Annotated in this window: 39 protein-coding genes and 1 pseudogene; 21 read left to right on the forward strand and 19 right to left on the reverse strand. The window is 65.0% G+C overall.

Going from position 1 to position 43430, the window contains the following annotated elements; translation table 11 throughout:
• Window positions 1-431: 431 nt before the first annotated feature.
• Window positions 432-845, forward strand: a complete 414-nt coding sequence (locus tag EJI00_RS23535) for a Zn-ribbon domain-containing OB-fold protein (RefSeq protein ID WP_126749896.1) — start codon at window positions 432-434, stop codon at window positions 843-845.
• Complete coding sequence (locus EJI00_RS23540) at window positions 842-2017, forward strand: thiolase (RefSeq protein ID WP_126749897.1); 1176 nt, start codon at window positions 842-844, stop codon at window positions 2015-2017. Before EJI00_RS23535 ends, EJI00_RS23540 begins: the two co-directional genes overlap by 4 nt.
• 13 nt (window positions 2018-2030) lie before the next feature.
• On the opposite strand, the gene EJI00_RS23545 is transcribed toward EJI00_RS23540, so the two are convergent.
• A complete protein-coding gene (locus tag EJI00_RS23545; RefSeq protein ID WP_126749898.1) occupies window positions 2031-2240 on the reverse strand; it encodes a hypothetical protein in 210 nt (69 codons plus the stop codon).
• Between the two features lie 188 nt (window positions 2241-2428).
• On the opposite strand from EJI00_RS23545, the pseudogene EJI00_RS23550 reads away from it, so the two are divergent.
• Together EJI00_RS23550 and EJI00_RS23555 are read left to right on the forward strand one after the other, a co-directional pair.
• Window positions 2429-2815 (forward strand): annotated as a pseudogene (locus EJI00_RS23550) (LysR substrate-binding domain-containing protein); the annotation flags it as partial.
• 176 nt (window positions 2816-2991) lie between these two features.
• Entirely contained in the window at window positions 2992-4446 is a 1455-nt protein-coding gene (locus EJI00_RS23555; RefSeq protein ID WP_126749899.1) for an amidohydrolase family protein, read from the forward strand.
• Window positions 4447-4652: 206 nt separating this feature from the next.
• Here EJI00_RS23555 and EJI00_RS23560 read toward each other — a convergent pair whose 3' ends face one another.
• Window positions 4653-6497 carry a pectate lyase gene (locus tag EJI00_RS23560; protein ID WP_126749900.1) on the reverse strand — a complete coding sequence of 615 codons (1845 nt, stop codon included), beginning with the start codon at window positions 6495-6497 and terminating at the stop codon, window positions 4653-4655.
• 345 nt (window positions 6498-6842) lie between these two features.
• Here EJI00_RS23560 and fusA point away from each other — a divergent pair, with 345 nt between their 5' ends.
• Window positions 6843-8903: an elongation factor G gene (gene fusA, locus EJI00_RS23565; protein ID WP_126749901.1), complete on the forward strand. Its 2061-nt coding sequence runs from the start codon at window positions 6843-6845 to the stop codon at window positions 8901-8903.
• Window positions 8904-8926: 23 nt separating this feature from the next.
• Here fusA and EJI00_RS23570 read toward each other — a convergent pair whose 3' ends face one another.
• Window positions 8927-9748, reverse strand: coding sequence for an IclR family transcriptional regulator (locus tag EJI00_RS23570; RefSeq protein WP_126749902.1), 822 nt, complete (start codon window positions 9746-9748; stop codon window positions 8927-8929).
• Window positions 9749-9883: 135 nt separating this feature from the next.
• Between EJI00_RS23570 and EJI00_RS23575 the strand changes: the two genes are divergently transcribed.
• The 3 genes from EJI00_RS23575 (at window position 9884) to EJI00_RS23585 (ending at window position 13708) form a co-directional block, all read left to right on the forward strand.
• The gene (locus EJI00_RS23575; RefSeq protein ID WP_126749903.1) at window positions 9884-10852 is read left to right on the forward strand and encodes a Bug family tripartite tricarboxylate transporter substrate binding protein; all 969 of its coding nucleotides are present in this window, start codon (window positions 9884-9886) and stop codon (window positions 10850-10852) included.
• A gap of 21 nt (window positions 10853-10873) precedes the next feature.
• Window positions 10874-13222, forward strand: a complete 2349-nt coding sequence (locus tag EJI00_RS23580; RefSeq protein WP_126749904.1) for a cytochrome P450/oxidoreductase — start codon at window positions 10874-10876, stop codon at window positions 13220-13222.
• A 108-nt stretch (window positions 13223-13330) separates the two neighbouring features.
• Window positions 13331-13708, forward strand: coding sequence for a YbaN family protein (locus tag EJI00_RS23585; RefSeq protein WP_126749905.1), 378 nt, complete (start codon window positions 13331-13333; stop codon window positions 13706-13708).
• 8 nt (window positions 13709-13716) lie between these two features.
• Here EJI00_RS23585 and acs read toward each other — a convergent pair whose 3' ends face one another.
• The 10 genes from acs to EJI00_RS23635 all read right to left on the reverse strand — a co-directional run bounded on the left by acs (window position 13717) and on the right by EJI00_RS23635 (window position 24333).
• Entirely contained in the window at window positions 13717-15615 is a 1899-nt protein-coding gene (gene acs / locus EJI00_RS23590; protein ID WP_260590829.1) for an acetate--CoA ligase, read from the reverse strand.
• Between the two features lie 114 nt (window positions 15616-15729).
• Entirely contained in the window at window positions 15730-16638 is a 909-nt protein-coding gene (locus EJI00_RS23595; protein ID WP_126749907.1) for an ACP S-malonyltransferase, read from the reverse strand.
• Window positions 16635-17498 (reverse strand): triphosphoribosyl-dephospho-CoA synthase MdcB, encoded by an 864-nt coding sequence (gene mdcB, locus EJI00_RS23600; protein WP_126749908.1) that lies wholly within the window; start codon window positions 17496-17498, stop codon window positions 16635-16637. Before mdcB ends, EJI00_RS23595 begins: the two co-directional genes overlap by 4 nt.
• Window positions 17495-18178, reverse strand: coding sequence for a malonate decarboxylase holo-[acyl-carrier-protein] synthase (gene mdcG / locus EJI00_RS23605; RefSeq protein ID WP_126749909.1), 684 nt, complete (start codon window positions 18176-18178; stop codon window positions 17495-17497). The genes mdcB and mdcG overlap by 4 nt, the downstream gene beginning before the upstream one ends.
• 26 nt (window positions 18179-18204) lie before the next feature.
• Complete coding sequence (gene mdcE, locus EJI00_RS23610) at window positions 18205-18906, reverse strand: biotin-independent malonate decarboxylase subunit gamma (protein WP_126749910.1); 702 nt, start codon at window positions 18904-18906, stop codon at window positions 18205-18207.
• A gap of 21 nt (window positions 18907-18927) precedes the next feature.
• The gene (locus tag EJI00_RS23615; protein WP_126749911.1) at window positions 18928-19818 is read right to left on the reverse strand and encodes a biotin-independent malonate decarboxylase subunit beta; all 891 of its coding nucleotides are present in this window, start codon (window positions 19816-19818) and stop codon (window positions 18928-18930) included.
• Window positions 19815-20147: a malonate decarboxylase acyl carrier protein gene (gene mdcC / locus EJI00_RS23620; protein WP_126749912.1), complete on the reverse strand. Its 333-nt coding sequence runs from the start codon at window positions 20145-20147 to the stop codon at window positions 19815-19817. Before mdcC ends, EJI00_RS23615 begins: the two co-directional genes overlap by 4 nt.
• Window positions 20148-20161: 14 nt before the next feature.
• Window positions 20162-21844: a malonate decarboxylase subunit alpha gene (gene mdcA, locus EJI00_RS23625; protein ID WP_126749913.1), complete on the reverse strand. Its 1683-nt coding sequence runs from the start codon at window positions 21842-21844 to the stop codon at window positions 20162-20164.
• Window positions 21845-21884: 40 nt separating this feature from the next.
• On the reverse strand, window positions 21885-23258 hold the full coding sequence (locus EJI00_RS23630) for an SLC13 family permease (protein WP_126749914.1): 1374 nt from the start codon (window positions 23256-23258) through the stop codon (window positions 21885-21887).
• A 160-nt stretch (window positions 23259-23418) separates the two neighbouring features.
• A complete protein-coding gene (locus EJI00_RS23635) occupies window positions 23419-24333 on the reverse strand; it encodes a LysR family transcriptional regulator (RefSeq protein WP_126749915.1) in 915 nt (304 codons plus the stop codon).
• Between the two features lie 113 nt (window positions 24334-24446).
• Here EJI00_RS23635 and EJI00_RS23640 point away from each other — a divergent pair, with 113 nt between their 5' ends.
• Window positions 24447-25070: a hypothetical protein gene (locus tag EJI00_RS23640; protein WP_260590824.1), complete on the forward strand. Its 624-nt coding sequence runs from the start codon at window positions 24447-24449 to the stop codon at window positions 25068-25070.
• A 9-nt stretch (window positions 25071-25079) separates the two neighbouring features.
• Here the strand turns inward: EJI00_RS23640 and EJI00_RS23645 are convergent, their stop codons facing one another.
• Window positions 25080-26513: a diguanylate cyclase gene (locus tag EJI00_RS23645; protein ID WP_260590825.1), complete on the reverse strand. Its 1434-nt coding sequence runs from the start codon at window positions 26511-26513 to the stop codon at window positions 25080-25082.
• Here EJI00_RS23645 and EJI00_RS25475 point away from each other — a divergent pair.
• Both EJI00_RS25475 and EJI00_RS25480 read left to right on the forward strand, forming a co-directional pair.
• Window positions 26512-26928, forward strand: coding sequence for a hypothetical protein (locus tag EJI00_RS25475; RefSeq protein WP_260590826.1), 417 nt, complete (start codon window positions 26512-26514; stop codon window positions 26926-26928). The genes EJI00_RS23645 and EJI00_RS25475 overlap by 2 nt on opposite strands.
• A gap of 255 nt (window positions 26929-27183) precedes the next feature.
• A complete protein-coding gene (locus EJI00_RS25480) occupies window positions 27184-27483 on the forward strand; it encodes a hypothetical protein (RefSeq protein WP_260590827.1) in 300 nt (99 codons plus the stop codon).
• 3 nt (window positions 27484-27486) lie between these two features.
• On the opposite strand, the gene EJI00_RS23655 is transcribed toward EJI00_RS25480, so the two are convergent.
• Entirely contained in the window at window positions 27487-28656 is a 1170-nt protein-coding gene (locus EJI00_RS23655) for an SMP-30/gluconolactonase/LRE family protein (protein ID WP_126749917.1), read from the reverse strand.
• A 302-nt stretch (window positions 28657-28958) separates the two neighbouring features.
• Between EJI00_RS23655 and EJI00_RS23660 the strand changes: the two genes are divergently transcribed.
• Window positions 28959-29345 carry a tripartite tricarboxylate transporter TctB family protein gene (locus EJI00_RS23660; protein WP_126749918.1) on the forward strand — a complete coding sequence of 129 codons (387 nt, stop codon included), beginning with the start codon at window positions 28959-28961 and terminating at the stop codon, window positions 29343-29345.
• Window positions 29346-29355: 10 nt separating this feature from the next.
• The gene (locus EJI00_RS23665) at window positions 29356-30879 is read left to right on the forward strand and encodes a tripartite tricarboxylate transporter permease (RefSeq protein WP_126749919.1); all 1524 of its coding nucleotides are present in this window, start codon (window positions 29356-29358) and stop codon (window positions 30877-30879) included.
• A 70-nt stretch (window positions 30880-30949) separates the two neighbouring features.
• On the opposite strand, the gene EJI00_RS23670 is transcribed toward EJI00_RS23665, so the two are convergent.
• A complete protein-coding gene (locus EJI00_RS23670) occupies window positions 30950-31849 on the reverse strand; it encodes a LysR family transcriptional regulator (protein WP_126749920.1) in 900 nt (299 codons plus the stop codon).
• 113 nt (window positions 31850-31962) lie between these two features.
• Here EJI00_RS23670 and EJI00_RS23675 point away from each other — a divergent pair, with 113 nt between their 5' ends.
• Entirely contained in the window at window positions 31963-32841 is an 879-nt protein-coding gene (locus tag EJI00_RS23675; RefSeq protein ID WP_126749921.1) for an aldo/keto reductase family oxidoreductase, read from the forward strand.
• Between the two features lie 21 nt (window positions 32842-32862).
• Here the strand turns inward: EJI00_RS23675 and EJI00_RS23680 are convergent, their stop codons facing one another.
• Together EJI00_RS23680 and EJI00_RS23685 are read right to left on the reverse strand one after the other, a co-directional pair.
• Window positions 32863-33474 carry a hypothetical protein gene (locus EJI00_RS23680; RefSeq protein ID WP_126749922.1) on the reverse strand — a complete coding sequence of 204 codons (612 nt, stop codon included), beginning with the start codon at window positions 33472-33474 and terminating at the stop codon, window positions 32863-32865.
• Between the two features lie 62 nt (window positions 33475-33536).
• Entirely contained in the window at window positions 33537-36764 is a 3228-nt protein-coding gene (locus EJI00_RS23685) for a PAS domain S-box protein (protein WP_126749923.1), read from the reverse strand.
• 236 nt (window positions 36765-37000) lie between these two features.
• Here EJI00_RS23685 and EJI00_RS25555 point away from each other — a divergent pair, with 236 nt between their 5' ends.
• Window positions 37001-38557 carry a methyl-accepting chemotaxis protein gene (locus EJI00_RS25555; RefSeq protein WP_312846487.1) on the forward strand — a complete coding sequence of 519 codons (1557 nt, stop codon included), beginning with the start codon at window positions 37001-37003 and terminating at the stop codon, window positions 38555-38557.
• A gap of 93 nt (window positions 38558-38650) precedes the next feature.
• On the opposite strand, the gene EJI00_RS23695 is transcribed toward EJI00_RS25555, so the two are convergent.
• Complete coding sequence (locus EJI00_RS23695) at window positions 38651-39022, reverse strand: hypothetical protein (RefSeq protein WP_126749925.1); 372 nt, start codon at window positions 39020-39022, stop codon at window positions 38651-38653.
• A 184-nt stretch (window positions 39023-39206) separates the two neighbouring features.
• Between EJI00_RS23695 and EJI00_RS23700 the strand changes: the two genes are divergently transcribed.
• The 6 genes from EJI00_RS23700 (at window position 39207) to EJI00_RS23725 (ending at window position 43378) form a co-directional block, all read left to right on the forward strand.
• Window positions 39207-39809 carry a VC1465 family Xer recombination activation factor gene (locus EJI00_RS23700; RefSeq protein ID WP_260590828.1) on the forward strand — a complete coding sequence of 201 codons (603 nt, stop codon included), beginning with the start codon at window positions 39207-39209 and terminating at the stop codon, window positions 39807-39809.
• Window positions 39806-40036, forward strand: coding sequence for a hypothetical protein (locus EJI00_RS23705; protein ID WP_126749927.1), 231 nt, complete (start codon window positions 39806-39808; stop codon window positions 40034-40036). The genes EJI00_RS23700 and EJI00_RS23705 overlap by 4 nt, the downstream gene beginning before the upstream one ends.
• A 664-nt stretch (window positions 40037-40700) precedes the next feature.
• The gene (locus EJI00_RS23710) at window positions 40701-41357 is read left to right on the forward strand and encodes a VC1465 family Xer recombination activation factor (RefSeq protein WP_126749928.1); all 657 of its coding nucleotides are present in this window, start codon (window positions 40701-40703) and stop codon (window positions 41355-41357) included.
• 406 nt (window positions 41358-41763) lie between these two features.
• Entirely contained in the window at window positions 41764-42072 is a 309-nt protein-coding gene (locus tag EJI00_RS23715; RefSeq protein WP_126749929.1) for a hypothetical protein, read from the forward strand.
• A gap of 461 nt (window positions 42073-42533) precedes the next feature.
• Window positions 42534-43022, forward strand: a complete 489-nt coding sequence (locus tag EJI00_RS23720) for a hypothetical protein (RefSeq protein WP_221885062.1) — start codon at window positions 42534-42536, stop codon at window positions 43020-43022.
• Window positions 43019-43378 (forward strand): hypothetical protein, encoded by a 360-nt coding sequence (locus tag EJI00_RS23725; protein ID WP_126749930.1) that lies wholly within the window; start codon window positions 43019-43021, stop codon window positions 43376-43378. Before EJI00_RS23720 ends, EJI00_RS23725 begins: the two co-directional genes overlap by 4 nt.
• Window positions 43379-43430: the final 52 nt, after the last annotated feature.

A 43430-nucleotide genomic window follows, 5' to 3' on the forward strand; every position in this document is an offset into this window, starting at 1 on the left:
GAAAATGCAAATGCCGCAACGCAGCCTTGCGGGCTGCATTGACGAGCGGGGTTGGGGGGAGGGGCGCCCGCGGAGTGCGGGCTGAAGGTGCTGGCGCTATTTGCGCCGGGTGTTCGCAAGACCGCGAAAACCACACCAAAGCGGTGCTTCGTTACACCGTGATTTCCTGATCACGCAAAGACCGTGCCTGCGCGCGAAGATCGATGCTTCTCCGTGGAAGGCGCCGAAGCGACGGACTGGGAGAGCGATGGAGCGAGCCCGTGCTCGGAACTGGTGCGGTCGTGCACGTAGCACGTGCAATGGAGAATCAATTTGCACCCACGGCCCCCCGGTTCGGCTTGGCCGAGCGGGGGCTTCGGCAATCGCGAATGGCGCGGATGGGGCGCAGCCGGCATGCTCGACGCAACACATGCCGAACTCCGGCCATTTCAATGACGAATCCATCGACGACATCAAAACCGACCGGCGCCGGCGTGCTGGCGCGTCACCAGGCCGAGCTGGACGCGGGCCGCTTTCTCATCCAGCGCTGCGGCGCCTGCCAGCGCGCTGTGTATTTTCCGCGGGTGCTATGCCCGCACTGCGGCGCCGAAGAGCCCGCCTTGGTGGCACCTGCCGGCACGGGCTCCGTATATGCCGTGACTACTGTGCGCCGCAAGCCGGAGGCCGGGGGTGACTACAACGTGTGCATCGTCGAGCTGGACGAAGGCGTGCGCCTGATGAGCCGCGTCGAAGGCATGCCGCCGGCCGACGTGCGCATCGGCCTGCGTGTGCGGGCGCGCGTGGTGGTGCCGGCCGGCGGGAGCGGCATGGTTGTTTTCGATGCAATCACGGGAGACGCTGCATGACCACGCTGAAGCAACTGCGCGGCAGCGCCGCCATCGCCGGCGTGGCCACCTACGGCTGCGGCGAGTCGCCGGGCCACACCGACATGGAACTGCTGGCCGAGGCCGCGCGCCGCGCCGTGGCCGACGCCGGGCTGGCCATGAAGGACATCGACGGACTCTGCACCGCCAGCGCGAGCGCAACGATGTGGGCCATGCCCGTCATCGAGTACCTGGGCCTTCGCCCGACCTACATCGACAGCACGATGCTCGGCGGTTCCAGCTTCATCGCGCACCTGCTGCCGGCCATGCAGGCGCTGGCCAGCGGCCAGTGCAACGCGGTGCTCGTCTGCTACGGAAGCGCGCAGCGCACCGCCACCTTCGGGCGCAGGGAAGTGGTGGCAAGCCGCCGCTACCTCGACCCGCAGCCTTACGAAACGCCTTATGAACCGATGCAGCCGCTCTCGGCCTATGCGCTGGCCGCATCGCGCTACATGCACGAGTTCGGCACCACGCGGCGCGACCTTGCGGAGGTGGCGGTGGCCGCGCGCGCCTGGGCTCGGTTGAACCCCGAGGCGTTCATGCGCGACCCGCTCTCCATCGACGACGTGCTGGGCGCGCGCATGGTCTGCGACCCACTGACCGTGCGCGACAGCTGCCTGGTGACCGACGGCGCAGGCGCCTTCGTGCTGGTGCGCGCCGACCGTGCGCGGGACTTGCCGCGCGAGCCGGTGCATGTGCTGGGCACCGGCACGGCCGTGTGGAACCGGCAGATTTCATCGATGCACGACCTGACGACGACGGCCGCGCGCGACAGCGGGCGCGCCGCGTTTGCCATGGCCGGCCTGGCACCGAGCGACATCGACGTGGTGCAGCTGTATGACGCCTTCACCATCAACGTGCTGCTTTTCCTTGAAGACCTTGGCTTCTGCGCCAAGGGCGAGGGCGGCGCCTTCGTGCGCGGCGGTGCCATTGCGCCCGGCGGTAGGCTGCCGGTCAATACCAACGGTGGCGGGTTGTCCTGCGTGCACCCTGGCATGTACGGGATCTTCGCGTTGATCGAGGCCGTGCGGCAGCTTCGCGGAGAAGGCGGCGACCGGCAGGTGCGCAGTGCCCGCACGGCGCTGGCGCATGGCAATGGCGGTACGCTATCCAGCCAGGCCACGGCCGTGCTCGGGCTGGCGCAAACGTTGTGATGAATGAAGCGCGTCAGCCGTATTCCGCGGCCAGCTCCGTTCGTCCCACCGGCGTGATTTCTCTCACCACCGCGCATTCGTAGTCCTCGAACGAACTGCAGAGATCGAGGGGCGGAGAAATCTCCGCCTCGACGCAGCCAATCGCCTTCAGAACGGCAATGGCCTGGATCGCCTCCCGGTCCCGGATGTGCACCGGGAAACTGGCGTGCTCGAGTTCGAGCAAGTACTCAATGGGTCTGGGTGTTGCTGGCACTGTATGGAAATACTAGCCCAACAACTTCGGCTTGTGCTCAGGGTGTCACCCCAGTAGTCGTGCGGAACACGCTACAAGAGGTGTCGGAAACTCGCACCACTTTCGACCCAATGCGCGTTGGCATGGGTGCGTTGGTATCAGCGGTGCAGCGATGCGCCGATGTTCACGGCGCGCCGCTGCATGCGCTCGGCACTGCCCAGGCGCCTTCGGTGCTGGCCTACAGCGAAGCCTCGGGCCTGGGGCGGATCATGCGTGCGATACAGGACAGCGAGTTCGGCAAAGACTTCGCATCGTCGCTCTCGGTGGTTTTTACGGCGCACCACGCGGCGCTGCTCAGAACCATGGCGCTCGAAGGACGCGGCCTTGCATGGCTGCCCATGAGCCTGGTTGCGGACGACTTGCACAGCGGTGCGCTGGCCGATGCAGGCAAGGGCGCCTGGCGGGTGCCGGTGGAAATCCGGCTGTACCGCCAGGCTGCAAGCATGGCCCCTGTGGCAGAGGCTCTTCGGCAACTGGTGAGCGACGGGACACTCGCCGGTGGTTGACTGGCCGGATCCGGCAGCCCTGAGCACGGGGGCAACAAAAAAGAATCTGCCCAGCCAGAATCACGGCTGTTAAAGAGTTTGTGCCGGCTTTTCTCGAGACATCGACTTAAATCACGGATGCCGAGGGAGCACGCAGCGTCTCTTGAGGTGCAATGGCGCCTCCAACGGAGTACGTCATGAAAATTTCCGCTTGCAGCCGTACAAACGGGCCGATCACGGCGACCGTTTCCAATTGGCGCCTTGGTTCATTCAGGCAGTGGTTGGCGACCACCATGACTGCGACGGCCATGTTGCTTGGGGGCTGCGCGGGCATTGCTTCGCTGCCAGCCAACCGGTTGCTGGTCGAGAACGCGTTGGTCTTTCCGATGGATCCGGCCCGGCCCGCCCCGTTCATCGGCTATCTGCTCGTTGCATCCGATGGCACCATCGCTCGCGTAGGCGAAGGCCGGCCGGCCGCCGATCTGCGCGCGGCCCGGCGCATCGATGCACAAGGCCAATGGCTGCTTCCAGGGTTTGTCTCGGCCCACAGTCATCTATGGCAGAGCGACTTTGCCGGGATCGCATCCGACCAGAACCTGGAGGGCTGGATGGCGCAGCTCTATGGCAAGGTCACGCCCGGGCTCGACGCGGCGCAGCTGTACCGTCTGACCCGGCTGGGGGCTGAGCACCATCTGTTGAATGGAATCACCACCGCCTTCAACTTCACGGTCACGGGCGGCGACAAGACAGGGCGCGTGGATCGCTGCCAGTTGCTCGCAGCTACCCACAGCGGAATGCGAGTACTCCACGGATTCAACGTGCGCAAGATCGATGCGCAATGGACGCCTGAAGACGCGAAGGAGCGGTTGCGCGCCTTCCTGCAATGGGCTGGCGAGCAGCGCGGCAGCGGCCGCTATCTGGGAACCGTCATTGCCGGCGCCGGCATGTACTACGACGACCCGGCCCAGACACGTACCGAAGCCGGGCTGATGCAAGCCTTTGGCCTGGACAACCAGCAGCATTACCTCGAAGCACCGGGGCTGGTGAGTGCCGAACGCGCACGCTACCGGTGGCTCAAGGAGTTCGGGGTTGTAGGCCCTAAGCTGGTCTACGGGCACTTCGTGCATCCCACGCCGGACATGGTGTTCGAAGCAGCACAGGCAGGCGCCGGCATGAGCTGGAATCCGTTGTCCAACGGTCGCCTGGGTTCGGGAACGCCCGACATTCCGGCCTACCGCGCACAAGGCCTGCGCATTGGCATGGGCGTTGACGGTGAAGCCAGCGCGGATCGCGCGGACCCCTTCGAGAACATGCGCGCCGGCCTGTATCAGATCCGCGCCAACCGCCAGAGCGCCTCGGTCTTGAGTGCGTTCGATGTGCTGCGCATGCACACGCTGGGCAGCGCGGAAGTGCTGGGTGTCGACGGCGTGGTTGGCAGTCTCGCAGAAGGCAAGAAAGCGGATTTCCTGCTGGTCGACGCAAAAGGTTTCCAGCCCTACAAGGACCCGTACGCGGCACTGGTGTTTGCGGCGGGGGTTGAAAACATCAACGGCGTCTTCGTCGATGGAGAGCAGGTGGCGGCGCAACGCCGTCTGGCCGGTGTGGCAGCCACTCCGGATGCCGCGCCATGCGATGCAGGAAAACAGCCCTGAATCGGCGGCCTCTACCGGGCGGCTATTCCAGCGTGAACCCGATCTTCAGCGGCACTTGCCAATGCGCGATGAGCCGGTCAGTTCGAGCGACTTGTCAACGTGATTCGACATGTCTCTGCTCCTTGTGAGTGGCGGCCGCACATCGCAATCAGTGCGCGCGGCGGCAGCTAGATTTTTCTGCCGCCGCGCGGATCGCCGGGCCCGGCTCAGGCCACCGGCGAGATGAACGAGATCAACCGTCCCATGCGGGCGATGAAGTTCGATGTGACGATGAACTGCGGCTTTTCGCGCTTCACATACGGCTCGATCTCCGGCGGTGCATCGGCCGGATACGGCGAGGTGTCGTAGATATCGCCCACGTGGCGGCTGCGGTACGCCGTGCCGGTGTACGGCGTCGTCGGGCCGTTGCCGCGGTACGGGTTCACGATCTCGGGCACGGGCGCGGTCCAGTAGTTGCCGTCCACCAGCGCGGCCAGGATCGTCTGCACTTCCGATTCGGGCACCGCCGGGGTCTTCAGCACCGCGCCCTCGAACAGGTCCGGAAAGTCCACTTCGCGCACGGCGGCAAAGTACTTTGGCAGGGCGCGGGGCGCGGTGGCCCGCAGCGGCGACTTGGCGACCATGGCATCGATCTGCGGCTGCGTCATCGCGTTGAGTTCGTCCAGGCGCTTTTGCAGCGCGGCGGCATTCACCGATCGGCCAGACGAATAGTGGCTGACCGTGTTGGTGATGTCCTTGTCGAAAAAGTACGCGCCGTTGTGGATGTTGGAGCCGTAGCGGTGAACGAAGAGCGGCTCGTTCGTGTCGAGCTCGATGAACGTGGCCACGTTGCGCCCCGCGAGCAGCGGGTTGATGGTCGCGACATCGGCCGGAAGCTGAATGGACGGCGACTTCAGCCAGTCGATCGCCTTCTGCAGTTGCGACAGGTACTTCTTGTCGCCGGTGAGCGTGAAGTAGCCGAGCAGCTGCTGGATGTTGGTCTGCGTGGTGTGCGTGGCCAGCGAGCGCGGCTCGTAGGAGCGCGCACCGGCCGGAGCGCCCGCCGGGCGGCCATTGGTTTCGCGCGACAGGTGCTGAAGGCTCCAGCCCGATTGCAGCGGCAGCACCCCCGAGGTCCACTGCATGCGCTGCATGCAGTCCATCGCCCGGATGATGTTGGCCACCAGGTCGGTGCGGCCCAGCGTCATCACGCACATGGTCAGGAACTTGATGTTCTCGCCCATGACGTCGTCGTTGAAGGTGACGTGCAGCGTGTAGTCGCTGTCTTCCATGCCCGCGCGAGCGCCCGCGGGCAACTGCTGCGGGTTGGGCAAGGGCATCGACGTGATCGCGTTCGGGTTGTGCGGAAAGCGCTGCGGCCAGCCGCCGTCCGCAATGCCGAATTGGGGGCCGAACTGCGCATCGGTGATGAACTTGATCGCCTTTTCGGTCGCGGCCTGGTAGACCGGGTCTTTCTTCTCCAGGTACATGCGCAGCATCAGCTGCGATGCGACGGCGGTGGTGGCGTCGTCGAAGGTGGCGTTGCCGTAATAGTGCTGGAACTCTTCCAGGCGCCAGCCGTTCATGCCCACCGTTTCGTACCAGTGCTGCAGCGATGCCTCGCCGGCGAAGTCGTAGATGTAGTTCCAGCCGCCCGAGCTGTGCTGGGCCGCGGCAACTGCCTTGGCCGTGCGGTCCGCCGCCTGGTAGAAGCGCTCGTCGCCGGTTGCGTGATAGGCGTCGAGGTAGATATGGCCGATGGAAGAAGTGCCCGGCGGCTGCAGCCACAGCATCGTGCGCTTGGCCTCCATTTCCCCGAATGTCTGCGTGAGGTCTGGCGAGTACGACCACACATAGCCCCCCTTGTAGGAGACCACTTCGTCCATGTAGCTTGCCGCGCGCTTGAGTCCTGCCGCGGCGGTGGCTTGCGGCGTTGGCGCGGGAGGGGGAGCAGGGGGCGGTGGTGCTGGCGGAAGAGGAATCGGGAAGGTCGGCCCATCGTTGCCGCCGCCGCCACAGGCGGCCAGCGCGACGGGAGACAGGACCGAAATTGCAAACTGTCGGCGTTTCATGGCATTTCCCTTTATTGATCGAATGTCCGGGGTCGGTCGGGCAGCGTCATCAGATGTCATACGACATCAGTTGTCTTATGACGCAGCGCGCGGATTATTCGAGCAGCTTCAATGCCGCGTCAATCGGGAGTTGCGAAGAAATTCGCTTCAAAGTATCACCAGTAGTTACACAGTTGTAGGACAACGTATGAGTTGATGGGTAGGGCTGCGAACGAATGCCGGCCGGGGTTGGCGCCGTTGCGTCGGCAGTGCCAATCCCGTAGGCTGACTCTCAGCGTTCACACGCGGTGCCCGAGCCTGTGCAGGCCGCCGGGCCGGCCTTCCGGACGCCAAGGAGTCCACGCCATGCCAAGCCGATCGAACGGCCTCGCGGCCGATATGGAAGCAGTGCGAACGCTGGCGCTCGTCGGGCCCGCCGCCGCGGGCAAGAGCTCCCTTGCCGAGGCCCTGCTGCACAAGGCGGGTGCCATTGGCGCGTGCGGCAGCATCGAGCGCGGCAGCACCGTCAGCGACCATGACCCGCTCGAGCGCCGCATGCTGCATTCGCTCAACGCATCGGTAATGCACCTCAAGCACGCCGGCACGCGCATCCACTTCATCGACACGCCCGGCGGCCCCGACTTTCTCGGCCAGAGCCTGCCGGCGCTGGAAGCGGTCGAAACTGCGGCGGTGGTCATCAACGCCGCCACCGGCATCGAGCCGATGGCGGTGCGCATGATGGAGTACGCGGCCTCGCGCCACCTTGCGCGCATGATCATCGTCAACAAGATCGACTCGCAGGGCGTTTCGCTGCAGGGCCTGCTGGCCGATATCCAGGCAGCCTTCGGCCGCGAATGCCTGCCGCTCAACCTGCCCGACGGCGTCAACAGGCAGGTGGTCGACTGTTTCTTCAACCGCTTCGGGCGCTCCGACTTCGGCCCCGTCGAAGCGGCGCACCGCGCGCTGGTGGAGCAGGTGGTCGAGGTCGATGCGGCCTTTGTCGACCGCTACCTCGAAGAGGGCGACGTGGACCCGGCGGAGCTGCACGCCCCGCTCGAACAGGCGCTGCGCGAGGGCCACCTGATACCGGTGTGCTTCGTCTCGTCGCGCAGCGGCGCCGGCGTGGCCGAGCTGTTGGACGTGATCGTCAAGCTGCTGCCCGACCCGACCGAAGGCAATCCGCCGGAGTTTCTGCTTGGCGAGGGCGCGGAGGCCAGGCCAATGGAAGTCCGGCCCGATCCTTCGCTGCACGTGCTGGCGCATGTGTTCAAGGTCACGGTCGACCCCTACGTTGGCAAGATGGGCATCTTTCGCGTGCACCAGGGCACGCTCACGCGCGACAGCCAGCTCTACATCGGCGACGGCCGCAAGCCCTTCAAGGTGGGGCACCTGTTCATGCTGCAGGGCAAAGACCATGTGGAGGTGTCGCACGCGGTGCCGGGCGACATCGTGGCGGTGGCCAAGGTCGACGAGATTCATTTCGATGCCGTGCTGCACGACGCCGCGGACGACAGCCACGTTCATCTCGCGCCGCTCGCGTTTCCGGTGCCGGTGCATGGCCTGGCGGTCGAGCCCAAGCGCCATGGCGACGAACAGCGCGCCTGGGAAATCCTCGGCAAGCTCGCGGCCGAGGACCCGTGCCTTCGCATCGAGCATGTGGCCGCCACCAACGAGACGGTGCTCTACGGACTGGGCGAGCTTCACCTGCGCATCGTGCTCGAGCGCTTGCGCGAGGTGTACCGCTTCGAGGTCCAGACCCGGCCGCCGCGCATTGCCTACCGCGAGACCGTGACCGCGCCGGCCGAGGGCCACCACCGCCACAAGAAGCAGACCGGCGGCGCGGGCCAGTTCGGCGAGGTCTTCCTGCGCATCGAGCCGCTGCCGCGCGGCGCCGGCTTTCAGTTTGCGGACGAAGTCAGGGGCGGCGCCATTCCGGGCCAGTTCATTCCCGCGGTGGAGAAAGGCGTGCGCGAGGTGCTGGCGAGCGGTGCGATTGCGGGCTACCCAGTCGTCGATGTGCGCGTGGTGGTGTGCGACGGCAAGCACCACAGCGTCGACAGCAAGGACATCGCCTTTGCGACCGCCGGCCGCAAGGCCTTCATGGCCGCGATCCGCGAGGCCCGGCCCGTGGTGGTCGAGCCGATCGTGCAGATAGGAATCGACGTGCCCGAGCATTCCGTCGGCGATGTCACGAGCGACTTGTCCGCGCGGCGCGGCGTGGTCACCGGTACGTCCGACGTCGGCGCCGGCACCGTGAGCGTCGGCGGCCATGTGCCCATGGCCGAACTGGCCAACTACCAGTCAAGGCTCAATGCAATGACCAGCGGCCAGGGCCGATACACCATCGCGTTGTCGCACTACGAAGCCGTGCCGCCGGGGGTTCAGCAGACGCTGATGGGGCAGTACCGGGGGCACGAGGAGGAGTAGCAGGACGCCGGACCCGGCCGTTGCTAGTCCTGTGTGCGGTAGCCCAGCAGCTCGCTGGCCGCGCGGGCTTCTTTCCGAACCGCGGTGGCAATGGGGCCGTCGACGGCGGGATCGAATCCACCTGTCGCTCCCAATGCCGTCAGCACCGCGCACACGCGGCCCGCATAGTCGTAGACCGGCGCCGCCACGGCGCTGATGCCGCGCAGGTAGGTGTCTTTCACGCTCGCGCAATGCGCCTTCTGCACGTCGCGGCGCAGCTGTCCGATGGGGTCGGCCGCGTCGAGCGTGGCACGCATGTCTTCAGGCGAATCGGCGAGTTCCTGCTCGGCGAGCGCGAGCACCCGCGACTCATCGAGCAAGCCCAGGAACGCGCGGCCCGTGGCCGACCAGAGGATCGACATCACCGAGCCGGCGCGCACGTTCACCGTAACGGGCAGGCCTGGCTCCTCGAAGCGCACGATGGTCGGCCCCTTGTTGCCCATGACGGCGACGAAGCAAGTGACCTCCAGCGATTCACGCAGCCTGACCAGGCAGGGCTCGGCCGCGCGAATGGGGTCGGCCTGGCGCATCGCGGCCAAGCCGATCTGGATGGCCTCGGTACCCAGGTAGTAGTGCTGCGAGACAGCATCCTGCAGCACCAGGCCTTCTTCCATCAGGCTGGCAAGGTAGCGGTGCACCTTGGCCGGGCTTTCGGCGACATGGGCCGAGAGGGCCGTGAGGCTGCTGCGGCCGCCCAGGTGGGCGAGGCCCTTGAGCACCGCCATGCCCGTTTCGGCCGATTGCACGCGCTGGCGGCGCTCGCGGGTAGTGGGAGGAAGAGAGGAGGGCTCCAGGGCTTTGGTCATGTGCGCTTGATGTTAGTTGCTGGGGCGCAGTGGTAAGGGGAGCGTTCGGATGCAGGGTTAGCCCTGAAAGTACATCATTACGCAATGCGTATGATATTTACGCAATACGAAACTACACTAACTGGAGCCTCCCCCATGAAAAACCGTCTTGTCCGGTGCCTTGCTGCTCTTTCCCTCCTTGCCGCGGCCGGCGCCAGTGCCCAGACCTTCCCGGCCAAGCCGATCCGCTGGCTCGTTCCTTACGCGGCAGGTGGCGGCTCCGATTTTTTGGCGCGCACGGTGGCGCAGACACTCTCCACCCAGGTGGGCCAGCCGGTGCTGGTGGACAACAAGCCCGGCGGCAACACCGCGCTGGCCGCGTCTGAAACGGCACGCGCACCGGCCGATGGCTACACCGTGCTGTCGGCCGACAACGGCACGCTGGTGTTCAATCCGGCGCTCTACAAGTCGCTCTCGTACAGCCCCACGAAGGACCTCGCACCCGTCACGCTGATGGGCAAGTTCCCGATGATCCTGGTGGTTGGCGCCAATTCCGGCATTGCCACGGCCAAGGACTTCATCGCCAAGGCCAAGGCCAAGCCGGGCGACGTGAGCTACGCCTCGGCAGGCGCGGGCAGCCCGCATCACCTGGCGATGGAACTGCTCAAGGTAGAGGCCGGCCTGTTCATGGTTCACGTGCCGTACCGCGGTGCCGCGCCGGCGCTGGCCGACGTGGTGGGCGGACAGCTGCCGGCCATGATGGTCGACCTGGCGGCCGGTGCCGGCTTCATCAAGGGCGGCAAGGTCCGTGCGCTGGCGGTGGCCAACCCCACGCGCCTGCCGCAACTGCCCGATGTGCCCACCTTCGCCGAGCTCGGCTACAAGAACGTCGAAGCCGCGGCGCTGGTCGGCGTGGTGGTGCCCTCGGCCACGCCGCCCGAGGTGGTGAACACGCTCAATCGCCAACTGGTGGCGGCGATCAACGAGCCCTCGGTGCGCACGCGCATGGTCGATTTCGGCGTCGAGCCGGTGGCCAACACGCCCGCGCAATATGCCGCGCTGCTCAAGAGCGAGACGGCGCGCTGGCACAAGCTGATTCGCGACCTGAAGATCACGCTCGACTGACAAGACCGGGGAGCACCGCCCATGTCAGATACCGCCAATCCTTCGCGCTCATCCGGCTGTCCTGTCGCGCACGGGCCGCTGTCGGCAGAGCGCACGCCCACCGGCTGCCCCGTGAGCGCGCGCGCCGCCGAGTTCGACCCCTTCGAGGACGGCTACCAGCAGGACCCTCCCGAGTACGTGCGCTGGGCGCGTGAGAAGGAGCCGATCTTTTACAGCCCCAAGCTCGGCTATTGGGTGATCACTCGCTACGACGACATCAAGGCGGTGTTTCGCGACAACATCACCTTCAGCCCCTCGAATGCGCTGGAGAAAATCACGCCGACGAGCGACGAGGCCAATGCCGTGCTCGCCTCCTATGGCTTTGCGCTGAACCGCACGCTCGTGAACGAGGACGAGCCCGCCCACATGCCGCGCCGCCGCGTGTTGATGGACCCGTTCACGCCCGAGGCGCTCAAGCACCACGAGCCGATGGTGCGCGAGTTGGCCTGCACCTATGTCGACCGCTTCATCGACGACGGCAAGGCCGACCTCGTGGACCAGATGCTGTGGGAAATTCCGCTGACGGTGGCGCTGCATTTCCTTGGCGTGCCCGAGGAAGACATGGACCAGCTCCGCAAATACTCGATTGCGCACACCGTCAACACCTGGGGCCGGCCCAAGCCGGAGGAGCAAGTGGCCGTGGCGCATGCAGTGGGCAATTTCTGGCAGTACGCCGGCAAGGTGCTCGAGAAGATGCGGCAAGACCCCGACGCGCCCGGCTGGATGCAGTACGGCATCCGCAAGCAGAAGCAGCACCCCGAGGTGGTGACCGATTCGTACCTGCACTCGATGATGATGGCGGGCATTGTGGCCGCGCACGAAACCACCGCCAATGCCACCGCCAACGCGGTGAAGCTGCTGCTGCAGCACCCCAAGGTGTGGCAGGAGCTGTGCGAAGACCCGGGGCTCATTCCCAACGCAGTGGAAGAGTGCCTGCGGCACAACGGATCGGTGGCCGCGTGGCGGCGCCTCGTCACCAGGGACACGCAGGTAGGCGGCGTGGACCTGCCGGCGGGATCGCGGCTGCTGATCGTCACCTCGTCAGCCAACCACGACGAGGCGCACTTTGCCGATGCCGACCTGTTCGACATCCGCCGCGAGAACGCGAGCGACCACCTGACCTTCGGCTACGGGTCGCACCAGTGCATGGGCAAGAACCTTGCGCGCATGGAGATGCAGGTCTTCCTCTCGGAGTTCACACGGCGGATGCCGCACATGCGGCTTGCGCAGCAGCGCTTCACCTATGTGCCGAACACCTCGTTCCGCGGACCCGAGCACCTGTGGGTCGAGTGGGATCCTGCCGCCAACCCCGAGCGCCGGAACCCGGCGCTCCGCGAGGCGCAGTTGCCGGTGCGCGTCGGCGAGACTTCGCGGCATGCCGTGTCGCGGCCTGTGGTGGTGGAGCGCGTCACGCGCGTGGCCGAGGGCGTGGTCAAGCTGCGCCTGGTGTCGCCCGACGGCAAGCCGCTACCGCGCTGGACCGCGGGTTCGCACATCGACGTGGAGTGCGGCTCGTCCGAGCTGTCGCGCCAGTACTCTCTTTGCGGCGACCCGGACGAACCCGGCGTACTGGAGATTGCGGTGCTGCACGAGCCCGAGGGCCGCGGTGGCTCGGCCTGGGTGCACACGCAGGTGAAGGCCGGCGACCGGCTGCGCATCCGTGGGCCTCGCAATCACTTCCGCCTCGACGAGTCGCTGAAGAAGGCGATCTTCATCGCGGGCGGCATCGGCATCACGCCCGTGAACGCAATGGCGCGCCGCGCGAAGGCGCTGGGCATCGATTACGAGCTGCACTACAGCGGCCGCAGCCGCAAGCACATGGCCTTTCTGGACGAGCTTGCGGCGTTGCACGGCGAACGGCTGCGCGTCTATGCGGGCGACGAAGGCCGGCGCTGCGATCTGCCGTCGCTGCTCGCCGAACCGGTGCCTGGTGCCCAGGTCTATGCCTGCGGTCCGCTGCGGATGCTCCAGGCGCTCGAGGGCTGCTGCGCCGCATGGCCCGAAGGCGCCTTGCGCGTCGAGCATTTCGAATCGACGCTGGCCACGCTCGACCCTTCGAAGGAGCATGCGTTCGAAGTCGAGCTGAAGGATTCAGGCCTGGTCGTCACCGTGCCGCCGGACCAGACACTGCTGTCCGCCTTGCGCGCGGCCAACGTCGATGTGCAGAGCGACTGCGAGGAGGGCCTTTGCGGTTCGTGCGAAGTGCGGGTGCTGTCCGGCAAGGTGGACCATCGCGACATGGTGCTGACCCGGCCTGAGCGAGAGGCCAACACGCGGATGATGGCCTGCTGTTCGCGTGCGTGCGAGGGGCGGTTGGTGCTGGAGCTGTAGGCAAGAGATCGGCCAGGCATTCAACCAGGTTGTTCCAGTTGGCATTGGCTACCATCGGCCGATGCTGCACCCCCCGTTTTCGTCAGAGCAACCCAGAGGACGCGCCCGTTGAAGCGGCTCGGCGCTTCGGTCGCGAAACTGCTCTGGCGTGTGCTGGCGCTGGTGCTGGTCGCGCTCGGCCTGCTCGGCGTCTTTCTCCCCGTTCTGCCGACGGTACCTTTTCTGCTTGCCGCCGCCTGGGCTGGCGGACACGGCTGGCCTGCCTTGGAGCAGTGGCTTGTCGGGCACCCGCGCTATGGCAAGTACATCCGGCAATGGCGGGAGGGAGGCTGCGTACCACGCCGCGCAAAGTGGGCGGCCAGCTGGATGATGGCCTTCAGTTCGGCCCTGCTGCTGGCCACCAGCGCCCACATCGCCGTGAAGATCGGCGCGCCGCTGCTCATGGCCGCGGTTGCCATCTGGCTATGGAGGCGGCCGGAGCCGTGAGGTTGCCCTCAGTTCCGTTCCGATAGCTGCTCCAGGATGGCCGGGTTCTCCAGCGTCGATGTGTCCTGGGTGATGGCCTCGCCCTTGGCCACCGACCGAAGCAGCCGGCGCATGATCTTGCCGCTGCGCGTCTTGGGCAGGTTGTCGCCAAAGCGGATGTCCTTGGGCTTGGCGATGGGGCCGATCTCCTTGGCAACCCAGTTGCGCAGTTCGTTGGCGATCTTCTTCGCTTCGTCTCCGGTGGGGCGCGAGCGTTTCAGCACGACGAAGGCGCAGATCGCCTCGCCCGTGGTGTCGTCGGGCCGGCCGACCACCGCGGCTTCGGCCACCAGCGCGGTGCAAGACACCAGCGCCGATTCGATTTCCATCGTGCCCATGCGGTGGCCCGAGACGTTGAGCACATCGTCGATGCGGCCCGTGATCGTGAAGTACCCGGTCTTCGCATCGCGGATGGCGCCATCGCCCGCGAGGTAGTAGCCCTTGAGTTCCGGAGGGTAGTAGCTCGCCTTGAAGCGTTCCGGGTCGCCCCAGATCGTGCGGATCATGCTCGGCCAGGGCTTTTTCACAACCAGGATGCCGCCCTGGCCGTTGGGCACATCGGCACCGGTCTCGTCGACGATGGCCGCAGCAATGCCGGGGAAGGGCAGGGTGCACGAGCCCGGCACCAGCGGCGTGGCGCCGGGCAGCGGCGTGATCATGTGGCCACCCGTCTCCGTTTGCCAGAAGGTGTCGACGACGGGGCAACGGTCGCCGCCGACATGCTGGTGAAACCACTCCCACGCGGCCGGGTTGATGGGCTCGCCGACCGAGCCCAGGATGCGCAGGCTCGACAGGTCGTAGCGCTTGGGGTGCACGGCCTCGTTGGCCTCGGCCGCCTTGATCAGCGAGCGGATGGCCGTCGGTGCGGTGTAGAACACGCTCACCTTGTGGTCCTGGATCATCTTCCAGAAGCGGCCGGCGTCCGGGTATGTGGGTACGCCCTCGAACAGGACTTCGGTGGCGCCCAGCGCCAGCGGGCCGTAGGCGATGTAGGTATGGCCCGTAACCCAGCCGATATCGGCGGTGCACCAGAACACGTCGTCCGGCTTCAGGTCGAAGGTCCACTGGGTCGTGAGCACAGCATGCAGCAGGTAGCCGCCACTGGAATGCTGCACGCCCTTGGGCTTGCCGGTCGATCCCGAGGTGTAGAGCACGAACAGCGGATGCTCGGCGCCCACCCATTCGGGCTCGCAGGTCTCCGGCTGCGCTTGCGTTTCTTCGTGCAGCCAGCGGTCGCGCGACGGAGCCCATCCGATCGGGCCGCCGGTGCGCCGATAGACGATGACGTTCTTCACGCTCTCGCAGCCGCCCAGTGCGATGGCCTCATCGACGATGGCCTTGAGCGGAAGCTGCTTGCCGCCGCGCACCTGTTCGTCGGCGGTGATGACCATCACCGCACCGGCGTCCTGGATGCGGTCGCGCAGGCTCTGCGCCGAGAAGCCGCCGAACACCACCGAATGCGTGGCGCCGATGCGCGCGCAGGCCTGCATGGCGACCACGCCCTCGATGCTCATCGACATGTAGATGACGACGCGGTCGCCTTTCTTCACGCCGCGCGCCTTCAGCGCATTGGCCATGCGGCAGGTGCGCGCGAGCAGATCGCGATAGCTGACGCGGGTGACCTGGCCGTCGTCGGCCTCGAAGACGATGGCGGTCTTGCCGCCCAGGCCGCGCTCCACCTGGCGGTCGAGGCAGTTGTAGGACACGTTGAGCGTGCCGTCCTCGAACCACTTGAAGAAAGGGGCCTGGCTGTCGTCGAGCCCTTGGGTGAACGGGGTTTTCCAGCTCAGGAACTCGCGCGCAAGGCGCGACCAGTAGCCGCTGTAGTCGGCCTCCGCGTCGGCCACCAGCTTGTCGTACGCGGCCATGCCGTACACGTGGGCATCCTTTATCTCCGGGGTGGGAATGAAAGGGGTTGTCGGTTCTTGGGTGCTCACGATGGATCTCCTGTTGTTCGATTCAAAGACGCCGAGCCGACTGGTTCATCGGTCCGCATGGCTGTTCAACCAGGCTGCAATGGCCGCGGCGCTGCGGAAGTCGTCGCAGGCGCGTGCCGGAACGGTGGAATAGCGCTGGTTCCACATGCGCGCCAGCGCCTGGCCCGGCCCCACTTCCAGCACGCAGCGCACCTGCCGCGCCATGATGTTTTCCATGCATTCGTCCCAGCGAACCGTCTGCGCGATCTGGGCGGCCAATGCCGTGCGCGCGGAGTTCGCATCGCGCATGCGGTCCCCCGTGTTGCTGAACAGCACGACGCGGGGCGCGCGAAAAGGCACCTGCGCGAGGGTCTGAAAAAAGCTCTTTGCCGCCTCGCGCATCCAGGGTGTGTGGGAGGCGACGTTGACCCGCAGGCGCGTGCACTGGGCACCGGCTGCCATGGCCGTGCGCTCGGCCTCCTCCAGCGCGGCAATCGGGCCGCCGAGAACCACGCTGGCATTGCCGTTGCGAATGGCGAGCTCGAGTCCCGCTTCGATACGCAACCGATCGAGGTGCTGCTCCGGCAGGCCGCTGACAGCCAGCAAGCCACCGGGCGCATGCGCGGCGCAACGGTCCATTGCCTCGGCCCGCTGCGGCGCAAGCACTGCCGCCGCGCCGGAATCGATGACGCCGGCCGCGCTGAAGGCGGCCAGCTCGCCGACGCTGTAGCCGGCCACCGCGGCCGGCGGCGGTACCAGGGGCGCGAGCTGCCCCCAGGCTGCCAACGCAAGGCTCGTCAGGAGCAATTGGGCATTGCTGTTCCGTTCGGCCCATTCCGGATCGGCGAGCGCACCGCGCCAGTCGTCGATGCCAAGCTGCGCGCACATGCCGCGCACGACGGCGTCGTCCGCCAGCCAGGGAAGCATGGCAGGGTGCTGGGTGCCCTGGCCGGAAAAGAGCAGCGCGTAGCTCATGGGGCCGGACACACGCGCTGGAGCCAGCAGGCGGCGGCGAGCGTGTCGGCCGCGCCGCCGGGCGACAGCCGCTGCCGCACGAAATCGTCTGCAATGGCCTGCGCGTCCCGGAGCCCTTGGGGCCGTGCGATGCCTCCCCGATCCAGAAAGCGTTGGGCCGCGCGTTGGGCGCCGCGCAGGCCCGCAAGACCGCCGCGGTGCGCCAGGTTGCTGTCGTCCAGCACCGCGATGATGTGGAACAAGGCATCGAGCCGGGCCTGGCGAGCCGTGAGGCCACGGGCCAGCGCGCGCTGCAATGCCGGCAGGGCTGTTTCGAACAGCACCGGGAAACCCAACGCCGCCTCTTCGGATGCGCTGCGCAGGCCGTGGCGCCGCGCAGCGATGCCACCGGGCAATGCGGACGGCCTCTGGCTGCGTCTGGCCAGCGCATCGCCCCAGTGGCGGCGCAGCGCATCACGCAAGCCGGCCGGGTGCAATGCGCCGCCTTGCTCCCGCAGCGCGGCACCTGCCGCCGCGCACAGCAGGCCGAGCATGAAAATGGCGCCGCGGTGCGTGTTGACGCCGCCGGTGGCGGCCAGCATGCGCGCCTCGGCCGCAATGCCATGCCGTTCAAGCACCGGAAAATCCGCGCCTTCCGCGCCGGCCTCGGCAATCTGCACGAAGTAGCGGCGCAGCGAGAACAGGCTGCGCATGAAGGTGTGCGCGTCCATGTCGTCGTGGCTGCCGCGGTCGATCAACGTGACCAGGCCGGGCTTGGGCGAAAGGGCGAGTTCGTCGTAGAGCGCGAGCGTGGCGGCGCGCCCGATCGTCTGTGGTGTGAGTGGCGCTTGCGGCTGCAGCGGAAGCGCTGAGTTTTTCATGCGGGCAGCTCCGTCATTTGGACATGCTCGCACCACGCGGTATCGCGTTGCAGGCTCACGCGATCGAGCCGCTTGACCAGCACGGCCCGTGCACGTCCGGCGCGCCACTCGTTCCATTCACGCCATGCCACCGCCGAGCCGTCGTTGAACAGGAGTTCGCCGTCCAGCCGCGGCCGTGGCGCCTCGAACGACGCAAGCGCCTGAACCACAGCATCCGCATGCGCCGCGCCCTCGACGGTGACCGACAGATCGAGATCGGAGGCCGCGTGCACGTGATCGAGGCCGCTGATCGCCTGCCAGCCGTAGCTGCCGAAAATGCGTGCCGCCGCGTGGCGTTCGTCGAGTCTGCCGAGCAGTTCGCGGATCGCGCCTTGTGCTGGCGGTGGCAGCAGCTCGTGCACGTCACCCAGCCGCGGGAACTCGTCGAGGCCAAGCACCGCGGCGTGTGGTACCTGCAGTGCAAGCCGGCGCTTGTCCCAGCGCGCGGGCGCCGGCAAGCCGAGCGCGATTCGCTCGCCGGCAGCGGAATCGGCTGGCTGCCGCGTCACGACCAGCGGCAGTTGATGCGAAGCCCAATGCGCGAGGCATTCGCGTGCCTGCTCGTCCCATGGCCGGCCCAGCACGGCGGCCCAGCCGCTGGTGGAAAGCCGGGCGAGTTGATGGCGGCGCAGCGGAGCCATGGCGGTCTTGCCTGTTCAGACGGCTGTCAGGCCGCGTCCAGCACGCGCCGCACGACAGCGGCGGCCATGCGGCGTCCGCCGCGTTCGGCGCCGTCCCGCGCACGTTGGTCTTCCGTCGGCGTGTGCGCCAGCGCCTCGCGCAGGCAGGCCTGCAAGTCGCCCTGCCAGAGCGCGCGCACGCCGCCCATCGCCACATAGTTCTGCACGCCGGGTGCGAACACCGGGTTGGACTGCGACAGGGCAGTGAGCTTTTCTTCCGGCAACTTGGTCACGCGCGCCATGGCGGGGATGCGCATCACGCGGATCTCGGCCTCGGGCAGCGCGTAGCAGGCGTCGGCAATCAACCCCGAGGTGATGAAGCCGCCGGACAGCGCCTGGTCGTACACCAGGCCGATCACGCGGTGGCCGCGGCGCCGCGCCAGGTCGATGCTCGCACCGAGGTGCGCCATCGCACGGTTGATACCGAGCAGTTCGTCGCGCCGGCGCAGTTGCTGGCCCTGGGTGTCGATCAGGAGCAGGATTGGCCGGCCCGGGTGCTGCGTGACGGTGTCCAGCACCACGCGGGCTTGCGCCAGCGCGAGCCGCACCCCGATCGGTGCATGGTTCGTGGTGCCGATCACCGCAACAGGCTCGCCGTCGAAGATGACTTCGCCTTGCAGAAAGTCGCCGCCTTCGCGCATGCCGTGGTACGGGCCGAAGAGCTGGGTGACGAGTGAATTCCACTGCATGGAGTGCTCCTCTCTGTCTTGTCAAACGGTGCGCAGCGCGCGGACGGCATCCACCGAGAGCTCGGGTACCTGCTGCGCATCGGGAATGCCGAGCGCGGTCCAGAGCAGGGTTGCTTCGTCGCTGTCAGTGGAGTTGGTGGTGCCGGTGGAGGGCAGGGCATGCAAGCGCTCCGTGAGCAGCACGTGCTCCTGTTCCAGCGCAGCCAAGGTCAATGGTTTCGAACCGGATAGCGCCGCAATGGCCGCCGCGCGAAAAGCAGCAACATCGTCTTCCACCAGCGCATCGCAGTCGCCAGTGAGCCAGCGGTGCTTGCCGCCGGTGGTGCGCCAGACCAGCGCGCGGTCGCGCGAGTCGAATTCGTCCACGCCGTGCGAAGCCTCGATCACCTCCGGGCCCGACATCGCGAGCCGGCCGACGTCGCTCATCACGATGTGGTCGGCGCAGCGCGCGACGATGCCCATGCCGCCGAAGCAGCCGTTGGCGCCGCCGATCAGCACGATCACCGGCATGCCGGCGGCGCGCACGTCGAGCAGGGCGCGCATCACTTCCGATACCGCGATGAGCCCGGCGTTGGCCTCGTGCAAGCGCACGCCGCCTGATTCGGCCAGCAGCAGCACCGCCGCCGGCCGGTCGCGCAGCGCGCGCTGCAGCAGGCCGACCAGCTTGGCGCCGTGCACCTCGCCCACGCCGCCGCCCATGAACGCGCCTTCCTGCGCGGCCACGAACACGCTGTGGCCATCGAGCATCGCGCGGCCGACCGCCACGCCGTCGTCGAATGCACACGGCACGCCAAGCTGCGCCAGGTGCGGGCTGGTGACCCGCTCGCTCGGAGGCAGCCATTCATGAAAACTGCCGGCGTCGAGCAGCAGCGCCAGCCGCTCGCGCGCCGAGCATTCGGCATAGCTGATCATGGCCGGCCTCCTGCGATCTCGGCCACCGCCTGGTCGAGCCGCAGGCTCACCACCGCGGGCGTGGCGCCCATGTCGTTGATCGACACGCGCACGCCGGCCAGCGGATGGCGGGCATGGAAGTCGTTCATCACGGCCTGCCAGATGGGGCCGAAGCCGCGCGCCGAGGTTTCGACACGTACGGCGCAGCCGTTGCCGGCGTCTGGCTCGAGCATGACTTCGAGGTTGCCGGAACCGACGACGCCGACCAGCACCGGCGCAAAGGCACCGGCCTGGCGGCCGCCGGAGAAAGAAAAGTCCAGGGTTTCGAGCCCTGCGGGAACGTCGCTCATCGTTGAATCTCCTGCTACCAGTTTCTGAAACGCTTGGGCGGCTGGTACAGCCCGCCGGAGGCGCGCACCAGGTCGCGCATGTTGCGTGCGGCCAGCAGGTTGCGGGTGGCTTGGCGGGGGTCGATGCCCAGGTCCTGCGGTCGGCGGATCACGCCGCGGTCGCGCAGGTTCTCGACTGCGCGCCTGTCGCGCGCCAGGCCCACCGCGGTATAGCCGGCCACGCCGCGAATCGCCTGCTCGCGCTCCTCATCGCTGCGGCACAGCAGCAGGTTGGCAATGCCTTCCTCGGTGAGGATGTGCGAGACGTCGTCGCCGTAGATCATGATCGGCGGCAGTTCCATGCCGGCCTGCTCCTGCAGGGTCCATGCATCGAGCCGGTCGACGAAGGCCGGCTGCATGTGCTCGCGGAAGGTCTCCACCATCTGCACCACCAGCTTTTGCCCGCGCGGCGTGCCGGCTGCGCCCGTGCGCCCGGCGCGCGCTTCCCGCCCCGCCTTGAGCCAGGCCGGGCTCGAATGCCGGCGTCCGCGTGCGTCGGCGCCCATGTTGGGCGCACCACCAAAGCCGGCAATGCGGCCCAGCGTGGCGGTCGAGCTGTTGCCGTCCAGATCGACCTGCAAGGTCGAGCCGATGAACATGTCGCAGGCGTAATGGCCGGCCGCCTGGCAGAACGCCCGGTTGCTGCGCAGGCTGCCGTCTGGGCCGGTGAAGAACACGTCGGAGCGCGCGCGAATGTAGTCTTCCATGCCCAGCTCGGAGCCGAAGGAATGCACCGATTCGACCCAGCCCGCCTCGATGGCAGGGATCAGCGCCGGATGCGGGTTCAGCGCCCAGTGCTTGCCGATCTTGCCCTTCAAGCCGAGCGACTCGGCATAGGTCGGCAGCAGCAGCTCGATGGCCGCGGTGTCGAAGCCGATGCCGTGGTTCAGGCGCTGCACGCCGTACTCGCCGTAGATGCCCTTGATGGCCATCATCGCCATCAGGATCTGGACTTCGCTGATCTGCGCCGGGTCGCGCGTGAACAGCGGCTCGATGAAATTGGGTCTCGGTGCCTTCACCACGAAGCTCACCCAGTCGGCGGGAATGTCGATGCGCGGCAGCGTGGTCGTCTTGCCATCGACCATTTCGTTGACCTGCGCAATCACGATGCCGCCCGAGAACGCCGTGGCCTCGACGATGGCCGGCGTGTCTTCGGTGTTGGGGCCGGTGTAGAGATTGCCTTCCGCATCGGCCGCCTGCGCGGCGACCAGCGCCACCTTGGGCGTCAGGTCGACGAAATAGCGCGCGAACAGTTCCAGGTAGGTGTGGATGGCGCCGATCTCGATGCGCCCGGCGGACACGAGCTTGGCCAACCGCGCACCCTGAGGCCCCGAAAAGCTGAAGTCCAGCCGCGCAGCCACGCCGTTCTCGAAAACGTCCAGATGCTCCGGCAGCGCCAGCACCGACTGCACCATGTGCAGCCCATGCACCTTGGCCGGATCGACCTGGACCAGGGCGCGCGCGAGGAAGTCGGCCTGCTTCTGGTTGTTGCCTTCCAGGCAGACGCGGTCGCCGGGCGAGAGCACCGCCTCGAGCAGGGTGGCGATGGCTTCGGTGTCGACGCGCTTGCCGGCGAGCCGGTTTCCGAGTGCATCGGCCGCGCGCGCCAACCGCATGCTGCGGTCGTCGGCCTTGGAGGTCCAGGATCTGGAGATCATAGGAAGAGGAGTTGAAGTTCGATCGAAAACGGCGGCGCCCTCACAGCACCACGAAGAGCAGCCACACCACCACCGGCGCCACCAGCGTCACGATGGCGCCGTACACCATCAGCTGCCGGAAGAACACGTCCCGGTCCACGCCCTTGGCGTTGGCAAGCACCAGCGCGCCGTTGGTGGAGAAAGGGCTCACGTCGACGATGGTCGAGGAGACGGCCATTGCCGCGATGAAGCCGATGGCACTCACACCCGTGTCGCCCTGCAGGAATGGCACCGCCAGCGGAATCAGCGAGCCGAGCACGGCGGTCGACGAGGCGAAGGCCGAGACCACGGCGCCGACGAAGCACAGCAGCAGCGCGGCGATCATGGGCGAGGTGAGTCCGGCCACGCTATGGCCGACGAAGTCGATGGTGCCCATCTTGTCCATCACGCCCACGTAGGTGCTGACGCCCACGATCAGCATGATCTCCGGCCACGACACCTGTCCCAGCGCGCGCTTTTGCAGGTTGGGCGCCATCAGCGTCAGCACGAGGCCGATGCTGATCGAGACGAAGCCGATGTCCTGCTTGAAGAACAGCGTCAGCACGGCGAGCGCAAGCAGTCCGGCCACGGTGGCGATGCGGTAGGCATGCGAGCCAGGTTGCGCGGCTTCGGCGCGCGATGATTCCATCAGGGAGTTTTCCGCCCGCGCCGCGATGCGCCGCTCTTCGGGAAACGATTCGCCCTCGGCATCGCCATACACCTGCGCGCCGCTTTGCCCATGCGACACGCGCTGCACGACTGGGGCGCTGCCGTCGGCATTCGCTCGCTGCCGCAGCAGCTTCATGCCGCCCATCAGGAAGAACAGCAGCAGCGACACCGACAGGTTGACCCCGAGGCTTGCCAGCATGGTGGCAACCTCGTTCAGCGGCAGGCCGGCCTTGGCGACGATCTTGTTGGTGATGCCGCCGTAGATGCTGATCGGCGAGAAGCCGCCCCCTTGAGCGCCGTGCACGACCATCAAACCCATGAGCAGCGGGTTGATGCCGTACTTGGCGGCAAAGCCGAGCGCGATAGGCGCAATGATGGCCACCGCCGCCGGGCTGACCGCGCCCACCGCCGTGAGCAGCGCGGCAATGAGAAACATGATCCAGGGAATGGCGGCAATGCGCCCGCGCACCGCGCGCACCGCCAGCCTGACCAGCCAATCGATGGTGCCGTTGTTCTGCGCCAGCGCGAACAGATAGGTGATGCCCACCAGCGTGAGAAACAGGTCGGCCGGAAAGCCGCCCATGATCGCCTTCGTGTTCATGCCGGCCACCAGCGTGCCGACCAGGAACGCGCCGACGAAGGCGATCACGCCCATGTTGATGGGCAGCACGGTGGCCAGCACGAACATGCCGACCAGCGTGTAAATCGAAATCCAATGTGAACTCATCGATGCGTCTCCGGTGTTTTAGGTACGACGCACATGGCACCACGCGTCTGGGTCCGTACGGTACGCACCCCCTCCGGGACGATCAATGAAGCGGCGTTGCCGACCTTTACGCCTTGTGAAACGATCGAGGGTTAACCCTGATCGGTCGGATGTTTAACCCTCAGCGGAGTTCAGCTCTTGCCAGGCGGCACACCGACAGCAACGCCAGCAGGTTCGGGTCGCGCTCGCGCGTGCGCAGGAAGTTGAGCGCGATGGTCTGGCGCATCAAGTACCGGGGTTGCAGCGGAATCAGCTGCACCTTCTGCGGCATCACGCCGCGCACTCGCCCCGGCAGCAGCGTGTAGCCGACCCCGCCGCTCACCAGGTTCATCAACGAGAAGATGTCGTCGGTCTTCATCACCACGTTGGGCGTGAAGCCGGCGATGCGGAAGGTTTCGACAAACCCACGGTAGGTGACGAAACCTTCGCTCAGGCTCACGAAGCGCTCGCCGGCGCAGTTGCTCAGGTCGATTTCGCTCAGGGCGGAGTAGGGGGAGCCTACGGGTGCGGCAAACTGGATGTCGTCTTCGAACAGCGGTTCCGACTCGACGTCGGAAACATCTTCGGGAATGGCCATGAGCGCGGCGTCGATGGCGCCGTCCCGCAGCTTCTGCAGCAGGTGCGCGTTGGAGCCGAGCACGAGCTCGGTGTGCAGGTCGGGCTTGCGCAGCTTCATGCCCATGATCAGCTGCGGCACCGTGCGGCTGGTCAGGGAATAGAGCGAACCGATGCGGATCCGGTCGGCCGAGTAGCCGGCAACTTCCCGCGTGGCGCGAACGCCTTCGGACATGGTGCGAAGCACATCGCGCGCTACCTCGGCCAGCGCATGGGCGGCTTCGGTCGGGTGCAGGTTGCGGCCTTCGTGCCGGAACAGGGCGCAGCGCAAGCCGGTTTCCAGCGAATGCAGGGCGCGGTGCACGCTCACGGCGCTGATGTCGAGCTTTTCCGCCGCGCGGGCCAGATTGCCGGCTTCCATGAAGGCCAGCAGGATCTCGAGCTTGCGGAAAGTGATTTCTTCGTCGACGTGGAGGAGCATGGGCGGCCTGCGGATGACACCGGATCGTACCCCTGGGGATCATGGACGGCATCGGCTTCAGATTGCGACATTGGCTGACAGCCAGCCGGTGCCGCGAGGTACAGCGTCCCAACATGGCCAACAAGGTCGACCGCTACCAGCCCATGCTGCTCGACGAACGCCCGCTCGACCTCGACGAGCCGGGGTGGATCTACGAACTGAAGTTGAACGGCTATCGGGTGCTGGCCGAGTTCGACGGCGCCGTGCAGCTGCGCACGCGCAACGGCACCGACGCCACCACGTGGTTTCCGGAGATCACGCAAAGCCTGGGCAAGCTGAGAAGCGGGCAGTGCGTGGTGGACGGCGAGGTTTGCGTGTTCGACCAGGTGGGCCGCAGCGACTTCAGCCAGCTGCAGGATCGTGGGGCTCGGGGCCGCTACCCGGGTGGCCCGAACGTCGTCTACTGCGTCTTCGATCTGCTGGTGCACCGCAGCGTCGACATCACGCAGCAGCCATTGCTCGAGCGCAAGGCCGCGCTCGCCGGGATCTTCAAGAAGAGGCCGCGGCCGTACATCATGTACGTCGATCACTTCGAATCGGGCGCTGCCCAGCTCTTTGCCGATGTCGTGATCCCGATGAAACTGGAAGGCCTGGTGGCCAAGCGCGCGGGCAGCGTCTACCAGCCCGGCGTCCGGTCGAGCGATTGGGTGAAAGTCAAACGAAGCGCCGTCCCGTCGGGGCGGGTTGCGCGAACTTGACTCAACAGTTCATTCGCGCACCATGACCGTGTTTCGGCCCTCCTGCTTGGCAAGATAGAGCGCCTCGTCCGCGGCTTTCAAAAGCTCGAACGGCGTGCTGTCGGGCTGCGGCACTCCGGCCGCCACGCCAAGGCTGATGGACACCGTGCCCAGCACTGACGCTGCATGGGGAATCCGCAGATCGGCCACGGCCAGCCGTGCCCTCTGCGCAACTTCGAGCGCACCTTCGGCGTCGGTCGCGGGCAGCAGCAGGACCATTTCCTCGCCCCCGTAGCGCGCGACCAGGTCGCCCGAGCGCCACACGGCCGAGCGCAGCGCGTGGGCGATACGGCGCAGGCACTCATCGCCTTCAAGGTGACCGTACAGGTCGTTGTACTTCTTGAACTCGTCCACATCGACCATGACAACCGCCAGCGGCGTCTGGCCTTCCAGCGCCTGCTGGAAGTTGAAGAGCAGGCGGGCGTCGAAGTAGCGGCGGTTGGCCAGGCCTGTGAGCCCATCTTCCTGCGCAAGATGTTCCAGGCGCTCATTGGCCTCGGTCAGTGCGTCGCGGGCGCTGCGCAGATGCAGTTCCGCCACCAGCCGCCTTCGCATCGACCGGATCAGGTAGCGGCCTGAGACGCCGACGATCAGGCACAGAAGGACCACCCAGGTCGTTTGATAGATCGATGCGGATTTCCATTCCTGCAGCGCCTCGTCCTTGCCGACGGCAACGGTCACGAAGAGCGGGTAGTCCAGCAGGTGTTCGAAGCTGATGATCCGCGTCACGCCGTCGATCGCCGATCTTCCTTCGACAGTGCCCGAGCGTGAGGCCTGGAAGCGCTTCTGGAACGGCGAATCGGTGTTGCGCCTGTTCATATCGGCTTCCCTGAAGGGGCGGCGAACCAGGAGCTGGCCCGCTCCGAACAGCGCAATCGCTCCTTGGTCGCCGATCTGAAAGCGGTCCAGCACGCTCAGCAGGTGCTTGACGCTGAGCGTGACCAGCACCACGCCGGCAAAGTTGCCGTCCGGGTCGTTGATCCTTCGCGAGACGGGAATCACCCATTCGCCCGAAGAGCGGCTCACGATGGGCCCGCTGATCAGGGTGCGCGCGCTCGGGTTGGCCCGGTGGTAAATGAAGTACTCGCGGTCCGAGTTGTTTTTGGTACCCGCCGGGGATGCCTCGGAATAAACCAGCCAGCGGCCTTGCTCGTCATAGATGAAGAGCCCCTTGATGGATTGGACTTCGGAGGCATGGTTCACGAGAACGGGTTGAAGACGCTGCAGCGTCTCGGGCGTGATGTCCGCGCGCTCGAGCTCGAAGACGATGCCCGAGATGATGTGTTCGGCCAGGGCGACGGTGCTGTCGATCTGCTGGCTGACCGCGCGTGCGAGGTTGGTATTCGCCCGCGTGATCTGCTCGTTTTCTGCCGTGCGTGCGCGAATGACCAGCCATGCGTTCATGACCAGCAGCGCCACGCACACAAAGACTACAAACAAAGTAGTGCCGAAGATGACACGGCTTCTTTGCGCGTCCGTTTTTCGGGCAAAGGAGCTCGCGTCGTTCGATGACCTGGAGCCAATGGACGGATCTGGAACCGTCTCGGGCGACGGAGGAGAGGGCGCTTTTTTCATCGAAGGCCCCGACTCTACAAAAAACGTCGATCGCCGTCTCTACCTGCGCTGCGGCATTTCCTTTTTGTCGCATGTCGAGCCTGAAGCGACGCTGCGTGTCACCTTTTGGAGGGAACTCGCGTGCCTTTCTTCGAGGGCAACGCGGGCATGGATCGTGCGCCATATGCGCGGTCGATTCTTTTCAAATCAAAAAAGCGCTTTTCATGATCATGTCTTTTCGGCGCAGGCAGTCCGATCGATCTGATGAAAAGCCAGGACATTCACCCGGATATCGTCGACACCTATCTCGTGGGCGTTGGCGCAGGCGCCTGGCCCAGCTGGAACAGTCCGGACGGCGCTTATGTCACCTACACCGCGCAGGCCATCCAGGCTTACGGCGCGGTTCCGATGTTCACGCTCTACCAGATGGCAACCAGCGGGGAGGGCAATCTGAGCATCCTCGACGATGCCGCCTTCATGAACAACTACTGGGCGAAGGTCCGGCTGATGTACCAACGCATTGCGGCCCCAAAGCCAGATCTCGGCCTACCGGGCGGCCCTGGGCAATGGCCTCCCGATCCTGTGGTGGCAGACACCGATGGGCGTGCCGTCCGACACGCCCGACGGTACCGATCAGCACTACCGGAACAACCATGTCGACTACATGCTGAGCAATACCCAGGAGTACGGCGATACCCACACGTTCGCGATTGTCTTCAGTCCGGGTGGCAGCCACCAGACTTCGATCAGCACCGACGGCGGCCAGTTTGCCCGCCTCTCGAGTCAGTATCTCGCGCGAGGCGGCGCCACCTTGAAGTAGCGTCTAGCCCGGCGCTGCGCCCTGTGTCGCTGTATAGACGGCATACAGCGACTGGCTCGCCGCCATGAAGAGGCGGTTGCGCTTGGGGCCGCCGAAGCAGATGTTGCCGCAGACTTCCGGCAGCCGGATACGCCCGATGAGCCGGCCTTGCGGCGTCCACACCGTGACGCCGCTGTAGCCCACGCTGCGGCCCGCATTGCTGGAGCACCACAGGTTGCCATCGACATCGGCGCGCACGCCGTCGGGCGCGCATTTCACGCCGTCGACCATGAAGTTGCTGAAGAGCTTGCCGTTGCTGAGCTTGTTGTCCGAGCCGACATCGAACACATACATGTCGCCCTTGCCGCCGGCAATGGTGTCGCCCGGTCCTTGCCCGGTGCTGACGATGTAGAGCTTCTTGAAGTCCGGCGAGAAGCACAGGCCGTTCGGGTCGGGCACCAGGTCTTCGCCAGCCACCTGCGTGAGCGTGCCGCTCTTGTCCAGGCGGTACACCGCGGTCGGCAGTTCGCGCTTGTACGAGCCGATTTCGGGCGGCTGCCCGAGCCTCGGGTTGAGCCGGCCGGCCTTGTTCGCGGGCCCGCCCGGCGCGTCGACCGCGCCCTCGTAGAGCTGGGCGCCGTAGGGCGGATCGGTGAACCAGTAGCTGCCGTCAGGGTGAGGAACGATGTCGTTGGGCGAGTTGAGCCGTTTGCCGTTGAAGCTGGAGGCGAGGATGGTGACTGAGCCGTCGAGCTCGTAGCGCACCACGCGCCGCGTCAGGTGCTCGCAGGACAGTTGCCTGCCCTGGTAGTCGAAGGTATTGCCGTTGCTGTTGTTGGAAGGCGCGCGAAACACGCTCACGTGCCCGTCGTCGTCGCTCCAGCGCAACTGGCGGTTGTTCGGTATGTCGCTCCACACCAGAAAGCGGCCGACCGAATTCCACGCCGGCCCTTCGGACCACAGCGCCCCGGTCCACAGCCGCTGGATGGGTGCGTTGGGCTGGCGCAGGCCATCGAAGGCCGGCTCGACGGTGAGCACGTCGGGGTCGGTGAAGTAGGTGGTCGGGGCTCCGCCTGGGCCGAAGTCGCGCGGCGGCTGGGTGATGGTGCTCGGCGGCGCAGCCGGCTTGCCGGAAGCAGCTTGCGCATGCGTCCATCGCGGAAAGACGAAGGAGGCGCCTACCGCGGCTCCCACGCCGCCAAGAAGCTTTCGGCGTAGTACCCAACTATTCGAACCTGGATCGACTTTTTCTTGTGCCACTAATCACTCCGTGAAAAGGATGGAAGAAGCTGGAGGAGGGCGGAGCGTCTCCAGGTTCGCTTGATACATCAGCCAGCCAGCGCGGTCAACGGCGCCGGTTGTCGGCGGGTACGTAGTTCCCCTCGCGGCCGCGTCAGATTGCGATCAGGCCGGCGCAAGAGCATCCCGTTGCGTTCGACAACCCACTACATCGGGCACGTATGAAAAACAGAAATCTTGCCAGGGGACTCTTCCTCATGGCAATCGCGCTGGCCTTCGGCCTCACGGCCCTTCGCTATCCCATCGGGGACCTGAGCCGTGCCGGACCGGGGCTTTTTCCGGTGATGGTGAGCAGCCTGCTGCTGCTGATCGGCGTGTCGACCGTGGTGCGGTCGTTCTTCGTCGAGCCGGTGCGGCTGGACCTTCATTTCAAGAACATCGCACTCATCCTCGCGAGCCTTTGCGGCTTCGCGTTGATCTCCATGTACCTGGACATGGCCGTGGGCATCGTCTTCATGGTGTTCTGCTCGGCCTTTGCCGGCAGCTCCAACTCGTGGATGCGCAACGTGAAGATTTCCGCCGGGCTGATCGCCATGGCGTTTGCGCTTCAGAAGCTCCTCGGCTTGAACCTGCCGCTTTTCTGAGGGGCGAGATATGGAAGTCCTCAACAACCTGGCGTTCGGCTTTTCGTACGCCCTCACTTGGCAGAACCTGCTGTTCTGCGCCATCGGCTGCACGGTGGGAACGCTGGTGGGCCTGCTGCCGGGCCTCGGTCCGCTGGCAACCATCAGCCTGCTGCTGCCGCTGACCTATTCCATTCCCACGACCGGCGCACTCATCATGCTGGCCGGCATTTACTACGGTGCGCAATACGGCGACAGCGTGAGCGCCATCACCATGAAGATCCCGCATGCGAGCAGCATCGTGGCCTGCATCGACGGGTATGCGATGACGCTGAAAGGGCAGACCGGCCTGGCGCTCTTCACGGCCGGTTTCTCCAGCTTCATCGGCGGCACGGTCGCCATTCTGGTGCTGTCGTTCTTCGCGCCGATGCTGGGCGAGGTCGCCTTCCTGTTCGGCCCCGCGGACTACGTCGCGATGATGCTGGTGGGCTTTGTGTGCGTGAGCTTCGTCACCACCGGCAGCCTGCTGAACGGCCTGGCGATGTGCATGATTGGCGTGCTGCTGGGAACGATTGGCACCGACGTGAACAGCGGCATGGCGCGCTTCACGCTCGACATGCCGTTTTTGACTGACGGCGTCGGCATTGTGAGCATCGCACTGGGCTGCTTCGGCATTGCCGAGATCACCAAGAACCTCGACTCGCGCGAGGAGCGCTCACCCTTCAACGGCAGGATCAATCTCATTCCCACTTGGGCGGAGTTCAAGCGGATCATCCCGAGCGCGCTGCGCGGCAGCGTGGTCGGCTCGCTGCTGGGCATCTTGCCCGGCGGCGGCCCGACCATCGCGCAATTCGCGGCCTATGCGCTCGACAAGAAGGTCAGCAAGTACAAGCATGAGATCGGCTCCGGCTGCATCGAGGGCGTGGCCGGCCAGGCCGCCGCCGATGAAGCGGCCGCGCGCACCAGCTTCATTCCGCTGATGAGCATCGGCATTCCCGAAAACGCCGTGATGGCGCTGATGCTCGCGGCGTTCATCATCAAGGGCATTCAGCCGGGGCCCAACATGATCGGTGCCCACCCCGAGCTGTTCTGGGGCCTGGTGGCCAGCATGTGGATCGGCAACGTGTTCTTGCTGGTGCTGAACGTGCCGCTGGTGCGCTACTGGCTTTCGGTGTTCAAGATTCCCTACAGCGTGCTGTTCCCGTCGATCCTGTTCTTCTGCTGCATTGGCACCTACAGCGTCAACAACAACCTAGAAGACGTCTTCATCACGTCCGCCTTCGGCTTCATGGGCTACATGTTCATGCGGCTCGAACTGGACGCCGCGCCGCTCATGCTCGGATTCATCCTCGGCCCGATGCTCGAGGAGAACTTTCGCAGGGCGATGCTGCTGAGCCGCGGAAGCTTCAATGTGTTCGTGAACAGGCCCATCAGCGGCACGCTCATGGCGCTGATTGCCGTCTTCGCCGTTTGGCAGGTAGTGGCCTTCGTCATCAAGACACAAAAGAAGAATGTCGGCACGGGGGTGGTGCTCGGCGTGTTGGCCGAGGAGTGACTATGGCGTGTAGATGAGGCTTCGTGGCACCGAAGGCGCATCGATCGCACCGGCCGCGTCTGCAACGCAGTCAGGACGCGTGCTGTATGAAGTCCACAAAAGCCCTTAGCGGCGCCGGCAGCAACCGGCGACCGGGGTAGTAGAGGAAGGGGCCGGAGAAGCGCAGCCACCAAGGCTCGAGCACAGGTTCGAGCGCGCCGCTGTCAAGGTGTGGCCGCAGCCAGTCTTCGAACAGGTACACCACGCCGGCACCGGCAAGCGCCGCATCGACCGAGAGATCCGCCGCCGCACCGATCCGCACGATCAGCTGCCCGGTCACGTCGATGCGCAAGGTTTCGCCGTTGCGCTCGAACTCCCACGGCGGCATCGATCCGCTGGCGAACCGGCCGCGCAAGCAGTTGTGGCCGAGCAGATCGCGCGGATGCTCGGGCCGGCCATGGCGCTCGAGGTAGGAGGGCGCTGCCGCCACGGCAAAACGCTGGATGCGCGGGCCGATGGGCACGGCGACCATGTCCTGCTCGAGCCGCTCGTCATAGCGGATGCCGGCATCGCAACCGGCGGCCAGCACATCGACGAAACCATCCTCGGCAATCACTTCGAGAGAGATGTCGGGATAGGCCGCAAGGAAACGCGGCACGATCGCTGGCAGCACGAGCCGAGCTGCGCTGATCGGCACGTTCAGCTTGAGCGTGCCGGCGGGCCGGTCGCGAAAGCCGTTCACCACGTCGAGCGCCGCCTCCACCTCGCTGAGCGCGGGCCTCAGCCGTTCGAGCAGGCGTTCTCCCGCTTCTGTCGGCCGCACGCTGCGGGTCGTGCGGTGAAGCAGGCGTACGCCGAGTTGAGCTTCCAGCCGGCGCACCGCCTCGCTCAGGCCCGATGCGCTACCGCCGGTCAGGCGCGCGCCGTCGCGAAAGCCCTTGGCGCCGGCCACCGCCACGAAGGCGTTGAGATCTTCGAGATCGACTTTCATTGTTCTGAATCCTGCACAGCCCGTGCCGATTATGGCGGCTTATCAAACAGAGACGGGCTGCCTAGACTGGCTTCACGACTTCATTGACCTCTTCAACTCCAGGAAAAAACATCATGTCCAGCATGCACACCCCCAGCACCTACACCCTCGGCGACCGTTCGGTCCATCGGCTCGGCTACGGCGCCATGCAGCTCGCCGGCCCCGGCGTGTTCGGCCCGCCGAAAGATCGCGAGGCGGCGCTGGCCGTGTTGCGCGAAGCGGTCGCCAATGGCGTCGATCACATCGACACCAGCGACTTCTACGGCCCGCACATCACCAATCAGCTCATCCGCGAGGCACTCGCGCCTTATGCGAAGGATCTCGTCCTCGTCACCAAGATCGGGGCGCGGCGCTCCGACACAGGCGGGTGGCTGCCTGCGTTTTCGCCCGAGGAGCTGACGCAGGCCGTGCACGACAACCTGCGCAACCTTGGGCTGGACGTGCTGGAAGTGGTGAACCTGCGCATCATGTTCGATGTGCACGGCCCGGCCGAGGGATCGATCGAGGCGCCGCTCGCGGCATTGGCCGAGCTTCAGCGCCAAGGCCTGGTGCGCCACATCGGCCTGAGCAACGTGACGCCCGCACAGGTCGCCGAGGGGCGCAGCATCTGCCGCATTGCCTGCGTACAGAACCAGTACAACCTCGTGCATCGCAACGACGACGCGCTGATCGACGACCTGGCACGCGACGGCATTCCGTACGTTCCGTTCTTTCCGCTCGGCGGCTTTACGCCGCTGCAGTCGGCAGGGCTTTCCGAGGTCGCGCAGCGTCTGGGCGCCACGCCGATGCAAGTGGCTCTGGCGTGGCTCCTGCGACGCTCGCCCAACATCCTGCTGATTCCCGGAACCTCGTCGGTCGGGCACCTGCGTGAAAACCTGGCCGCCGGAAAGCTGGAACTGCCGGCCGATGCGATCGAAGCGCTGGACCGCGTGGCTGCTCCGGTTGTCGGGTGATGGGTTGTTTGGGTTTATCCCTCAGAACCACCCGAAATAGCGGGCACCAAGTATGAGAGGAGCTCCCAGGAACACGAACAGGCCGATGATCTTGGTCATGAAAAAGAGCGGCTCGCCTCGCTTGACGCGGCTCCATTCGCCCTTCAGCACGGCCTGGGCCGTCGCAACAAGCGCCGCTTCTTCCTTCTGGCAGCCCGCGAGGTCGATGGGACTCGTGTCCATGAGCTTCTCAAGCGCATTGACGTGCCCGATCAACTTCGCGCTGTTCTCCTCTGAAGGGTTCAGCCGAAGGAGGATGCTGGTCTTGGCAACGGTGATCCCCACGAAGTGATCCTTGGCCGCGTCGTAAAGCTCACTCCGGGCGGGATAGCCAACTGCCGCAGCGCCTCGAATTGCGTTGGCGTGCGCGATCAGCTGCGAGATTTCGGAGCGCAACCCGTCGATCCATGCCTGGCGGAATTCCGAAGTCTTCTGGTCCTTGCTGAACACAGATCCGAGAAAGCTCATGCCTCCCGCAATGGTGGCTGCAAGGACTGCGCCGATGGCTTGGGGTGAGAACTCGATTGGCATAGGGCGAGTATGTTTGTTGGTTTGCAGAATTGTCCCGCATGGTCGATTCGCAGCATTCGCCATCGGTGGTCGGCGAAGAGCACGCAGCGGGGCAAATCCGGCGGCAAGCGGAGGTGGTGCCTCAGTCAATTCCTGCGCGAGGCAATGACACCGCGCACCTGCGAGGCCGGGACCGGCCGCGCGAACAGGTAACCCTGCGCCTCGTCGAACCCTTCCTGCCGGATGATCTGCAGCTGCGCCTCGGTTTCGACACCCTCCACGGTGGTGGCAATGCCCAGGCTCGTGCCGATGCCGGCCACGGCCCGGATGATCGCGAGCGACTTCCTGTCGGGCAGATCGGCGATGAAGCTGCGGTCTGCCTTGATCTTGTCGAACGGAAAGCTGCGCAGATAGCCCAGCGATGAGTACCCGGTCCCGAAATCGTCCATCGCGATCTTCACGCCCAGTTGCCGGACCTGCTGCAGGGTGCGCAGGTTCTGGTCGTCGCTGCCGAGCAGCACCGACTCGGTGATCTCGAGTTGCAGGCGCGAAGGGGAGAGCGCGGAAGCATCGAGCGCGTTCCTGATCACCTCGATCAGGTTGCCGGCGCCGAACTGGACCGGCGAAAGGTTCACCGCCACGCCGATGCCATCGGGCCAGGTGGCGGCCTCGCGGCAGGCCTCGCCAAGGACCCATTCGCCAAGTTCCACGATCAGCCCTGTCTCCTCCGCAATCGGAATGAAGTCGGCCGGCGAGATCATTCCCCGTTCCGGATGGCGCCAACGCACCAGCGCTTCGAAGCTGGTGCAGCGATTGGAGGCGAGGCTCACGAGCGCCTGGAAGTGGACCTCGAACTCCCCGTGGGCGAGCGCCTCGCGCATCGAGAGCTTCAGGGCCTGGCGCATTTGCAGGTGGGCGTCCATGCTCCTGGCGTACCTGCGGAGGCTTCTCCCGCCGGCAGCCTTGGCGCGGTGGAGTGCCGCGGCAGAGGCACGCTTGATCTCGTCGACCGTGTTGCCGTCGTCCGGCGCCATGGCGACACCGACGCTCGCCCCGATACTCACCTTGTTCCCGCCCAGGTCGAAGGGCCCGAGCAGGCTCGCCATGAGGCGGCGCGCGATCTCGATCGCCGCGTCGGGATGCGGCAACCCGAAACAGCCGACCGCGAACTCGTCCGCGCCGAGTCGCGCAAGCGAGTGCTCGTCGCCCGCAAGGCCAAGCCGCAGGCGCTGCGCGACCTCCTGGAGCAAGATGTCGCCCACCGAATGACCGTAAGCATCGTTGACCGCCTTGAAGCCGTCGAGATCCAGCGTCAGCACGGCCACCAAAGTCCCGCGCGCGCCCGCATCGTTCAAGTGCTGCTGCAGCGCCTCGCGGAATGCCAGGCGGTTGGGCAAGCCGGTGAGAACGTCGTGGCGGGCCATGTGGGAGACCTGGCTCTGGGCGTGGAGGCGCTCCTGCTCCGCCTTGCGGCGTGCGGTGGTGTCGCGGAAGAAAATCGACAGGCCCTCCTCGGTGGGCGAGGCATGGACCTCGAGCCACACCTGCGTCGCCGGTACGAATTCCTCGAACGACACGGCCTTGTTGCCCGCGGTCGCCTGCCGAAAGTAGTCGCCGAACAGGCTTTCGACCTCGGCGGGGAAGAGGTCCCACAGCCTTGCGTTCACGGCTTCCTCGCCGAGCCTGAGGAACCGGCGGGCGTTCTCGTTCATGTACGTGATGCGCCATGCATGGTCGACGACCAGCACGCAGTCCATCGTGTTCTCGAGAACCGCAGAGAGCCGCGTCGCCGCACGTTCCGCCTGCTGCTGCGCCACCACGGCATCGTTGCGCGCCGCCTTGGCCTCGCTGATGTCGCGCCAGATGCTCACCATCCGGATCGGCGTGCCCGATGCGTCCAGCACGGGTGCGCCGATGACATCGAGCCATCGGTGCACGCCCTGGGCGTCGATGGCATCCACCTCCAGCCTGGACGTGCCGCCGGCGCGCACCACGTCGAACATGGCGCTGAGTTTCCGGAGCCGGCCTTCGGGAAAGACCGTCTCGAGCACCTCGCGGTTTGCGAGTTCCGAGACGTCGAGCCCGATCATCCGCCGCGCCGCCTTGTTCATCAAAAGCGTATTGCCCGACAGGTCGAGCATGCTGATGCAATCGGGGCTGCTGTCGAAGATGCTCCGAATAGAAGCTTCGCTCTCGCGCAGCGCGGCTTCGGCCTCGCGCCGGTCGGTGACGTCGAGAATGGAGCCGGCGTAACCGAGGAACCCTCCGTCAGGCGAAAGCCGGGGCGCGCCGGTGTCGATGACCCAGGCCCAGCTGCCATCCGACCGGCGCAGCCTGTAGTCGAGCTGAACCGGAATCCGCTGGGCGCTTGCCGCCTCGAACTGCCTCAGCACCGAGGCGCGGTCTTCGGGATGAATGGCCCGGGTCCAACCTGCACCGAGCGACTCGGTCTCCGTCTGGCCCGTCACCTCGAGCCACAGCCGGCTGTGGAAGGTGGCCTCGCCGCGCTGATCGGTGAGCCACATCATCACCGGCACGCTGTCGGCGATGAGGCGGAACAGCGACTCGCTCTCGCGCAGAGCTTCGATTGCGATTCGGTGCTGGTGAACGTCCTCGAGCAAACCGTACCAGCGCACGATGGCATGGTTCTCGTTCCGACGGGGGGCCGCCCGGGCCCTGAACCATCGGTACCTTCCGTCTGCGGCGCTGCGCACCCTGTATTCGGCGTCGAACGGAATGCCGCGGGCCACCGAGTCGATCCATTGCGTTCTGACGCGTTCGAGATCGTCGGTGTGCAAGGCGCATTCCCAGCCCGAGCCCAGCGTCTTCTCGACCGAATTGCCGGTGAGCGTCGGCCAGCCCGGTCCAACCTCGGTGATGGCGCCGGTCGCATCGGCGGTCCAGGTGATCTGCGGGTGCAGTTCGACGAACGAGCGGTAGTGCGCCTCGCTGGCCCGGAGCACCCGCTCGGCCGTGCGCAGGTCGGTCACGTCGGAAATCACGGCCACGAGCAGCTTGCCGCCGGAATCCGCGAGATCGACCGCTTGCTTGAGCGTGACCAGGGTTCTGGTCGATCCGTCCTCCGTGGTGATTTCTTCCTCGAAACTGCGGCTTTCTCCACTGGCGAGAATCTGGAGATCGACCGCCCTGATTCGATCGGCCTCCACGCGCGGAAGGAAATCCCGGTCCGTCTTTCCGCGTGCGCGATCGAGCGACACGTTGAGCAGCTCGCAAGCCCGCCGGTTGAGGTGCACAAACCGCGAGGCCTCGTCCTTGACGATGACCGCCTGCCCGACCGCATCGAGGATCGCGGCCACTGGAACCCACGAATCCGGCAGATCGCCAGGCTGCTGTACTGCACGGGGCTGACCCATGTCGATGTCTCCTGTCTGGATGCTCACAGGCTTGCCATCGTAGCCCGTAGCGCGCGTCAGCCAACGGTGCGAACTGAACGGGCGTTCGACCTACATCTCACCGCAGGCCTTCAACTTTCGGCTTGGTTGCCGATAACCAGATGTGGCCGGCCCTGGGACCCCAGCGCCCGGAGTTCCACTCCCTACCGGACAGGCCCCTCATTTGCGAAAGAAAGAGTTCCATGCACTTGCGAGATATGAAAATCGGCGTCCGCCTCAGCGGAGGCTTTGCCGCCATCTTGTTGCTGATGATGCTGGTTTCCGGCGTCGCCCTGATCCGGCTGAATGCCGTGGCTCACTCGGCCCGCGTGATGGTCGACGAAGCGCTGGTCAAGGAACGCGTCGCAAACCGGTGGGCCAACCTGCTCGGCCCAAGCATCGTTCACTCCTTTGGCATGGCCAAGGCCACCGACAGCGCGAATGAAGCCTACTTCAAGAAGAACCTGACCGAGGGGGTGGCGTCGATCAACCCGGTTCAAGAGGAGATGGGCAGGCTGCTCATCACGCCGGAAGAGAAGAAGTCGTTCGGCGAGGTGGTCGAGGCCCGCAAGGCGGTGCTGGCCCACCTCGCGACAATCAACAAGCTGAAAGCGGCCGGCGACGGCGAAGCGGCCGGCAGGTTGGCCGACACGGAATACCAGGCCGCGCTTCAGGTCTACGGCAAGGCCGTGCAGCAGATCGCAGAAAACCAGCGCGTGCAGATTGACGCGAAGGCCCGCGAAATCCAGCAGATCCATCGCAGCAGCCGCTGGGTCGTGATCTGCCTGTCCGCTGTTGCGCTGCTGGCGGGTGCCTTGTGCGCATGGCGGCTGACCGTCGGGATCGTGCGTCCGATGCGCGATGCGCTCCGATTGGCGGAGCGGGTGGCGTCGGGCGACCTGACCACACGAATCGTCAGCAACACGCGCGACGAGGTCGGTCAGCTGCTGGCGGCACTCAAGTCGATGAACGACAACCTTTCGAAGGTGGTTGGGGACGTGCGCCAAGGCACCGACACGATTGCCACGGCTTCCGGCCAGATCGCTTCCGGCAACCAGGACTTGTCGTCACGAACCGAGCAGCAGGCAAGCTCACTCCAGCAAACCGCCGCCTCCATGGAAGAGTTGACCTCTACCGTCAAGCAGAACGCGGACAACGCCCGCCAAGCCAACCAGCTCGCGGCCTCGGCGTCTGAAGTGGCGGTGCGCGGCGGCAGCGTCGTGAACGAGGTGGTCGACACGATGGGATCGATCAACTCATCCTCGCGCAAGATCGTGGACATCATCGCGGTGATCGATGGCATCGCATTCCAGACCAACATCCTGGCGCTGAACGCCGCAGTGGAGGCGGCGCGCGCCGGCGAGCAGGGCAGGGGCTTCGCGGTGGTGGCGGCAGAGGTACGCAATCTTGCGCAGCGCTCGGCCGCGGCGGCCAAGGAAGTCAAGGGCTTGATCGACGACTCCGTCGGCAAGGTCGAGGCCGGCAGCCAGAAGGTGGCTGAAGCGGGCCAGACGATGGATGAAATTGTCGCGAGCGTGCGCCGGGTGACCGACATCATGGGCGAGATCGCCGCCGCCAGCCAGGAGCAGACGACCGGTATCGAGCAGATCAACCAGGCCATCACGCAGATGGACCAGGTCACCCAGCAGAACGCCGCTCTGGTGGAAGAAGCCGCAGCCGCGGCCGCCTCGCTGCAGGACCAGGCGGGCAGTCTGTCTCAGTTGGTGGGTGTCTTCAGGCTGGACGGGGGGCGGCGAGAACTGGCGCCTGCCTGAGAGGTCTCTTCGGAGGGCACCTATGGCCGGTTCAGTCATACGGTGCGGCGAGACAGGACTTTTTGCGCCTTGCACGGATCGACACCGCCAACATCAATCGCGATCCTCGTAGTAGCGGCGGTACTGCTCGCGCTCCCACTGCTGACGCCGCCACTCACGGCGCTCTGCGCGACGCTCTTCCCATCGTTGCGCGCGGCGCTCCTCCCAACGAGAGCCAGGTTCGTAGTAGACAGGTGCCGGCACGGAGTAAACCGGCTGTGCAGGCTGGTAGTAAGTCGGGGCCGGCCTCGAGTAGACAGGCGCCGGCTCGTAATAGACCGGTGCGGGTTCGCTTACGGCTACGCCGGGCAAGTTGATACCAATAGACCAGCTGGTGCCCGCATTGGCCGATGCGGCGGTGAACAAGGCTGCGGCAGCAACGAGACTTGCGGCACCTAACTTGAGAGCGGCTCGGGGAAAAGTCATTTCAACTCCTGAGGGCGAGACATAGCCCTGACGCTTAGTCAACGCCTTGCCATGCGGTGCCGCGTACATCGCGACGGTGAAGAACGTTGGCAAATGTCACCGTGCCGATGAAGTCAACACTTTTTAGTAGACGGTTTAGCCAATCAGCGCGGAGCTCAACACATTTCATTTAACATAATGCACATTGTGTTATCCAAAGACCACCGGACGACCACCCCGAAAAGACGCTGATGCTCGTGCTTCTATTGCTGCTCGGTTCAGGGTTCTATGCCTCGATGCGGGCCTAAAGGTGCCGGACGTGGCGCGAACTCTTCAGGTCACCGAGCGCACCGTCTATGCGTGGTTTTCAGGCAAAACCGCGGTGCCCTATGCCGCCTACAAGCTGCTCCGGATCTTGAACCGCTTTGAGCTGCCGGGCTGGCCAGGCTGGCACATGCACAGCGGCAAGCTGTGGACGCCCGAGGGGTTCGGTTTCGAGCCGCAGGACGGCGCATGGTGGGCCTTGCTCGTTCGGCAGGCTCGGGCCTTCCGGAAGCTCTACGACCGCTCCGGCGAGCTTGAGCGGGCACTGGCGGAAGGCGCTGAGCGCGCGCCGGCCGCACTAGCTTGCGACGTGCGAGCCGGCGAGCGCGAAGTGCCGCGCCCGGCTAGCGAAGCAGCCGGGCGGCGCGAAGCGCCGCCCAATTTATTACTAAGACACTTCACGACAGGTCCCTCTGTAGCGGGCTTGTTGGCAGTGCCGGCAAAGTCTCCAAATTTCGTAACGTGGAATGCGAGGTACCCATGACCAAGACCCGAAACGAGCATGCTCATGACGTGCTCGCCCGTGAAGCTCGTGCGAGGAAGAACGGGTTTGCCCGCCCTCTTCTGTTTGCGTTGTTGGATCGATCGCCGGCGGTCTCGCCTCGCATGCCTGCCGAGGTGCGGGTCAAGGTGCCCAAGCGGGTTCAGGAGGCCATGCAGGTGGTTGAGGACTACGTGGAGGGTCGAGATACCAAGCTGGGCAAAGAGTGATTAGTCGGGCCGTGGGAGGTGCGGTAACACCCCTTTGGCCCTAACCAAATTCAACTGATGGAGAGTCGAAATGGCTGAACGTGAGTCTATTACGCGGGCCTCTGGCCTGTTTGGTTCTTGGACTGCTGCCCGGGCTGCAAAGCTTGGCGAGGAGGCATTCCAAGTTGCTGCGCACATGGCCCTGCAGGAGCGTGACCCCGCTGAGTGGCCTACCGCTGAGCAGTTTGGGGAATCGTTGGCGCAGGTCTTCGAGGGGTTGGTCCATGCTCGAATGTGGCCGCGGTCTGATCAATGGGCGGTTGAGCGGCTTGCTGAGGTCCCCAAGGGCTTCAGGCCGGGCTATGAGGCCGGCAGGCTGAGGCGTGAGCATGCCAACGCGGAGGCGCGCCGTGCCAAACCCCCCGCTAAGGCCTCGCTGAGGCTCCCGAGGCCGATTGAATCATCTGCTCGAGATCCTCTCGCAGCCGTGGCGTCGATGTGGCTTCTCGGGGGCCGGAGCGAAGCGCAGGGAGGGGGCGAAGCGCCCCTGCAAAGCCGGAGCCCGAATTGACTGAGGCAACACTTCCGCTGGTCTTTGCCGCGTGGCTAATTGCTCGTGCACCGCAGGAGCTAATTCGCGCTTTGCAAAGCTGTCTTCAATTGGTGTCTAATTGAAGGAAATTCAGTGAGCAAGAAAACTAAAAAAAAGTGCACATTGTGTTATCCAAAGACCACCGGACGACCACCCCGAAAAGACGCTGATGCTCGTGCTTCTATTGCTGCTCGGTTCAGGGTTCTATGCCTCGATGCGGGCCTAAAGGTGCCGGACGTGGCGCGAACTCTTCAGGTCACCGAGCGCACCGTCTATGCGTGGTTTTCAGGCAAAACCGCGGTGCCCTATGCCGCCTACAAGCTGCTCCGGATCTTGAACCGCTTTGAGCTGCCGGGCTGGCCAGGCTGGCACATGCACAGCGGCAAGCTGTGGACGCCCGAGGGCTTCGGGTTCGATCCTTCCGATGGTGCGTGGTGGTCGCTGCTCGTGCGTCAGGCCCGTGGTTTCAAGGCTGAGTACGAGCGTGCGAACGCCCTTGAGCGAACTATCGAGGCACAGGGTGCGGAGCGGCGGACGGGTGCGGCCGAGGTACGAGGACGCTCCGGCCGGAGCGCAGAGCCCGGCCCCGCAGGCGAAGCCGAGGGGCGGCGCGCAGCGCCGGCCCTTAATTTATTCTTAAAACACTTTAGAACACAGAATTATCGAAGCGGCGTCGTTCTTGGCTTCTCTGCTATCGATTCCATAGCCAAGGATCAGCGGCCACTAACTTTTAAGGGGGGATTGCCGTGAAACGCACATCGCGTCTGGCCAGCAAGGCCATTAATCGGGGGGTCTCGTCTCGGACCTACGAAATGGCCTTTAAGCGTCGATTCGCTCCTGGGGCGGCCTCGGGGAGCCCGGGCCTGTTGCAGGGCCTCCTGGTGCGTTCTGGTGCCCTTCCCGCGCCACCTGCTGTCGAGCCTGCTCCTGCGGGGAAGAAGCGTGGCAGGCCTCGCAAGTCTGACCTAACAAAACTTAACACTGAGGTTGATGTGGCAGCGGTCGCTGCACAGGTGTGGTCTGAGGTCACCGAGGGTGCAGGGGTTGTCCTCGTCGACGAAAAGGAGGTGGTCCCCAAAGCGTAAAAAAGTCGGTCCCCGGGGGTGTGTCGAGCACGCCCGAGGGCCTAACCAAATTCAACTGTAGGAGAGCTGAAATGGCTAATCGTGAGTCTAGCGGTGTGGGTGCCGTATTCCGTAATTTGATGGGTGCTCAGTCTGAGGCGCAGGCGTTCGGTGAGCTGCGTGATCAGTTGCTGCCCGAGGGTGGCACGGTCGATATTCTGTTGGCTGGTGCGTTGGAGCGGCTGTCTCTCGCCGTCGAGGGGTATGAGGAGGCGCTGCGGGCTGCGGGCGTGGATTACGACGGCCGTGGGACTGTTACGCCGGCCAGGCAGTTCGGGGGGCGGAGCGAAGCGCAGGGAGGGGGCGAAGCGCCCCTGCAAAGCGGTGCCCGAATTGACTGAAGGTACCCTCCCCCAATTGCTTCTCGCGGGCCTGGCTGCGTGTTTCTGCGCGGACAGAAATCGCGTATTGCTAAGCGGTATTGAATTGACGTTTAATTACGTCTGGCATTGAAGGAAATTCAGTGCCTAAAAAATCAAGCCGGAAATGCACATTGTGTTTCGGATGACTGGGTGCACTTGTTGCTTGAACGCCGGGATCTCATCGCACGGAAGAACATCAGAAAAGTTGTGCTATCAACTCAGAGACACCTAAAAGCTCGCCCGCTCACGGTTGAGGCAGGCACAATGTGCTTTACTAACAATTACAACCAGCTTCATGTAAGGATGTTGCAGGCCGCTTTATGAAAATAAGAGCCGCGTTAGCGCTAACAATCTGCGTGACATGCAGTACTTGCCATGGCCAAAACGCCACCGGGGTTGAGTCGGTGCAGAGGCCGACACCGGTCCAAGCCGCATCGATCATGCAAGATGCGCCAAAACCGGCGCAAACCAGTTCTGGTGCCTTGTCCGCCCCGTCGGCGACCCCGGATAACTTAAAGTTCTGGCTTGACATGTTGGCTGGAGTGGCAAATCTTGCTACCCTCGCAGCGTCGCTTTTGGCAATTTTCCTTTGGTTAAAAAATCGCCACAAAATATCTTCTGCCTTTGCACTTTTACTCGATTTTTCGTATCAGTTAACCTTGGGGGAGCTAAAGGAGAAACTGGAGCGATTAAATGAATACAACGCGAATGAAGCTAGCGAAGTCGAAGAAATAAGAAATATTTTGCACGAGATTGCAGGGCAAATTTCTGGCAATAGCCGCCTAGTCCATGCGATGCCTGGGCTTTCTGCAAAATTTGAGAGTCTTGCAGGCAGGAAGTTGTCTGAACCGCTAAAACGAGCCTTAGTAAGCGAGCTACGCGAAAAAATCAGGACAATTCAGGTCAGCAATTTTGAGGTGAATCTATGAGCAAAATAGTTCAAGCGGTAAATTCGATGATTGCAAATCGAAGCAACATCTCCCTGGTGCAGAAAGGTGCCGGTGGAGAACTGTTTTTTGTCTACAAGGGTAAATATGTCTGGTCGATGACGAAAAATTCGGATGGCGTCATCCTATGGTATTACCCTAACGTGTCTTCCCCTGAAAATTTGGTTTATTTTGAAGGTGGCGATTGGGAGGACGTTGCCATGGTGACCTACAAAGATTGGGAGATTGGTACACGAGAAGCCAAATCAACTTTTTCTGAGCTGTATATGGTGGTTTCCGAGAGGCTCTATGGCGTAGATCAAATGCTAGACGACATAATTGACGACTTGCCCTTCTGAGTAGAGCAAGAATCGACGTCTTTTTCTTCGGGCGCGCGTTTGATGATCTAGC

The sequence above is a fragment of the Variovorax sp. DXTD-1 genome, from assembly GCF_003984625.1.
Taxonomy (GTDB): Bacteria; Pseudomonadota; Gammaproteobacteria; order Burkholderiales; family Burkholderiaceae_C; genus Variovorax.

Coding starts and splice junctions, on each gene's coding strand:
- EJI00_RS23535 (WP_126749896.1), top strand. CDS start 432: ATGACGAATCCATCGACGACATCAAAACCGACCGGCGCCGGCGTGCTG.
- EJI00_RS23540 (WP_126749897.1), top strand. CDS start 842: ATGACCACGCTGAAGCAACTGCGCGGCAGCGCCGCCATCGCCGGCGTG.
- EJI00_RS23555 (WP_126749899.1), top strand. CDS start 2,992: ATGAAAATTTCCGCTTGCAGCCGTACAAACGGGCCGATCACGGCGACC.
- EJI00_RS23560 (WP_126749900.1), bottom strand. CDS start 6,497: ATGAAACGCCGACAGTTTGCAATTTCGGTCCTGTCTCCCGTCGCGCTG.
- fusA (WP_126749901.1), top strand. CDS start 6,843: ATGCCAAGCCGATCGAACGGCCTCGCGGCCGATATGGAAGCAGTGCGA.
- EJI00_RS23570 (WP_126749902.1), bottom strand. CDS start 9,748: ATGACCAAAGCCCTGGAGCCCTCCTCTCTTCCTCCCACTACCCGCGAG.
- EJI00_RS23575 (WP_126749903.1), top strand. CDS start 9,884: ATGAAAAACCGTCTTGTCCGGTGCCTTGCTGCTCTTTCCCTCCTTGCC.
- EJI00_RS23580 (WP_126749904.1), top strand. CDS start 10,874: ATGTCAGATACCGCCAATCCTTCGCGCTCATCCGGCTGTCCTGTCGCG.
- acs (WP_260590829.1), bottom strand. CDS start 15,615: ATGGCCGCGTACGACAAGCTGGTGGCCGACGCGGAGGCCGACTACAGC.
- EJI00_RS23595 (WP_126749907.1), bottom strand. CDS start 16,638: ATGAGCTACGCGCTGCTCTTTTCCGGCCAGGGCACCCAGCACCCTGCC.
- mdcB (WP_126749908.1), bottom strand. CDS start 17,498: ATGAAAAACTCAGCGCTTCCGCTGCAGCCGCAAGCGCCACTCACACCA.
- mdcG (WP_126749909.1), bottom strand. CDS start 18,178: ATGGCTCCGCTGCGCCGCCATCAACTCGCCCGGCTTTCCACCAGCGGC.
- mdcE (WP_126749910.1), bottom strand. CDS start 18,906: ATGCAGTGGAATTCACTCGTCACCCAGCTCTTCGGCCCGTACCACGGC.
- EJI00_RS23615 (WP_126749911.1), bottom strand. CDS start 19,818: ATGATCAGCTATGCCGAATGCTCGGCGCGCGAGCGGCTGGCGCTGCTG.
- mdcC (WP_126749912.1), bottom strand. CDS start 20,147: ATGAGCGACGTTCCCGCAGGGCTCGAAACCCTGGACTTTTCTTTCTCC.
- mdcA (WP_126749913.1), bottom strand. CDS start 21,844: ATGATCTCCAGATCCTGGACCTCCAAGGCCGACGACCGCAGCATGCGG.
- EJI00_RS23630 (WP_126749914.1), bottom strand. CDS start 23,258: ATGAGTTCACATTGGATTTCGATTTACACGCTGGTCGGCATGTTCGTG.
- EJI00_RS23635 (WP_126749915.1), bottom strand. CDS start 24,333: ATGCTCCTCCACGTCGACGAAGAAATCACTTTCCGCAAGCTCGAGATC.
- EJI00_RS23640 (WP_260590824.1), top strand. CDS start 24,447: ATGGCCAACAAGGTCGACCGCTACCAGCCCATGCTGCTCGACGAACGC.
- EJI00_RS25475 (WP_260590826.1), top strand. CDS start 26,512: ATGACCAGCAGCGCCACGCACACAAAGACTACAAACAAAGTAGTGCCG.
- EJI00_RS23645 (WP_260590825.1), bottom strand. CDS start 26,513: ATGAACGCATGGCTGGTCATTCGCGCACGCACGGCAGAAAACGAGCAG.
- EJI00_RS23660 (WP_126749918.1), top strand. CDS start 28,959: ATGGCAATCGCGCTGGCCTTCGGCCTCACGGCCCTTCGCTATCCCATC.
- EJI00_RS23665 (WP_126749919.1), top strand. CDS start 29,356: ATGGAAGTCCTCAACAACCTGGCGTTCGGCTTTTCGTACGCCCTCACT.
- EJI00_RS23670 (WP_126749920.1), bottom strand. CDS start 31,849: ATGAAAGTCGATCTCGAAGATCTCAACGCCTTCGTGGCGGTGGCCGGC.
- EJI00_RS23675 (WP_126749921.1), top strand. CDS start 31,963: ATGTCCAGCATGCACACCCCCAGCACCTACACCCTCGGCGACCGTTCG.
- EJI00_RS23680 (WP_126749922.1), bottom strand. CDS start 33,474: ATGGCGAATGCTGCGAATCGACCATGCGGGACAATTCTGCAAACCAAC.
- EJI00_RS23685 (WP_126749923.1), bottom strand. CDS start 36,764: ATGGGTCAGCCCCGTGCAGTACAGCAGCCTGGCGATCTGCCGGATTCG.
- EJI00_RS25555 (WP_312846487.1), top strand. CDS start 37,001: ATGAAAATCGGCGTCCGCCTCAGCGGAGGCTTTGCCGCCATCTTGTTG.
- EJI00_RS23695 (WP_126749925.1), bottom strand. CDS start 39,022: ATGACTTTTCCCCGAGCCGCTCTCAAGTTAGGTGCCGCAAGTCTCGTT.
- EJI00_RS23705 (WP_126749927.1), top strand. CDS start 39,806: ATGACCAAGACCCGAAACGAGCATGCTCATGACGTGCTCGCCCGTGAA.
- EJI00_RS23715 (WP_126749929.1), top strand. CDS start 41,764: ATGGCTAATCGTGAGTCTAGCGGTGTGGGTGCCGTATTCCGTAATTTG.
- EJI00_RS23720 (WP_221885062.1), top strand. CDS start 42,534: ATGCAAGATGCGCCAAAACCGGCGCAAACCAGTTCTGGTGCCTTGTCC.
- EJI00_RS23725 (WP_126749930.1), top strand. CDS start 43,019: ATGAGCAAAATAGTTCAAGCGGTAAATTCGATGATTGCAAATCGAAGC.